The sequence below is a fragment of the Pseudodesulfovibrio nedwellii genome, from assembly GCF_027923765.1.
Classification (GTDB): Bacteria; Desulfobacterota; Desulfovibrionia; order Desulfovibrionales; family Desulfovibrionaceae; genus Pseudodesulfovibrio; species Pseudodesulfovibrio nedwellii.
Window position 1 is genome coordinate 1,575,515 of the sequence record NZ_AP026709.1, and the last position, 57,671, is coordinate 1,633,185.

42 protein-coding genes (2 of these 42 running past the window's edge) are annotated in these 57,671 nt (G+C 51.2%); 18 read left to right on the plus strand and 24 right to left on the minus strand.

Annotation, left to right across the window (positions count from 1 at the left end; all coding sequences use genetic code 11):
- The 3 genes from SYK_RS07485 to SYK_RS07495 all read left to right on the plus strand — a co-directional run.
- On the plus strand, nt 1-11,271 hold the 3' portion of the coding sequence (locus SYK_RS07485; RefSeq protein WP_281762963.1) for a VCBS domain-containing protein. 249 nt of this gene lie to the left of the window's left edge; the window shows 11,271 of its 11,520 coding nt (coding positions 250-11,520); its start codon lies off the left edge, out of view; the stop codon is at nt 11,269-11,271.
- Nucleotides 11,272-11,356: 85 nt separating this feature from the next.
- Complete coding sequence (locus tag SYK_RS07490) at nt 11,357-12,142, plus strand: hypothetical protein (protein ID WP_281762964.1); 786 nt, start codon at nt 11,357-11,359, stop codon at nt 12,140-12,142.
- Nucleotides 12,143-12,473: 331 nt separating this feature from the next.
- Nucleotides 12,474-13,811 (plus strand): TolC family outer membrane protein, encoded by a 1,338-nt coding sequence (locus SYK_RS07495; protein WP_281762965.1) that lies wholly within the window; start codon nt 12,474-12,476, stop codon nt 13,809-13,811.
- A gap of 462 nt (nt 13,812-14,273) precedes the next feature.
- Here the strand turns inward: SYK_RS07495 and SYK_RS07500 are convergent, their stop codons facing one another.
- From SYK_RS07500 to SYK_RS07515, 4 genes are read right to left on the minus strand one after another with little or no spacing between them, the layout of a single operon-like run.
- Nucleotides 14,274-16,376, minus strand: a complete 2,103-nt coding sequence (locus SYK_RS07500) for an HD domain-containing phosphohydrolase (RefSeq protein WP_281762966.1) — start codon at nt 16,374-16,376, stop codon at nt 14,274-14,276.
- A 52-nt stretch (nt 16,377-16,428) separates the two neighbouring features.
- Complete coding sequence (locus tag SYK_RS07505) at nt 16,429-17,103, minus strand: transglutaminase-like cysteine peptidase (RefSeq protein WP_281762967.1); 675 nt, start codon at nt 17,101-17,103, stop codon at nt 16,429-16,431.
- Nucleotides 17,104-17,137: 34 nt separating this feature from the next.
- Nucleotides 17,138-18,466, minus strand: a complete 1,329-nt coding sequence (locus tag SYK_RS07510) for an HlyD family type I secretion periplasmic adaptor subunit (protein WP_281762968.1) — start codon at nt 18,464-18,466, stop codon at nt 17,138-17,140.
- Nucleotides 18,467-18,473: 7 nt separating this feature from the next.
- A complete protein-coding gene (locus tag SYK_RS07515) occupies nt 18,474-20,669 on the minus strand; it encodes a type I secretion system permease/ATPase (protein WP_431194128.1) in 2,196 nt (731 codons plus the stop codon).
- Nucleotides 20,670-21,316: 647 nt separating this feature from the next.
- Between SYK_RS07515 and SYK_RS07520 the strand changes: the two genes are divergently transcribed.
- The gene (locus SYK_RS07520; protein WP_281762970.1) at nt 21,317-23,152 is read left to right on the plus strand and encodes a YgiQ family radical SAM protein; all 1,836 of its coding nucleotides are present in this window, start codon (nt 21,317-21,319) and stop codon (nt 23,150-23,152) included.
- Between the two features lie 89 nt (nt 23,153-23,241).
- Here the strand turns inward: SYK_RS07520 and SYK_RS07525 are convergent, their stop codons facing one another.
- The 5 genes from SYK_RS07525 to SYK_RS07545 form a co-directional block, all read right to left on the minus strand.
- Nucleotides 23,242-24,309, minus strand: a complete 1,068-nt coding sequence (locus tag SYK_RS07525; RefSeq protein ID WP_281762971.1) for a dual specificity protein phosphatase family protein — start codon at nt 24,307-24,309, stop codon at nt 23,242-23,244.
- Complete coding sequence (locus SYK_RS07530) at nt 24,302-26,749, minus strand: PEP/pyruvate-binding domain-containing protein (protein ID WP_281762972.1); 2,448 nt, start codon at nt 26,747-26,749, stop codon at nt 24,302-24,304. Before SYK_RS07530 ends, SYK_RS07525 begins: the two co-directional genes overlap by 8 nt.
- A 1-nt stretch (nt 26,750) precedes the next feature.
- A complete protein-coding gene (locus tag SYK_RS07535) occupies nt 26,751-27,110 on the minus strand; it encodes a response regulator (RefSeq protein ID WP_281762973.1) in 360 nt (119 codons plus the stop codon).
- Between the two features lie 9 nt (nt 27,111-27,119).
- Nucleotides 27,120-29,105 (minus strand): ATP-binding protein, encoded by a 1,986-nt coding sequence (locus tag SYK_RS07540; RefSeq protein WP_353618294.1) that lies wholly within the window; start codon nt 29,103-29,105, stop codon nt 27,120-27,122.
- Nucleotides 29,106-29,186: 81 nt separating this feature from the next.
- Entirely contained in the window at nt 29,187-30,080 is an 894-nt protein-coding gene (locus SYK_RS07545; RefSeq protein ID WP_431194129.1) for a phosphate/phosphite/phosphonate ABC transporter substrate-binding protein, read from the minus strand.
- Between the two features lie 222 nt (nt 30,081-30,302).
- Between SYK_RS07545 and SYK_RS07550 the strand changes: the two genes are divergently transcribed.
- Entirely contained in the window at nt 30,303-30,815 is a 513-nt protein-coding gene (locus SYK_RS07550; RefSeq protein ID WP_281762976.1) for a PH domain-containing protein, read from the plus strand.
- A gap of 71 nt (nt 30,816-30,886) precedes the next feature.
- On the opposite strand, the gene SYK_RS07555 is transcribed toward SYK_RS07550, so the two are convergent.
- The 3 genes from SYK_RS07555 to SYK_RS07565 all read right to left on the minus strand — a co-directional run bounded on the left by SYK_RS07555 (nt 30,887) and on the right by SYK_RS07565 (nt 33,228).
- Nucleotides 30,887-31,495, minus strand: a complete 609-nt coding sequence (locus SYK_RS07555) for a S10 family peptidase (protein ID WP_281762977.1) — start codon at nt 31,493-31,495, stop codon at nt 30,887-30,889.
- A 73-nt stretch (nt 31,496-31,568) separates the two neighbouring features.
- Complete coding sequence (locus tag SYK_RS07560) at nt 31,569-32,696, minus strand: sulfite exporter TauE/SafE family protein (protein WP_281762978.1); 1,128 nt, start codon at nt 32,694-32,696, stop codon at nt 31,569-31,571.
- A gap of 82 nt (nt 32,697-32,778) precedes the next feature.
- A complete protein-coding gene (locus SYK_RS07565; RefSeq protein ID WP_281762979.1) occupies nt 32,779-33,228 on the minus strand; it encodes a 4Fe-4S dicluster domain-containing protein in 450 nt (149 codons plus the stop codon).
- A gap of 272 nt (nt 33,229-33,500) precedes the next feature.
- Between SYK_RS07565 and SYK_RS07570 the strand changes: the two genes are divergently transcribed.
- Nucleotides 33,501-35,588, plus strand: a complete 2,088-nt coding sequence (locus SYK_RS07570) for a molybdopterin-containing oxidoreductase family protein (protein WP_281762980.1) — start codon at nt 33,501-33,503, stop codon at nt 35,586-35,588.
- 97 nt (nt 35,589-35,685) lie between these two features.
- Here the strand turns inward: SYK_RS07570 and SYK_RS07575 are convergent, their stop codons facing one another.
- From SYK_RS07575 to yedE, 4 genes are read right to left on the minus strand one after another with little or no spacing between them, the layout of a single operon-like run.
- On the minus strand, nt 35,686-36,555 hold the full coding sequence (locus SYK_RS07575) for an NAD(P)H-hydrate dehydratase (protein WP_281762981.1): 870 nt from the start codon (nt 36,553-36,555) through the stop codon (nt 35,686-35,688).
- A complete protein-coding gene (locus SYK_RS07580; RefSeq protein WP_281762982.1) occupies nt 36,543-37,094 on the minus strand; it encodes a putative Se/S carrier protein in 552 nt (183 codons plus the stop codon). The genes SYK_RS07575 and SYK_RS07580 overlap by 13 nt, the downstream gene beginning before the upstream one ends.
- Nucleotides 37,095-37,097: 3 nt before the next feature.
- On the minus strand, nt 37,098-37,316 hold the full coding sequence (locus SYK_RS07585) for a sulfurtransferase TusA family protein (protein ID WP_281762983.1): 219 nt from the start codon (nt 37,314-37,316) through the stop codon (nt 37,098-37,100).
- Between the two features lie 10 nt (nt 37,317-37,326).
- Nucleotides 37,327-38,409, minus strand: a complete 1,083-nt coding sequence (yedE, locus tag SYK_RS07590) for a YedE family putative selenium transporter (protein WP_431194123.1) — start codon at nt 38,407-38,409, stop codon at nt 37,327-37,329.
- Between the two features lie 263 nt (nt 38,410-38,672).
- Here yedE and SYK_RS07595 point away from each other — a divergent pair, with 263 nt between their 5' ends.
- The 4 genes from SYK_RS07595 to SYK_RS07610 all read left to right on the plus strand — a co-directional run bounded on the left by SYK_RS07595 (nt 38,673) and on the right by SYK_RS07610 (nt 43,748).
- Nucleotides 38,673-39,101, plus strand: coding sequence for an arsenate reductase ArsC (locus tag SYK_RS07595; protein WP_281762984.1), 429 nt, complete (start codon nt 38,673-38,675; stop codon nt 39,099-39,101).
- A 382-nt stretch (nt 39,102-39,483) separates the two neighbouring features.
- On the plus strand, nt 39,484-40,887 hold the full coding sequence (locus tag SYK_RS07600; RefSeq protein ID WP_281762985.1) for an anion permease: 1,404 nt from the start codon (nt 39,484-39,486) through the stop codon (nt 40,885-40,887).
- Nucleotides 40,888-41,024: 137 nt separating this feature from the next.
- Entirely contained in the window at nt 41,025-42,086 is a 1,062-nt protein-coding gene (locus SYK_RS07605) for a glycosyltransferase (RefSeq protein WP_281762986.1), read from the plus strand.
- 336 nt (nt 42,087-42,422) lie between these two features.
- On the plus strand, nt 42,423-43,748 hold the full coding sequence (locus SYK_RS07610; protein ID WP_281762987.1) for a Na+/H+ antiporter NhaC family protein: 1,326 nt from the start codon (nt 42,423-42,425) through the stop codon (nt 43,746-43,748).
- 117 nt (nt 43,749-43,865) lie between these two features.
- Here the strand turns inward: SYK_RS07610 and SYK_RS07615 are convergent, their stop codons facing one another.
- Genes SYK_RS07615 through SYK_RS07645 form a run of 7 tightly spaced genes read right to left on the minus strand, consistent with a single transcriptional unit; the run spans nt 43,866 to nt 51,058 of the window.
- Nucleotides 43,866-44,294 (minus strand): response regulator, encoded by a 429-nt coding sequence (locus SYK_RS07615; RefSeq protein WP_281762988.1) that lies wholly within the window; start codon nt 44,292-44,294, stop codon nt 43,866-43,868.
- A 30-nt stretch (nt 44,295-44,324) separates the two neighbouring features.
- A complete protein-coding gene (locus SYK_RS07620; RefSeq protein ID WP_281762989.1) occupies nt 44,325-44,972 on the minus strand; it encodes a sensor histidine kinase in 648 nt (215 codons plus the stop codon).
- Between the two features lie 17 nt (nt 44,973-44,989).
- A complete protein-coding gene (locus tag SYK_RS07625; protein ID WP_281762990.1) occupies nt 44,990-45,340 on the minus strand; it encodes a response regulator in 351 nt (116 codons plus the stop codon).
- A 5-nt stretch (nt 45,341-45,345) separates the two neighbouring features.
- Entirely contained in the window at nt 45,346-47,070 is a 1,725-nt protein-coding gene (locus SYK_RS07630; RefSeq protein ID WP_281762991.1) for a sensor histidine kinase, read from the minus strand.
- A gap of 18 nt (nt 47,071-47,088) precedes the next feature.
- Complete coding sequence (locus SYK_RS07635) at nt 47,089-48,306, minus strand: response regulator (RefSeq protein WP_281762992.1); 1,218 nt, start codon at nt 48,304-48,306, stop codon at nt 47,089-47,091.
- Nucleotides 48,307-48,331: 25 nt separating this feature from the next.
- On the minus strand, nt 48,332-50,458 hold the full coding sequence (locus SYK_RS07640; protein WP_281762993.1) for a SulP family inorganic anion transporter: 2,127 nt from the start codon (nt 50,456-50,458) through the stop codon (nt 48,332-48,334).
- A gap of 15 nt (nt 50,459-50,473) precedes the next feature.
- Complete coding sequence (locus SYK_RS07645; protein ID WP_281762994.1) at nt 50,474-51,058, minus strand: TetR/AcrR family transcriptional regulator; 585 nt, start codon at nt 51,056-51,058, stop codon at nt 50,474-50,476.
- Between the two features lie 547 nt (nt 51,059-51,605).
- Here SYK_RS07645 and SYK_RS07650 point away from each other — a divergent pair.
- From SYK_RS07650 to SYK_RS07685, 8 genes are all read left to right on the plus strand, one after another.
- Nucleotides 51,606-52,928 carry an APC family permease gene (locus tag SYK_RS07650; RefSeq protein WP_281762995.1) on the plus strand — a complete coding sequence of 441 codons (1,323 nt, stop codon included), beginning with the start codon at nt 51,606-51,608 and terminating at the stop codon, nt 52,926-52,928.
- Nucleotides 52,929-53,102: 174 nt separating this feature from the next.
- A complete protein-coding gene (locus tag SYK_RS07655; protein WP_281762996.1) occupies nt 53,103-53,399 on the plus strand; it encodes a hypothetical protein in 297 nt (98 codons plus the stop codon).
- 29 nt (nt 53,400-53,428) lie between these two features.
- Entirely contained in the window at nt 53,429-54,808 is a 1,380-nt protein-coding gene (locus SYK_RS07660; RefSeq protein WP_281762997.1) for a sigma-54 interaction domain-containing protein, read from the plus strand.
- A 176-nt stretch (nt 54,809-54,984) separates the two neighbouring features.
- Nucleotides 54,985-55,584, plus strand: coding sequence for a hypothetical protein (locus tag SYK_RS07665; RefSeq protein ID WP_281762998.1), 600 nt, complete (start codon nt 54,985-54,987; stop codon nt 55,582-55,584).
- A gap of 22 nt (nt 55,585-55,606) precedes the next feature.
- Nucleotides 55,607-55,987, plus strand: a complete 381-nt coding sequence (locus tag SYK_RS07670) for a DUF5320 domain-containing protein (protein WP_281762999.1) — start codon at nt 55,607-55,609, stop codon at nt 55,985-55,987.
- A 112-nt stretch (nt 55,988-56,099) separates the two neighbouring features.
- Nucleotides 56,100-56,474, plus strand: a complete 375-nt coding sequence (locus SYK_RS07675) for a CGGC domain-containing protein (RefSeq protein WP_281763000.1) — start codon at nt 56,100-56,102, stop codon at nt 56,472-56,474.
- A 34-nt stretch (nt 56,475-56,508) separates the two neighbouring features.
- Entirely contained in the window at nt 56,509-57,006 is a 498-nt protein-coding gene (locus SYK_RS07680; RefSeq protein ID WP_281763001.1) for a PocR ligand-binding domain-containing protein, read from the plus strand.
- Between the two features lie 51 nt (nt 57,007-57,057).
- The gene (locus SYK_RS07685) at nt 57,058-57,480 is read left to right on the plus strand and encodes a hypothetical protein (RefSeq protein WP_281763002.1); all 423 of its coding nucleotides are present in this window, start codon (nt 57,058-57,060) and stop codon (nt 57,478-57,480) included.
- An 88-nt stretch (nt 57,481-57,568) separates the two neighbouring features.
- Here SYK_RS07685 and SYK_RS07690 read toward each other — a convergent pair whose 3' ends face one another.
- Nucleotides 57,569-57,671: the 3' end of a TIGR03905 family TSCPD domain-containing protein gene (locus SYK_RS07690; RefSeq protein ID WP_281763003.1), read on the minus strand. 224 nt of this gene lie beyond the right edge of the window; only the last 103 of its 327 coding nucleotides appear in the window; its start codon lies beyond the right edge, outside the window; the stop codon is at nt 57,569-57,571.

Below are 57,671 nucleotides of genomic sequence, written 5' to 3' on the forward strand. Positions count from 1 at the left end.
GCTGGCGATGTCTATTTGTTTGCTTTTGCAGACACGGGCGACGGAGAAGAAACAGAACTGGAAACCGCGGGCGATGGTGCCACAGGTGGTTCCGGTGCAGGCGCGTATTCAGATGACGCAGGCCAACTGGGAGACGGCATTAATGCTCTCGGTGGGCAGGACGATGCTTACGATGCACGCACACTAGCCGCAATTCCTGAAGTCGAAGGTAATAATCCTCCTATTGCCAATGACGACTTCAATGAAATCACTGAAATTGGTGATCCTGATTTTGATCCAGCCGTACATGTCACTCCAGTACGTGGAGAAGAAGAATATCTGGAAGACGGCCCACGCGCCCCTGGTGATACTCCCGAAGGCGACTTCTTTGCTCTGGGCACACAGGGCGATGGATTCTATATCAACTATCCCAACGAACTTCCCCAGATTCAAGACCCGGTCGGCGGCAATGTTATTGCCAATGACCTTGATCCCGATCCAGGGCAGGGTATTGAATCGCTGCTCATGAACTCCATTGATTATGACGGCGTGGATTCTGCTGGACTGAACCCCGGTCCGGTTGACATCCCTCCGGCCGGCCAAACAGTCGAAGGTCGTTACGGAACGCTATTCATTGAACCGAATGGCGATTATACATATACATTAAATGAAGACCTCGCAGATGAGCTCGAAGAAGGCCAGACCTTCGACGAGATTTTTGACTACACCATAGTCGACTCACTCAGCGCAGTCAGTAATACGGCCCAGCTGACAATCACAGTCTACGGCAGCAATGATGCTCCCTATGCGGTAGCAGACACCAATGTTCAAGCTATTGAGCATGGCGACTCCACGGCATATCAGTATCCTGACGGCTACCCAACTTCCGGCGAAGGAAGTGAAAGCTCTACTTCACAGATGGTTCTTGAGCCCGGCAGCGACCTTGTTGACCCGACTCCCGGCGTGGATGGCTATGGTACGGCTATAATGGCTGGCTCAGATGATAACTCTTTCCAACTGGATATGTCTTCGGTCTTCACAAATGGATTGAACTTCTACGGCACCAATTATGATGCTGCTTCCGACATCTACATCTCCACCAACGGCCTGATCTCTTTCGGTCACTCAAATACATCCTATGATCCTGAAGGAATTGTTACATATACAGACGGACCTCTCATTGCCATTCAGTATGATGACTATGACCTTGGGACAGGTGTTCCTCCCACAGGAGAACAAGGCAACTTATATTATCATGTCGACGACACAAATGGCATTGTCACCATCACTTGGGAAGCCGTGGGACCATATCAACCTGCGGAAGACACACAAGGTTCTGGCGGCAATTTTGTCCAAATCAGACTGCACGACCTTGGCAACGGCGACTTTGGCATAGAATACCGCTATGACGACGTTTCCTGGACTCGTGGACAGCCAGGTGATGGCGAGCCATATCCCACCGGCGGTTGGACTGCAGGTGATGGTTCTCATTTCGGTCTGGTCATGGGATCTGGCACTGGTGACTTCATTAATGTTGAAGACACTTCGAATGTCGGCCAAAGCGGCGTCTACGCATGGGAAGTGCGTGATGGTCAAGTCAGCGGCGAACTGCACGATTATACTGTTGCAGTCGGTGCTTCTGGCAACGTCCTGCTCAACGACTCTGACGTTGATGACAACGACATGGTCAACGAACCCGGTGAAGAGACCGATCTCTTTGTCATGGGTCTCTATTCCGCATATCCTTCAGACAACATTGACGACCAACTCGATTACGCCATGCCTACCGTTGAAGACGATCTGGGCGGCACCATCGAGTATCCGCAGGTCTCCCCTGCACAAAGCTCCTTCACGGTTCAGGGACACTACGGTGAACTGACCGTCAACGCTGACGGCTCGTATGTCTATACTCTGGACGACGACAATGAAAACTCCGACCTTGAAGGGCTCAACTACGACCGTCCCGGAACCGATTCCTTTACCTATGCGACCATGGACGATTCCGGTGCCATGGATTACGCCAACCTCACCTTCACGGTGAATGGGGCGAATGATGCACCTGTGGCATATGACGACGCGAACTCCATCATCGAATGGGGTGCAGGTCTCACTGACATGAATGATTTCTTGGCGGCTCGCTTCAGCGAAGGCCAGGAACCGATAGAACAGACCGACACCATCCACGGCAACGTCATCGACGGCGATGCCTTCGGCGGCGTGGCTGACACTGATGTTGATGATACGGAAATATTCGTCTCACGCATCTATACCAAGGGTGAAGAAGAACAGGATATTCCTGACAGCGGCGATGGACAACCCACACTGACAGCCAGTGGCCTCGTTATTACCAATGAAGCCGATGTCTATAATGACGGCGACCAGGAAGTGACCATTGATGGTCAGTACGGTACTCTGACCATCAGAGCCGACGGCAGTTATGACTACGTCTTGAACAACGAAAACCCGAATGTTGATGCTCTGAATGTAGAAGATAGTCTCGTCGAGACATTCTACTACACCGCTCGCAACTCATATGACGACGGCGTAGAAAGCAATGAAGCCGAACTGAACATCACCATCTACGGCAACAATGACAATCCCGAAGTCTCCATCACCCGCCCCGCTCGTTTCGACGGTGAATTCGTCGAAGACGGCGCTCACGCGGTTGGCTCTGGTGCTACGGACATTCTCGGTGGACATGGCATCCAAATATCTGACGTAGATAACGTCGGCGCTGAACTGACCGTAACCGTTACTCAGGATGTCCGCCATGAAGGCGATATCCTCAGCTTCGACGTCCTGCGGGCTAACGGGAATCCACACCCCCGCATTCAGACCATCGACGGCGACGACTTTGACGGCATTACTGTCTTCCAGTTCAAGGGCGTCCTTGTTACCATTGATAACAATACCGGCACCATCTTCATGGAAGCTGCGACCGGCAGAACTCCCGGATTCAATCAGTTCGAACAGGCCATGAAGCGCCTCACTTTCGAAATCGATAGTGAAGACGATACTCCGAACACTGCTGATCGCGGCTTTACTGTCACGGTCAGAGACGACAATTCCGACCCGGTCGACCCGGCCGAAATTGACGGTCAAGGCGTCTACAGCGTGGATGGCGTAGCTTCTACTTCATTTACTCTGCATGTAATCGCGGCCAATGACACTCCTGTCGCAGAAGACGACGGCATCTATCAGGTCACCGAACTGAGTGACGTGACCGATGGCGGCTGCCATCTCTTTGACGGCCCCCTTGGTGTCCTTCTGGCTGACCTCCTTGGCGTCCCAACCAGCGAACTGCCCGAAAACGTTGCTGAAGGAAATGTCCTGGCCAACGACTGGGATCCCGATCAGTTTGCTTATGGTGATGGAGGAGCTCCTGACACCGAAGACAACCCCAATGATCTGACTGACCTCAGGGTCATAGGTCTCAAGTATGACGGCGAACCGGATCAAGGTGAAGTCGCCATGGATACAGCCATGGCCCCGACACCCGGCGACGGATTCTCACCTGTCGGCGACACCCTTGCTGATGGCGTCTTTGTTCAGGGGCTCTATGGCCGCCTGTACATGGACGATGAAGGCAACTTCCGCTACGTGGCTGACACTGAAGCGGCCAACGCCCTTGCAGAAGGCCATTCCGCCACGGAAACATTCACATACATGATCACCGATGGAGACGCTTCTCTGTCGACCGATCCTAATGCATACAACGACCCTGATACCGACACTGCCACGGTGACCTTCCAGATTCACGGTAGCAACGATCAGGCGACCATCATCGTAGAACCCGGTGCAGATCAAGGCACCGTCACTGAAGTCGAATGGGTCGAATCACCTGTTGACCCCAATGATCCTTCTACATGGGCCAGTGGCACAGTGGCTCCCGACGACTTCACTGACAGCAATGAAGCCGTTCTCGACGAGTTCGGCAACATAGTGGTCACACCTGCGCTCGAGACTCTGGAAACCGGCGGACAATTGTTCGTGGACGACCCGGACCATCATCCGCATGATCCTGCGACATTCACCAACCTCGCTGGCACCCCCGTCCAGATCGACCTTGAAGACACCTTCCAGCCCGATACAGATGTAACGAGCAAGGGTGGAACATTCACCATCAACGAACTTGGTGAATGGACCTACGAAATCGACAACACTCTGCCTGTCGTTCAAACAATGGGCGACGGAGAATCATTCACCGAAACCTTCCAAGTCACGTCTTACGACGGCACGGACAGCCACACCATCACAGTGACGGTGGAAGGCTCCAACGACGCTCCGGTCATCACCAGCATAGTTGCTCCGGTAGAAGACTTTGAAGACGGCGTCACAACAGGCTGGGACAGCAATGAAACTGGCACAATGTTCGGCAACACCTTCCTCGGCATGTTCGGCGAAGGCGAAGGAACAGCCAAGACCTTTGCGATCGACCACGACGCAGATACCGTCACCATCGAATTCGACATGGCGGAACATGGCTTCTGGGATCCCAACTTCCTGAATAACAACGACACCGATCACTTCATTATTGAAGTCGGTGGGCAAACCGTTGAAATTCCTCTCAGCGCGTTTGTATCCGAAACATTCACTGGTGGCTCTGCAGGCACGAGCGTCAACCTCACGACATACCCAGGTCTCGGCGGCGGCTTCCTCCATCACGTTTCAATCACGCTGCCCGCACCGGACAGCGGCGATCTGACTCTGGACCTCTCTGCAAACATCGAGACAGAATGGTTCACCCTCTTCGGGCATCAGATCTTCCCCACAGATGTTGAAGCATTTGCCATCGACAACGTATCTGTAGCCTCTTATGACGAAGGCGGCCTGCCGATGTTCTCGGTTATCGAAAACACTGGCGGAGACTCCAACGTTGCTCAACTTGGCTCCTCGGATGTTGAAGGCCATGCCGTCCATTACCAAATCACCGGCATCACGGATGCCAATGGCGATCCCGCTGATCCGAGCCTGTTCTCCTTCGACGGAAACACATTGGTAGCCCATGGTGGCGCAACTGGCTTCGATTATGAAACCAACTCATCCTACACTGTCACGGTCGTCCCCGTGGACGAACAAGGCGGCGTGGGCCAGGATGTCGACATCACTGTCAACATTGGCAACCTGAACGAACCGCCTACCGGCGAAGACTTCACCATGACCGTCGGTTTGGAAGGCGGCCCGGTACCCTTCCTCGGCGCTGATGGCAGCGAAGGTGGGACTGGCGAGGATGCAGACCATGTATCCGATCCGGAAGACCCGTCCTACACTGGTCAGGAACTGGATGTCATGATCACCGATCTGCCCGACAACGGCCAGCTCGTTTACGGCCCGGGTCAGACTCCGGTCACCCAAGCTGACGTTGATAATGGCACACAGTTCGACCTGAACCAGTTGAGTTATGTCCCCGACGGAGAAGCCATCGACGGCGTCCTCCTCGGCTCTCGCGTTGCTGGCGATGCAACTCTGAGTCAATGGGGTATTGAACAGCCTGATGGCTCTTACGATCTGGTCATCGACGGTGTAACCGTCACTACCAGCGTAACACGCAACGGCGACAATGCAGAACTCACTCAGTACCATGAAGGTGCAAACCACATCGGATTCGGTATTGCTGATGAACAAGGCCAGGGTCTTAACGGCACGACCGACGACGTTCTGACCGTTTCCTTCGATGGCGCAGCGGTTTCCTACGCGGAAATCGGCTTTGACGGCTTGGGTGGTTACTTCGATCCAGACAGCCCACAAGAAGCATTCGCCACCTGGACCGCATACGATGCGGCAGGCAACGTGGTTGCCAGCGGCGAAGTCAATAACGGCATGATCAACACCGTGCCGACGGATGGCGGCGGAAGCGGCGACCTGTTCCAATACATGGTTATGGATGAAAGTCTGCTCGGCGAAGGTAACTCCTTCACCAGACTCGAATTCAGCACTGTGGAACATGGCAGCGAAGACGGCGCCAACTGGGAACTCCGGTACATTGATGCCGAATTCACTAACACTGATACATTCGATTACATCCCCATCGACTCCGGGCTTCCCGGAACCGACGGCGAACTGGTTGATCCTGCGGGTTCCTCAACGGTCACCGTCAACATCCTGCCCGACGCTCCTGTGAATCAGGACCCGACAGCGGTTGCTGACAGCGAATCCGTCTACGAACCCGACACCGGTGCCTTTGCAGGTATGGCGGAAGTCTCCGCAAACGTGCTCGACAACGACCTCGACCCGGACAACACGCCTGGCGAAATGTCCCTCACCCAAGTTGAATTCGACGGCACTACATACGACTTCACAGGCGCAGACCCGATCACCATCACAGGTGTTCATGGTACTTTGGAAATTGGTTCCAACGGTGAATACACCTATACAGCGACTGACGAGACACTGCCTGAGGGCGTGAACCCGACTGAAACCTTCAAGTACACCATGACCGATGGCGACACCGTGGACAACGACCCTGTTGCCCAGTCCGCCAACTTGGTCATTCAGGTTAATGGCCTCAACGACGCTCCTATCGCTCTCGACGATGCATATGATGCATATGAAGTGAATGACGGCGCAATCGTAACCCTCGGCAACGTGGGTAATGCTTCCGGCGGCGGCGATGACTATGACCCTGACACTGGCGAAACCGTGCCCGGCACGACTCCTGATGCCATCATGTCCTTCAGCCCTGTCGGCAATCCCCCGGCTGGTGTTACCCTGCTGCCGAACGGCGATGTCCAGTTCAATCAGGACAACCCGGCTTACGATCACCTCGGCGTGGAAGAAACCATGGATATCACCTTCCAGTACACTGCCAATGACGGCGATGCCGATTCCAACGTTGCAACGGTCACCATCACGGTAAACGGTGCAAACGATGCTCCGGTCCTCGACCTGTCTGCAGGCACAGTGACCTTCGAAGGCGAAGAAGCCGGTTACAACAACATGCTCGGTATCTACACGATGGCCGATGGCAACCCGGTGAACCCGGAAATCATCCTTGTCAACGTTAACGATCCGAATCTGGATATCGGCGATGTGCTCACCACCTACGGTGACGGCGCAACTCCGAACTACTTCCTGGTTTCTGTTGGCTATGGTGCAACTCCCACCGGAACTCCTGAGTTCGTATGGGATGAAGCTAATGGCGAATGGGCCATCTCCTTCGACGGCGGCACGACAACGCTCGATGCCCGCTTCGACAACATGGACCTCAACCCCAACGACCCGGAACACACCTTCGATCCTGCGGAGCTTCTGGCTGGCAGAGTCGGCGTGGACGACCAATTCCTCGAAGTTGAAGGCGCAGACGATGATGACTTCGACGATGTCCTCGCCGAAGAACACGACGGCGCAGACGGTGCCGATCACGGTCCGGTCACCTTTACTGAAGGCGGCGACGCTGTCGGTGTTACCGGTGCGGTGGACATCTCGGATATTGATTCCGACAACATGTCCAAGGTCGAAATCAGCTTCGAAGAGCAGCCCGGCGATGTTCTGAGCATCACCCTGCCAAGTTGGGCCTCCTTTGGCCCGGACGATGGCGATGCCGGAACCATGACGATTATTGGGGAAGCCCCCAAGGCCGACTGGGAAGCCCTGCTCCAGACTCTGACCTTCGAAAACACCTCGCAAGATCCGTTAGGTGATGACCTTGATACGGAAAATACTATCGAGAACCTCCGTGACCTCTCAGTCACTGTCTACGACGATCAGGGTGCAGCCAGTAACACAGCTCACGCGTTCGTCCAGGTCATCCCGGTCAACGATCCGCCTGTCGCGGTTGACGATTTGGGTTCGGCCTCCGGCCATTACGTCCCCGGCGAAGAGACTCCCGACGGACCTCTGTACACATTCTCCGCAAATGTCGGAAACGTGTACCAGTGGGCAACCGGTGGCATCACACATACGGGTATCAAGACAGATGGTGAAGGCAACAGCATTGCCGACAAGGCAGTCGATAACAGCGGTCCAGACGAAGCGCTGACCATCAACTTCGCCCAAAGCCAGACTGCTGTCGAATTCGACATCCTGACGCATGGCAGTAACGATCCCCTGTTTGAGGCTACAAGTGGCAGCACGACGCTGACAACTGACACGTCTCAGCCAACATACCTCATCGTGACACCCGGCACTGGCAACAGTTATGCAGTAACAACAAACGACGGCACTCCCTTCGACAGTCTAACACTGTCTCCCGAAGGTGAATCTGATCGCTTCTCGCTCAAGGGCGGTATTGAACTCACACCGGCTGACACCAGCTCGGGTGATATGCCCATCGTGGAAGGCAATGTGCTTGCCAACGATTGGGATTATGAAGATGTAGACTACCCCGAAGGCGACAACCCTGCCACACCGGCACTGGAAGGTTCAACAGAACTGACTGTCACCGGTATCGCAACAGGCGATCAGGACAACCTCCCGGATTACACCGGTGTTGACTTCACGCCTGATTCCGGAACCTTCAATACTGGCGATGACGGCGAAGGCGCCTTCATCCAAGGCACTTACGGTGTTCTGGAAATCGGTACGAACGGCGAGTACACTTACACGCCGAATCCCGACCAGACCGGTGAGATCTCCGAAACCTTCACCTATCAGGTCAGCGACACTGAAGGTGCAGTCGACTACGGTCTGCTCAATGTCAGCGTGACTATTGAGAACGCAGCCCCCGTGGCTGACGACGACATGCAGAATGTCCCGGAAGACATTCCGACGACTCTTGATGTCCTCGCAAACGACTCTGACCCCGATGGAGATCCGCTCTCCATTGATTCCTTTGACGCAGTGGCCACGGCCAATGCGGACGGAACCGGCGGCACTGTAGGTACCGTTACCGAGGTTGGTGGAGAATTGGTCTTCACTCCTGAAGACGGCTACAACGGACCTGCATACTTCAACTACTCCGTTACTGACGGCGGGTTGACAGACTCTGCTCAGGTTACCTTAAACGTCACGGCAACCAACGACGATCCAGTTGCGGTCGACGACCTATACGATGACCAACCAGGTATTGAAAATGACTTCAACGTCGTGACCGAAGGTGGCACAAACTTCGAGTCCAACCCGGTCAACTACCTGTTGATCGTGGATACCTCGGGGTCCATGTCCACCAACAATCGCATAGGTGAAGCCAAGGCTGCCCTCAACGAAATGCTGGAAACACTGCAGGAACAGATTAACACCAGCGGCGGCTCGGTCAAGGTCGGACTTATCGACTTCGACGGAAACACAGTCACTCGTACTTACACGTTAACCGACAACCCGGCGACAACCGAATACCAAGATGCACGCAACTTTGTTGCGACATTCGACGCCCAAGGCTCAACCGACTACTTTGATGCATTAAGTGCAGCCAACACTTGGGTAGCTACCGAAGCCGGAAGTATCGAAACACAGGTCATCTTCATGTCCGACGGCTTGCCTAATAACACCAGCAACTGGCAGGGCCAAATGAACACCCTGCACTCCAACACCAATGTCATTGGCGTTGGCATCGAAATGGGTTCCTCCAACATGCAGTACATCAACCAGATCAACGAGAACGGTAACGGTATCAACCTCGACGATCCGAGCGATCTGAACGGCCTGTTGCAGACCATCCTGACCGAAACCAGTACAGAAGGTACAACCGCTACCGGCAACGTGCTCGACAACGACACCGACGCAGATGCAGGCGACACCCTGAGTGTTGTCTCTGTGGCTCTCGGCGAAGAATCCAGCCACGGAGCCTTTACGGCTCTCTCGGCTGTCGGCACTGATGCTGACGACGCTGACACAGCGGTCATGGTAGGCACTTACGGAACTCTGACCATCAATAGTGATGGCACATACGAATACACCCCGGATCAGCCTGCGGCCGACGCACTGTCTACCGGAGATACAGAAACTGAAGCCTTCACCTATCAGATGACTGATGGGCAAGGCGGCTATGATGAAGCCACTGTGAGCTTCCTGATCAACGGTGCAGACGACGCCCCTGTGGCAGTCAATGATGTCTTCGCCGGAATGGAACTCACTCCCGGCTACTGGCAGACCTCAACCAACACGACGACGATTAATGACGCTGACTTCACAGGTTCCATCTCTGGTGGAGATTACAATGGTGTTGGTTTCGACATTAGCGCACGGGGTGAGGCGTTTATAGGTTGGGGCAATGCGAACGTTGTTAGGGTCGGCGGAGATGACCTTGGTGTTAACAATCCCAACCAATGGAGGGGAGATAACAGCAACAACATCGATGGAAAGTGGGATGAGAATATGACCATCTCCTTCGATGCACCTCAGACCTCAGTAACAATTACGCTCGGCGGTACTGGAGACGGAGATACACCTTCATTCTCTGTTAGCGGCGGCAGCGGCTCATACTCAAATGGAGTATTCACCGCCACCGGCAACATAACGAGCATCACAATCGGCGCTGACCACAAGAAGGACTCCTTCTATCTGGAATCCTTAAGTGCCAGCAGGACTGTCACAAGCACCGCTTGGATTGCGGCGTACATGACACCCAACGGCATAGCTGGCGATGTGCTACAGAATGACTTCGATGCCGAAGACGCGGATTATGTTGAAACCTCTGGAGTCAACACTGACCTCGTCGTGCTCGGCGCAACAGGAACAGGTGGCTACGTCTCACTGGACGACACCGGTGATGGCTCTGCTACCAGCGGCACTATCCAAGGCGAATACGGAAGCCTGACTCTGAACGAAGATGGCACCTTCCAGTACAATGTGGATCCGGCTTTGGTGAACAACATCAACGGCCCCGGCGTGGAAACCTTTGAGTATCAGATTGCTGATACCGATGGCATGACCAGCACCGCAACACTGGAATTCCCCATCACAGTAGCAGGCGACAACTCGGTCATCGTTGGAACATCCGGCGACGACACCCTGTACGATGATACTGGAGATAACGTCATCTTCGGCCTTGAAGGCAGTGATGACATCCACCTCAGCGGCGGTGACGATACAGTCACTCTGGGCGAGGGTGCGGACACAATCACAATTGATCCCGCATACATCGGCGGTAACGTTGAGGTTACGGACTTCGACATCAACGCTGGTGACCAACTCGACCTGAATGCTCTTGGCAGCGGCAATCTGGCGATCACATCCGATTCCGGCAGCACCGATCTCATTCTGACTGTTGAGGATGTCTCGGGCAGCAGTGATCTGGTGATCACGCTCAACGGGGTTGTCTCAAGCCATGACGGCATCACTGCAAATGTCGACCTTGCAACCGACAACGTGAACGACATAATCCAACAGATTATCGATTCACCTGACAACTTCTAACTCTACATCAACCCCGGACTCGGCCAATGGCCGAGTCCGGGCATTTTCCCAGACACGGACAATTCTCCTTGCCAAGGAGATCAATATGACTGACGATACGAATATGAACGACACGACGATGCTTGGCACGTATTCCCTTGAGGGAAACGTGCCTGTTGAGCCGGAAATTGTACTTGCCAACTGTATGGATACGGCCATGCTAGGCCAACTGGTATCTGTTTTTCAAGGCAATCCAGACATCCGGTTCTTCCTCATTCACGACGCACCGGAAAATGCCGTCGACCTGACAGGAGATCTCCATTTTCTCAAAGATGGCGGAAGCTGGGTGTTGGCTAACAACAACTCCCTGCTTGGTGTACTTTTTGACAATGCGGACTTTAATCCGAATGGAACAGAAGACACATTCTCTCTCTCTCAAAATATCGACGGCAGTTGGGCTGTGATGATGGATAACACACCCTCACTGGCAGACTTACCGCCGAGCGAACAGCTGCTCGTTGACTTGGCAGAAGATAATCTTTTTGTAGACGATAACGTTGCCGGAACAAGTACAGATCATGACAGTTTCTTCATTGATCCCTCTGTTTTGGAGCACGGAGAAAGCGAAATCATTGTCTCCAACTTCACTGTTGGTAGCGACACGCTGGAACTGCCTGAAGGCATGTCTGTCAAGGATGTAATCGTGGACACGGAACACGACCTTACGGAAGTAATCATCGGACAAAACGATACAGGCCACGATGATATCGTAGTTAAGCTACTCGGTGTTTCCCAGCCTGATCTGCCCACGCATGATTACGGCATTGACACCGATACTTCGACAGACGACCTTATCAATCACCTGATAAGTTCCGGTATGAACGTTGATTAAGCACTCTCTTTAACATTCTATAAACTTCATAAAAAAACCGCGCTATACAGCGCGGTTTTTTTTCATGGAATACGCAATTTCCACGAACAAAAAAGCATGTTAGAATACATCGTGAAAAACGTTCTTTTCGATACACAAAACCAGGGTGAAAACGGGAGATTTTCCCGGTCAAAACAGACTCTCAAAAAAGACCATAATGTTCATATTTTCAAGTGGTTAACATGCACAATGAAGCTTGTGCCATTTTGCCCAAAACGTCTTGACACATATTTATAATTATGGCTATAAGTCTACCAGTAAGTAGCTTAAATTCAATCACATGGGGTTTATCATGAAAAAGATCGTTCTCGCGACTCTCCTTTTTTCCCTCCTTCTTTCCGTGCCGGCTTTCGCCCAAGCGGATGGAACGATGACACTGAAAGACAGTGTCGTTGCGGCTGTCAAACAGCACCCGAAAATCAAGGCCATGTTGTATAACAGAGACGCCGTATCCAAGGCGCAACTGTCTGCACTGGGCCGTTTCTTCCCGTCTCTGGACTTGCAAGCTGAAGCTGGTTGGCAGGAATACAGCAGTGCTGTTACCCGTGCCACCAATGTGGACAGACATACCCGCACTCCCACAGACATGACCGCAACTGTTACTCAGCCGATCTTTGACGGTTTTGATCGTTGGAGCGACTACAAGCGTGAAGGCGCCCGCATGACTTCCGCTGAAGGCCGTTTGGTTGATAATGTGGAAACCGTTGCTCTGGACGCCATCCGCGCCCATGTCGACGTGGTCCGCATCCGTAAGCTTGTTGCTCTGGCCGGTGAAAACATCACCGCTCACCAACAGTTGCTTGATTCTATCACCGAACGTGTTGAAGGTGGAGCCGGTAACAAGGCCGATGAAATGCAGGCTAAGGGCCGTGTTGCCCGCGCCGAGACCACTCTCGTCACCTACATCGGTGACCTTCGCTCTTCAGAGGCAGAATACGCCCGTACAGTTGGCGTCACTCCCAAAGAACTCGGCGATCCCGAATACAACCCCGAATATATCCCCGGCACAGCTGAACAGATTCTCGATGTTACTCTGGACAACAACCCCAAGATCGCAGTGTTCAAGGCTGAGATCGAAGTGGCTGAACGTACAGTTGGTGTCCTCGAATCCACCATGTACCCAGAAATTGATGTTTACTACGCACACCGCAACACGGATGACCTCGACGGTTCGGACTCTTGGGTTCAGGACGACAAGGCAATGCTCCGTGCGAACTGGAATCTCTTCAACGGCCTCAGCGATTACAACGATGTTCGCACTGCAACCGCCCGCGTCCGTGAAGCCCAGTCCAATTTGCAGGACACTACCGATGACTTGATCCGTCAGGTTGCATCAGCTTGGGCCGAATACGAATCAAGCATAGGTCAGATCGAAAAATACCAGGAAGCTCTCCAGTACAGCTTGGAGTCTCTGGACATGTACCTCATGCAGTTCAATGTCGGTCAGCGTTCCCTTCTGGATGTGCTCGATGCGACCAACGAAGTCTTCAGCAACAAGGTGCAGCTTGAAACTGCTACCAGCAACCGCAACTTCACCCTGTACAAATTCCTGGCCCTCGAAGGCCAGCTCATGAAGACTCTGGAAGTAGCTTCCAACACCTACGAAGAACTTCCTGCTACTGAACAGTAAGCGACTTACACGCGAGAACTTCAAGGGGCGCAGCCTGCAGGCTGCGCCCCTTTTGCGTGGCCAATATATTGGCAAGACTCTTAGCCTTTCTAACTCATACTTCACAACATCAGCACTCGTTCAAGACGCCAGAATTTAGACAGACAAGCCCACATCCTCTATAATTCTCCCAAGCCTCCAGCACACTCCACGGCTCAACACTCATCCCAAACAAATGCCCTCGCAAACAAGCCTCAGTAGGAACTGTTTGTGACTAGGAAATTCATTCGCGTTCCAAATATAATTATGGAGACAAAATTCAAGGTACCGTCAAAGGTAGAAATAGCCTGGACATCAATCACGACGATTAACAACAGACAGTAACTCAATCCCATGAAGTAAAACAGACTGTCCTCTTCAACCTCCAAAGACAAAGGCCTCGGCGAAGTATCGCCGAGGCCTTTCAACCAGATGGATTATTCTCTAGTCCCTAGGGGCTAACAACTTTTCTGCAACAGGAGTCTTGACGACTTCGGCAAGAGCCTGAACCACAGAGCTGTCAAACTTCGTCGACTCGCTGGAGAGGATAGCCAAAGCCTGCTCCGGCTCTTTCGCTCCACGGTAAGACCTTGGTCGGATCATGGCGCAGAATACGTTCAACACAGACAGAATACGAGCAAGCATAATGGTTTCATCGCCCATAATTTTCTTAGGATAGCCGGAGCCATCCATACGCTCGTTCATCTGATAAATAGCCAGAAGCACACCTTCGTCGATGTCGATATCTTTGAGAATACGATAGGCGTGTTCGACATGCTCTTCCATAGTCGCCATTTCCTCGTCGGTAAGCTTGCCCGGCTTGGTCAAAATCTCATTAGGTACGAACATCTTACCTATCTGCGACAGATTGGCCGCAGTCTCGATTTCAGCAACGTCCATTTCCGACATGTGCATATACTTAGCTACTTCCACAGACAACCCTGCCAAGAGCTTGGTATGCCCACCGAGGTACGGATCAGCTGCCTCAATAGTGCTTCCCAACGCCTCCATGGCACTCTTAATCAGACGCTTATTCTGCTCTTGCGCTGCCACGAATTCGGTGATGTCTCGATAAACTTCGACCAAACCAGCACACGACCCGCTGCTATCACAATAGGGAGATTTTGATATCTGAAACTGATGTCGTTGAGAGCGCAGGAAAATCGGCTCGTTGATTGTCTCCTTACGGTTTTCCCGCATGGCAATCTGATCAATGGACTCCAACCGCTTGGCGGTATCAAAACCAAATACAGCAGCGGCATCCATACCAATCAATTCATCACGAGTTCGCCCAACAGCAGTGGCAAAGGCATCGTTAACATACGTATACCGTCCCACACCGTCCTTGAGTGTAATAAACTCGTCAATATTGGCATTAATAGAATCAATGAACCGCTTTTGATCATCTATCTGTGTTGCCAACGCCTTAAATTCCTTGGCTATACGTTGACTCTGCACGCCAGTAAGAATCCACCATGCCAACCCTGCCACAAGAAAGGCAGTCAGAATACCCAACCCGGCCACGATGTACACGGTCCGTGTAAAATCATGAATCGGAGTGACTGCATCATCATAATCAATTTCCTGAATCAACCACCACTCAGGGCCAGGAACCCGCACACCCAGTGAATAAACTTTCTGTTCACTGTCTCCAATGCTCATCCTTGCCTCAAAGGGGATATTACCCTTCGGTCCAAAGTCAATCTGCGTCGAGACTTCCTCAAATCCTTCGGAACTCCATGGAGTGGCTTCCTTGTATCTATCACCGTCTTTTTGCATCAAACGCGTCTTCTGCCCCTTTGCCGCCAGAGCAGAGTTCGACAACAATTCGGTAATCTTGCCGGAAACAAGTCGTGTCATCATCAGGACACCAACGGCTCCGTCCTGCGGTCCCTCATCGGTCCCACCCACGGCATCCGGCGGATAAATAGGAACATACACGTCCATTTCCACACCCCGGACCGTCTTCCTGAGCGGAGAATATTGTGGACTATTTTCAAAGACAGCAGCCTTAGCTGATGCAGTCTGCAGGTCATCCATCGGTGGTAAATGACCATCAGTGGCGATATAAGCTTCACCACTCTTGCTCAAAATACGTGCATTGACGAATCCGGCATAAGTGGAAAACTCCCTGAGCATATTTTCCATCATGGGCAACTGTTCAGCCAAAACAGCGCCCTCACTTTCAACATCTTCTTCGGAGTGAATTGTTCCGAAAAGAGCTGAAAGATCCCCGTCAAAATCTTCAATCTCAGCGGCATAGAGCCGGAAAAGATCGGATTTGATCAGCCGGTCACCATGGTGGGATAAATTGCCAAGAAATGTGCCGACAACCTCCCCCCTGACATGGGTCAAAATTTCGAACCGTTTTTGCAGGTTCTCCAGTACTCCAACTTCCTTGTCTTTGACCGCTTTGTTGGCAAGAAGCAGGATGCCTACTGAAATGACCAGAACAAAAGCCAGGACAACGCCGATCTTGACGCCTTGCCCGGCTCCCCCAATGGACTTGGGGACCTCTGACGCGTTTTGTGCATTGTGTTCAGCCATAGTCAATTCTCCATCTGGTTTATGGTGTCGCCCTCCCGCGGGAAGGCGTGCCTTACTTTTTCGTCTTCGTATATGTGGACTTCTTCTTGGGAGCCACGTGCATCCACCTGAACTTCTCGTTCACGGAGTATTGCGGAATATAATGCTTATATTTCGTATGTGACAAAACCATAACGGTCTGATTGTCGAGAATAAAAATATCGTTATCGGTGTATACCGCCAAGACCGCATGCCCTATGCCACGAATCGCATCCTTAACCGCCACGATACGCATTTGATCCTGCGAAAATCCGACTTCTTGAAGGGCATAAAACTTGGCAATCGAATAGTCTTCGCAATCACCTGATTTTCTCAGGAATTCCCATGGGGTCGCCCAATATTCACTGACCCCCCAATTAGCCTTGTCCAAACGATACGGCCATTTATTGAAAAACTTGGTCACAGCCTTAAGCTTTTCCTTATTAGGTTTACCCTTGATCTGTGACTTGAGAGCGTACCATCCTGATTTTGATGGATGATTAGCCGTCTTGGAATCTTGGAAATATCCTTTCCACGCCTGCATTTTGGTCACCACACGGGACCACTTGGGCAATTTCTGAATTTTCCCCTTGAATTCCATGGTTCCCAGCAACCGGGGCTGCTTTTGCTTTTTGGCCGCTGCCGACGCAGTGGGGGCCATTCCAAAGACTACAACGATGAAGACCGCACACAGTGCGGTCATAGTCATCGTATGTCTCCCCAGAATAAAACGCATGAGGCAATCAACGCTCCCTAAGTGCGTTCTGCTTTGCCTTAAGAATCGGTTTCAGGAGATAATCCAGCACCGATTTTTTACCGGTAAGGACGTCCACTCCAGCTGTCATGCCCGGAATAATGGGCAATTTTTGTCCCCGATACACAATGGCATTCTGCTTGGTACGCACTTTAACAAGATAATGATTTTCACCTTTCTCATCTTCAATGGTATCCGCACTGATATTTTCGACAGTTCCCTCAAGTCCTCCATAAATAGAAAAATCGTAAGCCGTAATCTTGACCTGAGCTTTCTGCCCCGGATGCAAAAACGCGATATCCGAAGGCTTGATTTCCGCCTCAACCAACAAAGTATCGTCCAAAGGCACTACCTCCATAATGGATTCACCAGGACGAATAACACCACCGAGCGTATTAGACATGATGTGCTTAACGATACCTCTAACCGGCGAACGAACATCTGTCCGAGTAACCCGGTCACCACCGGAACTCAAATTCTCAGTTATGGAATTCAATTCAAGCCGCCGTTCGTTAATTTCTTCCAACGCCTGGCTCCGAAACTCTGCCTTGCGTTGCTCAACCCTACCAAGCGCCTCCTTGGCAGCCCGCTTGACGCGAGGAATACCCAAGGCCAAAGCCTCGACATCACCCCGAAGTTCGACAACGCGCTGTTCCAAAGCCAAATAATCCAACTCCGAATGAATCTGTTTTTCCACAAGAGGCTTGGCGATATTACGCTGTTTGAGAGCGACTTCCAAGCTACGCTGAAGTTGCCGTTTACGACCAGCCATTTCACTCACTTCCTGCTGTTTCTGTTCATACTGATCTTGCAGAAGGCTCAATTCAATCTTCAACTGCTGTTGCTGTGCCCTGGAAATTCTGAGTTGATCATTCACCAACTGCGGAGCTTCTTTTTTCAATTCATCATCAAAAACAGGGTCCCTGTCTTCGACCTCGGCAACCAATCGGGCGATAGCCGCCCGATGCTCCATTGCCTTGGCAAATGCATCGCGATAATAACTGGCAGCCTGCTCGTTATGCAGGCGGCAAAGTATGTCCCCTTTGTCGACGGTCTGTCCTTCATGCACATACAATTCACTCAGAATACCACCTTCAAGGTTCTGAATTTCCTGAATACGCTGAGACGGAATAACCCGACCAAAACCGCGAGTGACTTCATCGAGAACTGCCAATTTAGCCCAGACGACAAAAATAATGATCAACAACAATATGGACGTGGACATGATGTAGGCGAACCGACGACCTTTACCATACATGGCCTGGTCCACCTCACTCATGAACAGGAGTACTTCTCTTTCATCTTTATGCTTGCTCATGACGACCTCAGAGGGAAACCTTGATTTTACCGGACTTAAGTCCATCCAATACGGCCTGTTTCGGCCCGTCCACAACAATTTTTCCCCGGTCCATGATGACTAACCGATCAATGAGATCAAGCATAGAATGACGGTGGGTAATTACGATAAGCGTCTTGTCTTCGACAAACGATCTGAGTCGCTCCTTGAGTCTGAATTCCGACTGATTATCCATGTTGCTCGACGGCTCATCCATAATCAGGATTTCCGGGTCGGGCAAAACGGCGCGGGCAATGGTTACAGCCTGTCGTTGACCGCCGGACAGGGATGTTCCCCGCTCGCCGACCATCATACCAAACCCGGCTGGGTGATCCCGAACAAAATCATTCACCCCAGAAATTTCAGCCGCGTAATTAATGGACTGATCATCTGCCTCAGGCAGACCGAAAGCAATGTTATCTTTCAACGTCCCATAAAAAAGCAAACTATCCTGAGAGATATACCCCACTTTCCTGCGAAGGTCGGCCACGTCCATCTGACGCAAATCAATATCACCAACCTGTACAGACCCTTCAACGGGTTGATACAGCCCGACGCACAATTTACCAAGGGTAGTTTTTCCAGCTCCGGTCCGACCGACGATACCGACCTTTTCACCCGGAGAAAGCTTGATATTGACATCATGCAAAACAGCCTTGTCCGTCCCCGGATAGCTGAATGAAACGCCAGTCATGGTTATGGAAGGTTCAATGGTACCATAATGGAACGTTTCCTTTTCATCGGGACGTTCGCTGGGCATTTCCATAAGCATATCCAAAGCGTTCAGCGCCATCCTAGATTGCTGGAAACGGGAAAGCAAACCGGCAACCGCACTCAACGGTGCCATGGCCCGACCCGACAGGATATTGCAGGCGATCAACCCACCCACAGTCAGCTCTCCTTTTGAAATAAGGAACACGCCGATAATTACCACTGCCACCGAAACCATCTGGGTAATAAAAACCGAGAAGGAAATGGAAATGTTGGCCATGATCTTAGCGCGGCTGTTGGACATGGCAGACATACCCACCACGCTCTCCCACCGAGCCTGCATACGACCTTCGGCCATACTCGTCTTGATGGTTTCAAGCCCCTGTACAATTTCAAACAGAAGCGCATGTTTCTGTGTTGATTCCTTATAATGACTCTCAATGATACGCTGGAAAGGAATCTGAAGGAACAGCCCCACCAAAATGACCACCGGAACCGCTATGAAAATCGGATAAGCGATTGGACCGCCGATGAAGTGAATGACAAAAATAAACAAAAACAGAAATGGCAGGTCGATAAGCGCAACCAACGATGACGACCCAAAAAACTCACGCAATGACTCAAACTCACGGATATTATTGGCCACGGCTCCTGCGGATTCCGGCATATGATCAAGGCGGGCGGACATGAGATGGTTCATAATCCGACTGCCAATAATGACATCCGCATTGCGACCAGCCACATCAACGAAATAACTGCGCAAATTCTTCAGCAAGAAATCAAAGATGTAAGCAATGGCAATACCTATGGCCAATGCCCACAATGTTTCCATTGCATTGTTCGGAATAACACGGTCATAGACGTTCATCACAAAAAGCGGCGAGGCTACAATGATGATATTCGTCATGATGGACGCGCCAACAACGTGTTTATAGATAGGCCAGAAACGACCAAGGACACCCCAGAACCATCGCTTGGTCTTGAGAAGTTTCAACCCCGACACACGCTTATCAAGTTTGGAATTACGATGACAGAATATGGCATAACCAGTGTATTCTTCTTCCAATTTCTCAAGCGGCATTTCGGTCTCGGCCATACCGTGGCCAGGAATCACGACACGAGCGACCTTGTCCGTCGTCTCCACAAGCACGCAGGCATTGCCACCACGAAGAAGCAGGATACACGGAAGAATCAGTCGAGTAATAGTCCGCAACTTCTCACGATAAACAGTCTTTGCCCGAATGCCGATGCGATCTGCGGACCGAACAATGGACGCGGCTGTAATGACGCCTTCCTGTTGCGGGATACCAGCCTTGAGCGTGGCCGAGGAAACCGGCTTACCAAGCAATCGACTTATGATGGAAAGACAAATTACAAGCGGCGGCTGAAAATCAATATCCTTTGGCGACAATCTTTCATCAGTCTCGACTTTGATTGGCACCGGCTGACCAGGCATGGGCATACCACCGGGCATGGGCTGTCCGGGTTGTCCAGGCTGTCCGGGTTGACCAGGCTGCTGCGGTTGACCTGGCATAGGCTGCCCTTGCTGCTGTGGTTGTTGCGGTTGTCCGGGCTGCTGCGGTTGCTGAGGTTGTCCTCCAGACGCTTGAGCAGTTGACGTGCCCGCGGCCGCAACGGGGCTTTCCCCCTTTCCGGGAGCTGTCCCCACAGGCTTGGTATCCAATTGGGAGGGCTTGGCCGCCGGCTTGCTTTTGGCTTGCTTGCCAGTTGGAGGCACGGAACCCGATTTGGAAGATGTAGCAGAGGCACTTCCAGCCGGCGCCGTTGGAGATGAAGCTCCATCAGTCCGTGTTGGCTTGGAACCATTCTTTAACGCTGATTTTTTATCAACAGACATAAGTTTCGCTTGGAATAAAGTGAAAATAAAGGGATCTCCCCTACCACTGGCAGGGTCGTACATTTCTTACAGTATAGGTCTATAATCTTTCCTCTGTGTGGATTTTTGTCAAGGAGCAATTGAGATTATACAAGCTATCCCGATATGTTTGGGGTTTTCTCCCGACTTTTTCATAAGGGTACAGCTAGGACACATAAAACAAGCTCGAAAAGGGATGAAAACATGTAGACCTAACAGAGTGTGTGAGTCATCATGCCGGGATAATGCTTGAACAAAAAAAACACCTCGAACAACCGCCCGTACTCCCCATGACCCGCAAGGAAATGGAAACACTGGGCTGGCGTGAACTGGATATACTTCTGGTCACTGGCGACGGCTATGTGGACCACCCTTCTTTTGGCGCGGCTCTGCTTGGCCGATGGCTGGTGCATCACGGATTCCGCACCGGCATCGTGGCCCAACCCGCCTGGGACAAACCTGATGACGTCAATTGCATGGGCCGCCCCCGGCTTTTCGCAGGCGTGACCTCGGGTTCACTGGACTCCATGCTCGCTCATTACACCGCCTTTCGTAAAAAGCGGTCCGACGACGCATATACCCCCGGCGGCAAAGCTGGAGCACGCCCCAACAGAGCTTCCATGGCCTATACAAATGTGGTTCAACGTGCCTTTCCCGGTCTGCCTGTCATCCTTGGTGGTATCGAACCATCCTTACGCCGTGTTTCACACTATGACTTTTGGTCTGACTCCGTCCGCAAATCCATTCTGCTGGACTCCAAAGCCACAGCCATTACATATGGCATGGCTGAAAATTCCATTGTCACCCTCGCCGAAACCATCGAGACAATTGTCGAGGAATCCGGTGAAGTGAACATCAAGGCTCTACGCCCGCAACTGACGAATATTCCCGGACTGGCTGTAGCTGGCTCTGCCAAGGATATACCGGATGATATTCCCATTATCACCCTGCCGTCTCATGAGGCAATCCTGGCCGACCCGCAACAACTTATCAAAGCTACAGAACTTTTGGAGCAACAAGTCCACCAGAATAAGGCTATGGTCGTACAGGAAACAACAGGACGGATGGTCATGCTCACACCTCCCGGTCCTCTGCTCGACACCGCCGGACTGGACGAACTGGCAGGCCTTGCTTTTTCCCGTCTGCCGCACCCTTCGTACACGCAACGTATTCCTGCCGCGGACATGATTCAAACCAGTGTCACCACGCATCGAGGCTGCTCTGGAGGCTGTTCATTCTGCACTCTGGCACTGCATCAAGGCAGAACCATCCGTTCACGAAGCAAAAAATCCATCCTTGACGAGGTCAAGGCCATCACCGAGGTCAAAGGATGGAACGGCTCAATTTCTGATGTGGGCGGCCCCAGTGCCAACATGTGGGGAGCGCATTGCGCCTCGGATCAATCCAAATGCAAACGTCCCAGTTGCATGACGCCGAATGTCTGCAAACATTATCGGATAACGCAAAAGGATTTCGTCAACCTGCTCAGGTCCGTCAATGACGTACAATCTGTCAAACACGTCCGGGTAGCCTCGGGCTGGCGCATAGATCTCGCCCTGACCGACATGCCCGCGCTCGCAACCATGATTCGCGAATTTGTGGGTGGACAAGCCAAGGTCGCACCGGAGCATCAGGTGGATCACGTCCTCAAGCTCATGCGAAAGCCTGGCTTTGATAAATTTGAAAAATTCCTTGATCTTTTTTGGCGCGAATCCCGTAAGGCCGGGAAGCAGCAATACGTCATCCCTTACCTCATGTCCGCCTTTCCCGGTTGCACCGAAGATGACATGCGCGCTTTGGGCGACTGGCTCAAGTCACAAGGGTGGAAACCAGAACAGGTGCAATGCTTTATTCCCCTGCCCGGTACTGCCGCTGCCGCCATGTTCCACGCTGAAACCGACATGAAGGGCAACCCTATTTATGTCGCCAAAAGCGATGCCGAACGGTTGCGCCAGCATGCCATCCTCATGCCCAACACAGGTAGACCGCCCAAGGGCAAAAAACAGCATGGCAAACAGCACAGGAATAACGATGATTCCTTCTCGAAACAACGACGGAATACGACTAAAAAACGCAGATAAAATTTCGTCTTTTCATTGTGCTCATCGAATAAAAAAAGGCCCTGTCGGATATTCCGGCAGGGCCATCTTTTGTGTTCAATGATGAAAAATTATTCCAGTCCCTGCTCCATCATATACTTGAAAACGGTTTCGACAAACTTGCCCGACACCACATCCGGTAATGCAAAATGCGGCATTTCTTTATGAGCCATGGAGCTGGTATACGCGAACCATATCTCAGAAGATATTTTATCAAGAGCCGGTGTAAGCAATTTCGCCCACAACTCTCCGTGTTCACTTTGGTCCAAACCAAACGCCCGACACTGCAAAGGGCGATGTTCAAAAAGCATACACTTTCCGTCCTCAAGCAACGGACAGACTGCACCGACTTCTGACAGACAATAATCCCCGCCCTCGTCATCATCCAAATCACGCACAGCACTCCGTTCCGCCTGAGCCGTTCTCACGGCCCGCTCAATCACGGCAAGCCGTTCTTCGCCCGTCAATTCCAGATTAATCCGATGGCTGATGTGCACAGCTTCCGCGAGTGTCAAACTGACCGGTGTTGTACAACACTGATCGTGATCTAACCCACAAGCCAAACCCTGCGTAGCCTTGCCGCTTTCTTCCAGTCGTTGCACCAATTCTTCATAATCATTGAAAAATGGTGACAAATCCACCAACCGCTTGAACCCCAAAGATGGCTCGCGAACATTCAGTTGCCCGGACTGCTTGCCATACTTACGAACGGTACGCCATTGAACGAAATTGGCGGGCTTGCTCTTGAGGCGCTTGAGGGCCTTTCCAGCCAGCTTGTGACCGAGTCCCCGCCTCAACAAATAGGCATTGAGGACAGTACCGGTTCGTCCGATCCCGTGACGACAGTGAATAAGGACCTTTTTGCCGAGATAAATAGCCTCGTCCAGCCATTCCAAAGTTTTTTCCAACTCAATGAGACTCGGGGCTTCCTCGTCATCCAACGGTAAATAATGGACCTCAAATCCGGCATCCTTCTCGATGTCATGCAAATCACAAAACTCGCCGCAAAGATTGAGGATGGCATCAACTCCTTCCGCATGAATAGCGTCAAGTTGCGGATGACTCATAGGTGCATGTCCAACACCAAGCTGATCTGTCACCCACGTGACTTGATAGGCGGATTTGCACTCCTTAGCCATTTCGACTCTCCGCATCTCTGATAAACTTTTTCACCTCTTCACGGACCTGTGCTTCGTCACTCATGCGCATATCCATGAGTCGAGTCACCGCCATAAGATAGCCCAACCGTACCAGCATGCGCTGGGTCTCGTTCTCGTCCAAACGCGCGCACCGGGCATCAATCATGTCACCACGAGTTTCAGTCACGAACCCATAGCAATCGAGGACCTGTCGGATGAATTCCAGCCGCAACAAGCGTTGGTCAAACCCTGCACCACCGCCTTTAAAACGGAAATTAACGTAGTTGGCTCCGGCATCCGAACCACACACGGAGTCAACCACCGAGAAGTGATACCCAAACCGAACCATGAGATGCAGATAATCTTCTGAAATAAGGCCATAGCTTGCCAACAGCTTGGAATCAAAACTAAATATACCGCCAGAAATCTTATCGAATTCTTCCCAGTCCATATGTGTCAATTTATTCGGCCATACGACACGTTCGTCAGACAAACCATACCAGAGGGCCCACATGGGACGACATTTGATGTCATGCGGCGATACGGTCTTGCCATCACCAGCGTTGCCGAACAAACCGCCACCAAGGTCAAGGATATACATGACCAGAGGAAGATTGGTCTGTAACCGCCTGGCTGAATGCATGCCCCGGCCACGCTTGTCCATAATGGAAAACATCTCGTTCACGGATTTTTCATGGCAGAAACGGACCACGTCATGCAGACTTTTACACCCCATGGGCGTAAAATCATCACTCTGCGGATCTGTCAAATTAAGCTTTACGGCAATGGGAGCTACTTTGGCATATTGTGTAACCACTCGCTCGGAAACTTTCTTGGCCTTTTGAGACCGGGTCATAATCGCCTCAACGCATCCATCATAAACGGCACCGTGGGTGCCATCCACTGTAACCAACTGTCCCGGCTCGAAGGAAGTACCAAGATCTCCGACCAACACAGGCACACCCGATTCCCGAGCCACCGAGGCAAAATGACTGGCTCGACTGCCAGTCCCGGAAATAACACCATTCATGTTGCCGATGAATGTCAGCAGCGAAGGTTGCAACGTTGGTGTCACCACCACTGCTCCCTGAGGTATTGCCGCTATACGCTCACCGGAAGAAGCATAATAAATTTCGCCACATCCCACACCAGTGGAAGCACGTTCCATCCCTTCAAGAATCGGCTTGACGGACAACGGTTCATGATCCGAGGCAGCATCTTCCCGTTCCAACTGCAAGGGACGACTTTGTAGGATAAACAATTTACCGGTCACATCTTCGGCCCACTCGATATCCTGAGGACAACCAAATGCTTTTTCCAACTGCATAGCCAAACGGCCCAGTTCAACCAAAGTTTCTTCAGGCGGCAAGCCACCAGTATCCGGAGTACATTCGTTGTCGATACGGGGTGTTTCCTCACGAGTAAGGACGGCCTTGTCCGGCGAGACACTGCCATCCACCAGCCCATGCCCAAGACCACCTACACCATAGACGCCCATAGCCTCGCGCCCTCGACAATCCGGGTCCTGCGAATAGACAACACCAGCTGTCTCGGCATCCACCATAGGCAACACCAGAACAGCCATGGCCGTCTGACTATCGGTCAATCCATTGGAGATACGATAAGCCACTGCCCGAGGACAATATTTTCCCGCCAATACCCGTTTGTATGCTTCCAGCACATCATTGGGCGGAACATTGAGTTCCGAAGCATACTGTCCGGCAAACGAAATTTCACCGTCTTCGGCAAGAGCACTGGAACGGACTGCAATAAGATCCTCGCCCTCGATAATTTCGGATACACCGAACCGAATACCACGAGCGATCTCTTCCGGAACTTCGGCGGCCAGAATCAATTCCTGCATTTCGGCGGTCAACCGCGCCAACAGTTCACGATTACCAACCTCCATTTGTCGAAGCCGTCCTTCGATATCTTCACTGAGTCCATTAAAATCTATAAAATAATTGAAGGCATTAGCTGTAACGACAAACCCTGGGGGGACGGGAGCGCGCCCTTCAACTTTAGCACGTCCAAGATTAGCCGCCTTCCCTCCGGTCAGTGTTGGAAAGGAACCAGCTTCGTCCAAAGACAGAATATAAGGCGGCCCCACTTCAGGCTGCTCAAGCTCCATTCCCATGCGCACATAAAAATCAATTTTACGAAAATATTCCGGCAAATCCATGTATCGTGTGGGATTCATTTCCATGAGCTGTCCGGCCATGGTGCCCACGGCATTGGACAACTGATTCGTCATCCAAACAGCCCGCTGCCTGTCGGCCAGACGTTTCCCATAAAACATCTCTTCAAGATCCGCGATCAATTCCAACGCGATGGCATCTTGTGCAAGCAAAGACTTGAATGCCTCATATTTGCGCCGCAACAACGTGCCCGGAGCAAAGACCTGGTAGCTCCAATGTTTGAAGAGTTGTTTTAGATACACGCTATTCTCCCAGGACTTCCGAAACCTTGGTTTCGAGTTCTTCCTTGTTGATAGGCTTGACGCAATATTCCTGTGCTCCAAGTCGCAGCGACTCTCGAGCCGTTTCCAATGTAGGATATCCCGTGAGCATAATTGCCTTCATGCCTGGATTGATTTTTTTCAACTCTTCCAAGGCTTCCACGCCGGTCATTTTTTTGAGTTTAATATCAAGAATAGCCAGATCCACAGAGTTTTCTTCTGCGAATTTCAGAGCATCTTCCTCTTCAGTAAAATTAAAAACAGTATGATCTTTCCGTTCCAGAATGCGCTTAACCAGCACACCGGCATCTGAGATATCGTCCAATACAAGTATATTTGCCATCCAAAACTCCTAAGCTTCAGTGCTCCCGTCTCTGGATTGATGATCCAAAGGGAGGTTGATTTCAAAAACTGTTCCCGGCCCACAAGCACCATCACATTCCGGGAATCCAAAACCTTCAGGCAACGGACTCATAGTCACTATTTCGCCATCATGATCCTCGATAATACCAAACGAGACTGACAGTCCCAACCCGGTCCCCTGGCCTACGGCTTTGGTACTATAAAACGGATCAAAAATATTCTTCAATTTATCCTTGGAAATACCAACACCACAGTCAGCGACCCAGACGGATACAATCCCCGCAGGAGTATCAAGTTTTGTCCTAATAAGTATGGTACCACCGTCCACACCCATGGCATCACGGGCATTGGTCAGCAAATTAATCCACACCTGTTTCAATTTTTCCGGATCGCCATAAATAATGGGGTACCGATCATCCATTTCGGTCAGGATATTCACTTTGTCCAGCTTGAAGGTATGCCGCACCAGACTCACGGCTTCCAAAACCGAATTATTAAAACACATCTCCCGCTTGGCGGAATCGGTCTGACGAGAAAATCCCAGCAGGTCGGCAACGATTTTCTTGCAAACCTTGGTCTGCTTCTCGATAATAACCAGATCGTCGTACATCTGGCCCCCCGCATCAACATCCTCTTGCAATAACTGAGAATATCCAAGAATAATACCTAGTGGAGTATTAATTTCATGGGCCACACCACCAGCCAACAAGCCGAGAGATTCCATCTTCTGTGCTTGAATAAGCTGATTTTCATATCCCTTGATGTCTGAAATATCACGATCAGTGCGGAGCAATCCGTCAATACGTCCGTCCGCATCCAGAACCGGCACACAGACGACATGAAACCACCGCTGGCTCCCTTCTCCCTTGATCTGAATCTGGGTATCAATTCTGCGTCCAGATTGAAGAATATCACGGGCCGCCATGTGACGTTCTTCGGCTTCGCCCTCATAAAAAAGATCAAAATCGGTCTTGCCCACAACCTCAGCTATGGACACGCCGACGGAATCAGCAAACCCTTTGTTGCACGCCTGATAACGCATGGTGGCATCCATCAAAGAGACCCGATCCGGCGTCATGTCCAAAATTGTCCGCATAAGCCGTTGCTGATCACGCAAACTCCGGTCTGCCGAACGCAACTCGTTAATATGTGTTTTGAGAGAAACGGCCATAACATCAAAGGTTTCAGCGAGATCCTGAATTTCATCTCCAGCATTTTGCCGATACACAGAGCACACTCGACACGACTGCAACCGACATTGAAAATTGCTCTCATTATCGCAGTCGGGACACATTGTCCCCGCTATATACCAACATCGACGACGCGTTTCACCGTGGGCAGGACATTCTGTCAATTCACAGTTGCGTCGCTCCCAACAATGGACACCTCCAGCCGGAGAGGATTGAATATTCAAATTGCCGGTCAACATTTCTTCTGCATGAGCACGAAGCAATCCCAAACGCACAGTAACACGTCTGGCAAAATAGGTTCCGATTGACGTAGCGATAATCAAAGCCCCAGCAAACAACCCGGCCATGAGCGTAATCTGATGTTGCACAGACCGATTGATGCGCGCCGTAGACAAACCTATTCGCACAACCCCGAGTTGACCGTCTGATACCTGAACCGGGACAGCGAAATCATACATCCGTCGAGAACCGTCTTCGAGGAGTTGAATATGAAGCTTGCCATCTTCGGCCAAACCATTAGCAGTCAGGAGATCGACAGGAAATCTCCGTTGAAATGTATGAGCCATAACATGACCGCTTTTATCCTGAACAAAGGCGTAAACAATATCTTCTACCCGGCTCTGTTCATCCACCATATTCTTCAAACGCAGAAAATCTCTGGCTAAAATGGGATCAACGGCTCGAACAGCCAAACTCGTGGCCAATGAAGAACCACGCATTTTGCTCTCTTCGACCAGAGAATTGGCACTCATGTACCCGACCATGGGTAACAGCAAAAGAGCCATTACAATTAATATAGCCGACATGCCCATATTGAGCTTATTGCGGAATCGAAGTCTGGGGAAAAGTCTCATGTATCAATCCGCCTATTGGTCCAGGCCGAGTTTACCAACCAGTTCCCTGACCGGATCGTAGTCTGAATCCTGCACGGGAATAATGCCGTGCATACCAGCCGATGACAAAATTTCACGATCAGGTTCACGCCGATAATTCAAAGCAAACATGGCATGAGCAATTGCTTGAACAACCTCCGGATCAAGGCCTTTACGGGCTGCATAAACCCAACCGGGATACAATCGGGTTTGAGCCAGCACTCGGATATCGTCGAGATTGATCTTTCCGGCGACAACATCAAGAGTCCCCTTACGGATAGTTCCAATATCAAATGCTCCGGCATGAACCGCCAAGACAACTTTTTCCTGCTTGCCACCCGGGCCGGGAGCAAAATCAACGGTTTCGAAATCACTCACATTGATATTATTGTCGAAAAACAACCCAAGCGGGAACAGATAACCACCGGCCGACTCAGGGTCTACGGCAATCCACCGTTTGCCACGACAATCCTCAATAGTTTTGAGATCAGGACTGTCTGCTCGACAAATTATCTGTCCTTGAAAGTCGGGGTGACCGGAAGGTTCGACTATACCAGCAAAAGCCGTGGCACCGACTTCGGCCAAGCGCGTATAAACAAAGGGATTTGAATAGGAAATATCAATCTCACCCCGCTCCACCATCTTGATGTGTTCATCAAAAGTATCAGGGAAAATCTGCCGGAGCGGCACTCCGGTTGCCTTACGCAAATATTCGAGCAATTGGCGATGCCGTTGATAGGAAATAGTATGAGAATACTGGGGAAGATAAGCATAGGTAATGGCCTCGACCTGTCGGGGCGCAACCAAATTCTCGCGCTTTGATAAATCGACCGTTACAGCGTCCTCATCGGAGCACCCGATCAAAGCAAAAGCCATAACCGCAAGCATCAGGAGACAACTCACACCCCAAAAGCCACGAAGGCCACATCCAAATTCTGTTTTCATCATATCCGTTTTCATGCACTACCTATGAGCAGTTCTTCAATGAACGCCCCGTAACAATACAGAAATTCTTCACCCAGTCCAACACGTCATAACCCTTGGCAATCGCCCTCATTGCCAGTATGAATACATCAACAAACACCAACTACGCCACCAAGGAGAACATATATGGCCACTACATACAAAGTCCCCATGCACAGAGTAATTCTCGCGCTCTTCCTGATTGCTGTCACAGCCATCGCCGCAACCGTCGCCTGGAGCTTCAACTCAGGCCTGACATGGACCGGCATCTGCCTGATCGCTGTGGCTGGCCCGCTGTCGATTTTTTATTGGTATATGCTCTACATTACACCAAAACGTGCAGCCATTACTGTTGCTGAAGAAGGTATCCTGCTGGCCGCACCGCCTTTCGCCTCCGCAGTTATCCCCTGGGCAAGTGTGGAAAAAACCTTTGAAGCCAATCTCAAGACGGACGAAGCTTTCAAAATTATTAAAGCCAAAAAGCACATGAGCTTCGGCGGCTATAAATCTGGCGTTGTCCTGATCAAAGACGACAAGGAAGCGGTTATTGTTTCCAATCGACCGGACGTACTGTGCTTTCAAACAGCCGACCGCGTCTACTTGCTTGGCCCTTCCGATTTTGAGGGATTCAAAGAAGCTGTGGAAAAAACAGCTCCCTAGCACCTCGTTCTATTTTTCATTTCAAAGAACAAAGCCGCCCCATGAGGGCGGCTTTTTTGTGGTCTCGGTAATCAGGATTTTTCCGGTATCGGCGTCTCGCCCTGCTGATCTTTATCATGAACCAAATCCATAAATGTCATCATATCATCGGTGGCTTCATTTTCCTTTACCTTCTGTTTGATGGTACGGAAAAATGGCAGCCACGGTTTGGACTGACTGAAAAGTAGACGGGTAACAATATAAATCGGAATAAAAACAAAAGCAGGACCGACAGCACCTAAAAACGGGACAACAAAATCAACTTGCCCGAAACGGTAAAACAGCCAGCCGATAGCGAAAGGCACTACCCACAATGAAGAGGCAAACAGTGCCATGCGAGAAAAGAAATTTTTACCGAAGGCATCATTAGCGATGGAGTTGCATGCCTTCCAAGCGGTCTTGTCTTTGACACCCAATGCTCTGACAGACAAATTGTGATGATCAACCATATCGCGGTTAATTTTGGCAAAATGACGTTTATTCAAAAAATAAACACCTGCCATACAAAGTTCGCCTATGACCGTCGTCAGGATACAGACCCAGATAAGACCTATGGCGAATCCCACATACGGATTATCACTAGTGCGGAATGCCCAGATCATCCAGGGATCAAGAAAATCGTAAATCATTTGGCCGGTCATGGTCTATCCTGTTTGGTTTGAGGAGGCCGCCCGACATGGACGGCCTCCATTGTAATCTTTGATTGGTCGCGACTTAGAAGGGGGGAACCAGGGAGTAACCCAAGAAGCCCTTGGAGGTGTAACGAACACCAACGTACACGGCCAGAACGATAAAGATGTACTTCAGAACTCTGTCCGGGATGAACTTGGAAGTCTTAGGTCCAATGATGGAACCGATGACAATACCGACAAGCTCAGCACCGATCAGGCCCCATGCAACCGGAGTCTGCTTGAGCAGCATGTAGGATGCAATGGAGTTGACCATACCGATGAAGACGGCCATAGCGGAAGTACCTGCAACCAAGTACATGGGCAGACCGGCCACGGAAGTCAGGAACGGCACCAGCAGGAAGCCACCACCAACACCGAGGAAGGAAGCCATGGCTGCAATGAAGAAACCACCGACAACCGGGATCAGCGGGTTGAACGTAAATTCAACACCAAAGAAGGTAAATTCACAAGCAGTAGGCGTAAACTTCTGAACCTTAACGCCCATTTCAGCCATATCGACTTCGGCGCCGTGCTGCTGCTTCTTGACGGAATTCTGGAAAGCTGTTGCAGCTTCCTTGGCAGCCTTTTTACCAGCCTGGCCTCTGGGAGTGGTCTCATAGGTGAGATAGCAACCCAGGAACAGGACGAACAGGCCAAAGTAACCAAGGTAGGACTTCAGGCTGATCTTACCGGCGGTGAGCCAAGGCACCAACCAGGAACCAGCGACAGAACCGATGGCAAGAGCGATACCCAGGGGCAGCACCAGACGACCGGCTTTGTAGTAGTTGAAAGAAGACAAAGCTGCGGAGCAACCGACCAACCACTGGTTAGACACACGGATGGAGTCGGTGACGACCTTGTTCATGTGTGTGCCCTTGCCGAAGCTACTTGCGTAGTCGCCAAGACCATAAATAGTGATGTGACCAACACCGGCCATGATACCACCGAATGCGCCGACGGTAGAGAAAATCCAACCAACCCAGATGGCCCACACAAGACCAATGATGATGTTGAGCTGCGGACCACCGGGGATGCCCAGATAGCCAGGCTCACCCTGGGGTTTGGCTTCCGCAATTGCGTCAGCCAGACGATCGGCCCATGCAGGTTCTGCCACGAGACACATGACAGCAACCAGAGCCAGCAACAGAACTGCTTTTTTGGAACGTAACACTGTTACCTCCTCCTCTTGAATAAAGTTAAAAAGACCCCAAAATATCGCTCTCCGGCAACCCCGCCGGAAAGAATACACCAATCTATTTCCGGATGAAGGTCAGAGCCTGAGCTGTACATCCGGTTACGCAGGCAGGTGTGCCACCGGCATCCACCCGATCCACGCAATAGTCACACTTCATGATCTTGCCGCTTTCCTCGTTGAACACGGGGACGGACCAAGGACATGCTTCGACACATGCTTTGCAGCCATCACATTTGTTCAGATCAACCAAAACAAGGCCATCCTCATCGCGTTTGTACATGGCCCCGGTGGGACATGCGGCAACACATTCAGGATTCTTGCAATGCATACAGTTCTGATACTTGATTTTGGCGGTAGGTTTCCCATCCTTGTCAGCAATGGGACCTTCCACGGTAAGACGATTAAGGGAAATACCTACGGGCACCTTGTTCTTCACTTTGCAGTGAACCAAGCATGCGTCGCAGGCAATACACCGTTTTTTGTCAAACTTAATTCTATAACTGGCCATTTTACACCTCGAAAAACTTCAGTTGGACGCGCAGTTCCTTTAAGAACCTATGGTTTGGAGAAAAAAGCGCTTATGGTCAACGCCCTTCCCGCTTGTGACACATTTCTCAATCAAGGCACATTATAATGCATTTCAAACCAAAAAAGGAAGAAAAATATTGTGATACATTTCACACGATGGTAATCTGTTGCATAGTCGTTCCCTGCAAAGCTAGGTTCCATTCTACATAAAAAAGCGCAAAGTTCCATCCGGTCTGTATCAGGAGGAGTATTATGAGTAAGGAATATGTGAAAAGTATCTGTGGCATGTGCTCTGTGCGATGCCCTATTGAAGTCGAAGTGGTCGACGGTAAAGCTGAGTATATTCAGGGTAATCCAGATGCACCGGGCATCATGGGATCCCTGTGTCCTCGTGGAGCTGCCGGAACGGCCCTGACGTATGACGAAGAACGTCCCCAATATCCCATGGTTCGCACGGGCAAACGGGGTGAAGGCAAATGGAAACAAGTGTCTTGGGACGAAGCCCTAGACTATGTTGCCGACGAATTGAAACGCATTCAGGAAACATACGGCAAGGACTCCGTCCTGTTTTCCGATCGCGGTGGACCGTTCCGAGATTTCTATCGCGCATTTCTGCGTGGTATCGGCACAGCCAACTACAATAACCATGACTCCGCATGCGCTCGCAATGTCCAGAACGCTGCCTTGTCCGTCTTCGGTTTCGGTCGCAAAGGCGTTTCCTACGACCTGAAAAACGCCAAGCACGTCATCTTGCAGCAGCGTAACATTTTCGAAGCCGTGAACGTGGCTGAAGTCAACAATCTGCTCAACTCTATGGCTGACGGTTGTAAACTCTCCGTCATCGACATCCGAGCCAACGTCCCGGCCACCAAGTCCGACAACTTCTTCATGATCCGCCCCGGCACTGACTACGGCTTCAACCTCGCCGTCATCAATGTCATTATTAATGAGGAATTGTACGACAAGGACTTCGTCGCCAATTGGGTTGAAGACTTTGACCTGCTCAAAGATTTCGTCCAGCAGTACACCCCGGAATGGGCTGAAGAAGAAACCGGCATCAAGGCCGACGCCATCCGCGATTTCTGTCGCCAGTTGGCCGAAGCTGCACCGTCCATCCTTTGGCATCCAGGCTGGATGACTGCCCGTTACAACGACTCCTTCTATATGTCCCGCACAATATACATCATCAACTCCCTCATGGGTGCTATCGGTGCCAAGGGCGGCCTGCCGTTCATGAACAAGCCGGGTGATGTTGGAGCCAAGGGGCTGAATAGCTTCATGAATCTCTACCCAAAACCCGAAGGCAAACGCGCCGACGGTGTTGGCTGGATGGAAGGCCGCAAGCACTTTGATGCTGGCCCCGGCCTGGTTCATCTCGCATATGAAGCCGCTGTTGAGGAAGAGCCATATCCTGTTAAGGCATATATCTGTCACAGGCATGATCCGCTCATGGCTTACCCCGATGCCCCGCATGTCAAAACCTTGTGGGACAACATTGAACTGCTGGTAGTCCCGACCTTTTCCTGGTCCGACACTGCATGGAATGCCGACGTGGTGCTGCCCATCTCGCCCTATCTGGAACGCGATGACACCATCATGACCAAGAATGGTCCCAAGCCCGCTTTCCAGATTCGGAAGCGCGCTGTCCAGCCGGTCTACGACACCAAAGCCATCTGGGAAATCTACTCAGGTCTGGCAAAACGTTTTGGTCTGGAAGAACTGGTCTACGAAAACATCGAAGACATCTGGAACTTCCAGTTGGACGGCACCGGCGTATCCCTGTCCGATTTCGACGCAACCGGTATCGTTTCCCTGGCCTCTGATCCCCTGTTCAAACCTGTCAAGGAAGGGTCTTTCAAGACACCATCCGGCAAAGTCCAGATGATCGACGCCAAACTGGAAGCTGACGGTCTGCTGTCCCTGAAACCTTATGAATCCCCCGAGCGTCCGCCTGAAGGCAAGTTCCGCATCACCTTTGGTCGTTGCGCACTGCACACTCAGGGACACACCGTGAATAACGCACTGCTCTTTGAGCGCATGCCTGAGAACATTCTCTGGATCAATACCAAACGTGCAGAAGAACTGGGTATCGAAAACGATGACTATGTTACTGTTTCCAGCGTTGATTATTCATCCAAGATCAGAGCATTTGTCACAGACTTCGTTCACCCCGAGTGTATATTCATGATCCACGGCTTCGACCATAAACTGCCGTGTGAATCCCGTGCCAAGGGCATGGGAGCCGCTGATAACCTGCTCCTCTCCAAGGGCATCAAGAAGTGGGACAAAGGTGGCGGAGCCGTCGCCATGCAGGAACACTTCGTGTCCGTTTCAAAATAGTCAAGTACCACCTCTCACCCCCAAATACGGAAAGGCCGGCATCACTCCTGATGCCGGCCTTTCTCATTAAATACATTCAATAAACAGCAAAAAAATATCACTCTCTCGACTGAGGAACTCCTGCCAAGCTCAACGCTTCTGCCATAAAAGGAAGAAGCTCGCCAACACGCGTGGCCGGATTGGGATTCGTCATCAGTCCAGCCATCCGATTTGCCCTGACACTGTACAAAGCAGCTTCGACAATCGGCACACCTGATTCAATCAGAGCCGAAACCATCCCGGTTACAGTATCACCTGTACCGCCCATGGCTTCCATTGCATCTGCAACCGGCTCCGACACCGAGTGAATGACCCCTTCATTGTTAGCAACATAATCGACACTCCCCTTGACCAACAGCGTGCTGGCCGCATTTTCATACGCATAGGCACGGGCGATCAAATCCGGGGCATGATTTTCGTCATGCAGAATAAAACCGCGAGTATAAAAAGGATGGGGTGCAGTTTCGTCGGCCAGAAAAGCCAATTCACCAGCGTCTGGCGTAAACAAATCATAGGCCGGAGCCTGCCCGCTCATCTTAGCCGCATACATAAATCCAGCATCCGCAATGAGTCGAGGTGAAATAGCCATTTCCTGAATAGCAAGAAGCACTTTGTTATGCCAATCCACATCTGGCTGAAGATAATGGAAAACCATGGTCGAATATTCACGACTTGGCAAAACAGTCGCCAAATGAGCATACAACTCACGACTACCGTCTCCCCTGCCTTGATCTCCCACCAAAAAAGCATGGGGCATGGGTTCGTTTAAAAACAAAGCCGTCTCGACCGCTGCGGCCAACAAAGCCGGGGTGCCCCGATCTGGAGAAATGATCCTGCCGTTCACCAACAGTTCATTGCCTTTAATCGCCACAGGCGCATCCAGAACAGGGACGTCCAAATCTGGAACGGTTCCAACTATTGCAAGCATATACGCCTCATTTCCTGACACGCAAGATCAAGTGCATACCCACATAAGGTGTGACCAATCTCTCGAGGTGTGGGCGCATCATCCAACGTCTTGCCTATCATTTGCACTGCCAGGTAGGGCACATCAGGACATCCACCCCCGGAAATATTAACGATAACCAAAGTTCTTTTATCCACTGTCAATTTCATATTGGCAGCGCGAACCATCAGATAATCACCGAAATCCTTAACCTGATACAGATCAACCGGATCAAGCAACGGCCCGACCACGGGCACCACGTCCTGTGGCGAAGATCCGTTTTCCTCTAGACTGCGCCGGATATTCAATTCTTCAATGAGTGGGAACTCAATCACCAGATCACACCCGGTCTGAATCTCCGCAGGCGGTCCCATGACCTTAATATCCCACCCTTCAGCCCGAAGCGCCCGTTCAGCACGAATGACCTCGCTGGTATTCTCAAAGACGAGCAGCCCACGATCAGCGCGCTGCTCGCCCTTATTGCTAAACAATTTTCGTCGGATCGTTTCAAGAAAACTCAAAGGTTACCCCTTGGACAATTCAATGCGATATTCCTCGTCTGACTCGGAAACCACGGTAACACTCCATCCTTTGGACCCGGCAGCGCGGGACACATTTTCCATGGATGTTTCTGTATCCACCAGAATATCAACTTTGCCGGACCCTATTGCTTCTACTTTTTTCAGCATAACCAATACCGGCTGGGGGCAAGACAAGCCGCGTGCATCTACTACTTCACTCATGACGAACTCCTTACGCCTTTTTGCGCATGGTAAAACCAATGAACAAACATACCGCCAGACCGATAAACACGGCAGCAATGCCATGCGGCCCCACGCCCTTGGGAGAACTTGCCAACCCGAAATTATGAGCAAACGCAGCTCCTACGATCATGCCAAACACGAACACGGAAGCATCACCGTCGCCCTCACCCGCCATGAACAACTGTCGCCCAGGACAACCACCTGCCAAAGCAAAACACAGACCGGCCAAGACCATGCCCATGAAGTTCCACAAAGACTGGGTATGTGCCACAGGCTGTCCCTCAAAGCCCATATTGAACTGACCAAGGACAAGATTCATGACAAAAGCGGCAACCAACAGGGCAACAAACCCGGACAACAGGTGAACCTGCTTGAACAAGAGCAAATCACGAACTGCGCCCATGGTGCAAAACCGGCTCCTCTGAGCCAGCACACCAACCAAAAGACCAATGCCGAGTGAGACCAGTAACGGCGCATGCATGGCACCAGGGCCTTTCAAACTATAAAACAGCACACCTGATTTGGCTTCGCCTGTCATTTGCGGATACAGGAAAAGCAACACAAGAAGCCCTGCCATAAGCAGAGGCATAAGCAGTCCCACTGAAGTATATGTCTTGTGGCTGCGTCCAAGCGAATATCCTTGCTTAAAGAAGAAGGTACCAATGCCGATGCCGACGACCAAACCAAGCAGACCGATAACCGCATTCAGATCACCACCGGCCAAACGAAGTACGGCTCGCCAAGGACATCCCAAAAAGACCAATGCGCCGATCATAGCGAATGCACCCAAAACAAAACGGACTACAGGTGCCGATCCGGCACGAGGTCGGAAATCTTTAGCCGCAAAAGCCGCAATCATGGCACCGAGTACAAAACCGATAATCTCTGGCCGGATATATTGGACCACACCGGCCCGATGCATACCGATAGCGCCAGCAATATCACGCTCGAAACAAGCCACACAAATTCCCATGTTACCGGGATTGCCCCAGTATTGCAGCAAGGAAGCAAACAGGCCGATGACCAGCCCGACGCAGATGATGCCCATCCGCGATGAAAAGAAATTCTTCACATCATCCTCCAAATCTCAATGTTAACCGCCGCGCCCCCACGACAGACCAAATGAATAAACCCGCTGAAAAGTATCGGAATTCCTTATTGAGAACCAATTGATAATACCAAATACATCTATTTAAGCCATAGATGTAATCTATACTAGCTCCCACTATGACGCACAAAAGTCACACAACTCTCATTGACGCATCCAAACAGAGAGTTTTAATAATTTGGAATTGGAAATTAAAGTCAACGGCCCGAAATAGACAGGAACACTCCATGAATATTCTCTTCCTTTGCACTGGCAACTCCTGCCGTAGCCAAATGGCTGAGGGATGGACCCATCACCTCAAAGGCGATCAGGTGAACGCTTACTCAGCCGGAGTCGAAACCCATGGTATGAATCCATATGCGATCAAGGTCATGAATGAAGTCGGTATCGACATCTCCGGCAACACTTCCAAGCTCATCTCTGACTTGCCGGGAAATATCAAATTTGATTACGTCATCACCGTTTGCGGACATGCTCACGAAAACTGTCCATACTTCCCGTCCAAATCCAAAGTCATTCATGTCGGATTCGACGATCCGCCGACGTTGGCAAAAGGACTGACCAACGAGGGGAAAATTCTGAACATTTATCGCCGCGTGCGTGACGACATCAAAATTTTTGTAAAATCTCTGCCACAGGCATTGCTCTCTGAATAAGAAATATTACTGTATGGACATGGACAGCAAGGTGCTATCCACGCCAACAAAAAAACTTCAACTCGGAGTAATAAAATGACTATACGTCGCTTTTCTTTCCGGGCATTCTTCTCCCCGCTCAGCGCGTGGACAGGTTGCATCGGTTACAACGAAAACACTGGCATCCGTTTTTCGTTCTTCTCGTAACCCAACCCTAGAACTTACCCACATCCGACATTGAGGTCGGCCTTGAAATCGACCTGGAGCCTTTGACTACCAGGCCTTTTTTATTTTCTTCTCTCAATTCTCCCATAAATTGACCAAAGATTCTCATTGTGTGTATACCTCATGCGAACACTCAATAGGCTTGCTTTTTTTTTACGACTCCACCAAAGGGATTTCCATGTACCGACTCGCACAGTTCTCCCCAACTATCGTGGCCGTCCTCATGGCACTCTTCCCCGCTCCCGAAGGGCTTACACCTGAAGCGTGGTATTTTTTCTCCATCTTTGTCGGCGTCGTTATCGGTCTCATTGTCGAGCCAGTTCCCGCCGCATTGGTCGGACTGGCAGGCGTAACGGTGGTCGCCATGCTCGGACTGGTGGACCCCAGTCCAGCGGCTAGTCGTTCATGGGCCTTGTCCGGCTTTTCCAATAGCGTAATTTGGCTCATCTTCGCAGCATTCATGTTCGCATTAGGGTACCAAAAAACAGGACTAGGTAAGCGAATCAGTCTCATACTCATCAAATTTCTCGGACGAAACACCTTGGGACTAGGCTACGCCATCGCTTTTGCCGACGGCATCCTGTCGCCCTTCATGCCCTCCAACACAGCCCGAAGCGCAGGCACCATTTACCCAGTGGTCAGCAATATCCCCCCTATGTTCAATTCCACTCCTGACCACGACCCACGCAAGATCGGCGCATACCTCAAATGGGTCGGCATCGCCGCAACCTGCGTAACCAGTTCCATGTTCCTGACGGCACTGGCTCCCAATCTGCTGGCCCTCGACCTCATCCAACAGGCATCTGGTGTGACTATCAGCTGGGGACATTGGGCATCTGTAATGCTCCCGGCCATGGTCCCGCTCTTTCTACTCACACCATGGCTCGCCTATGTTATCTATCCGCCAACCCAAAAACAGTCCCCGGAAGCTCCGGCATGGGCGACCTCGGAACTCCAAAAAATGGGCAAGATTTCCCGCAAGGAATTGATGATGCTCGGATACGCGATCCTGGCGCTGGTTCTCTGGATATTCGGCAAACAGATCGGCGTTGATTCAACCATGGCCGCCATATTTGTCCTGACACTCATGGTCCTGACCAACATCCTCTCATGGGAAGATGTCATCACCAACAAGAGCGCGTGGAATGTCTTGGTCTGGTTCGCGACACTGGTCGCCATGGCATCGGGTCTGAGTAAAACCGGCATTCTGGATTGGCTCGGCAATCTGGTCGCGGCCTACCTCCAGGGCATGCCCCCGTCCACAGTGGCATTGATGCTCGTGGTGCTCTTCTTCGTTCTTCACTATTTTTTCGCCAGCACCACAGCTCATACCACGGCTCTGCTGCCCCTATTCATGGCAACGGCCGCACCGCTCATGCCCGCACCCATGCTGGCAAAACTCGCGCTTATGCTTGCCGCTTCCCTCGGCCTCATGGGTATCATAACCCCTTACGCAACCGGTCCCGCGCCCATCTGGTACGGCTCAGGCTTCATCAGTCAGGCCAGATGGTGGGCTCTCGGCGCAATCTTCGGTGCCATATTCCTTGGGACGATGGTCATACTGACACTGGTCTACATCTAGAAACACTATCACGCATACAGCTCAAGGCCCGAAAGCACTGCTTTCGGGTCTTTTCAATATGTATGCTATTGTTGACTCCCTCGTCGATTCAGGAGAGGAATAGGCACTTTACGTCAACGAACAAAACAGGGCCATACATGAACATCGTATTCGTCAATTCCACCCGCAAATGGGGCGGGGTCAAAACCTGGACCGTGGACTATGCCACGGAACTGGCCGCACGCGGTCACGATGTTCGCGTTTTCGGACGCCAGACCGAACTTATCGACAAACTGCAGGCCGCTGGAATAGCCGCCCGTCAAATAGACTTCGGATTTGATTACAACCCGCTCACCATTGGTCGATTCATAGCCGCATTCCTACGATCCCGCCCGGACGTAGTCATCGGTAACATCGGCAAGGATATCAATACTGCAGGAGTAGCCGCCGCAATACTCGGCATCCCTGTTATCCAACGAGTCGGATTGCCCGGTGACATGGTACCGTCACCCCGTCTTCGTACCCTGCACGCCATTACCCGACCATGGATGCTTTGTCCTAGCAAGACTGTAGCCGACGGTGTCTGGAACCGATTATCTCACATCCCGGCCGATAAAGTTAAAATCATTCTCAATTCTAAAAAACCCGTAAACACTATTAAACCAGTTGGCGACGGGCCACTCCGTCTTGTTTCCACCAGTCAGGTCAATGTGGATAAACGACATTCGGACATACTCGATGCCCTGTCCGCCATGCAAACCGACTCTGTCCGTTACGATATCGTCGGTACCGGCAAACTGCTTGAAGAGCTTCGCGAAAGACACCGCTCTCTGGAAGAGCAGGGCGTACTTAAATGGCACGGCTTTTCCACCAATGTGCAGGCACATCTGGCCGAAGCTGACATTTTTCTGCTTCCCTCGGAAAACGAGGGAATGCCCAACGCCCTGCTGGAAGCTATGGCCACCGGTCTCATCCCTATTGCCCGCGACATCGGCGGCATTGGCGAAATTTGGCCGGAAACATTGGCAGACTATCTCATGCCCGCCAAAGCTGGACCAGACGAATTTCGAATCATCCTTGAACGACTCATGGGCATGAATAAAACTCAACTCAACGTACTCAAAGAAGCCAGTGTGCAGGCGTGTCGTGACACATTCAACCTCAACACGAAAATAGACGAATTTGAAACGTGGGTTCAGACAAATATCCTTAAAAGATAGATGTCATAAATCTCCCTCAGATATACATCATGCAAAGCATCAACCAAACCACCACCCCGGAACATGGCTCGGATACAACCCGCGCCTACAAATTTCTTTCGCTTCTTCCAAGACTCATTTTCTCGTACAGGCTTCGGCTTCGCCGCAGAAAACTTGCTGTAAACGCGACCTCGACTGCCTGATTATTCCCCGACACCCCACGCCTGACACTTCCACCTGCTCGATAAAGCGGACTGCATTCGGTTTCACAGGATGCCGTATACTTTCGTGCCATAGGCTATAAACCACTGACCTCCGCTGACCAAAAATCACGGAACAACAGAAAGGATTACAATAATGGATCAACAATCAACACCGCGCGGAAGCGCACTGCTCCCACTCCTGTTCTTTCTCGCTCTGTTTATAGGAACAGGATCGTATTTATCCGCACAGGGTGTGAGTATGGCCTTTTATCAACTGTCCGCAGCTGTGGCCATTCTTCCGGCCATAGCTCTCTCCCTTGCCATGGGTAAAGGAAAGCTGGACAGCAAGATCAACATTTTTCTCAAAGGTGTCGGTGACATCAACATCGTCACCATGTGCATAATCTACCTGTTGGCAGGAGGATTCGCCTCAGTCGCCAAGGCCATCGGTGGCGTGGATGCCACCGTCAATCTGGGCCTGACCTTCATCCCGGCAGAACTCGTCCTTCCGGGGCTGTTCGCCATCGCCGCTTTTGTTGCCACGGCCATGGGAACATCCATGGGAACAATTGCCGCCATTGCCCCCATTGCAGCCGGAGTTGCGCAACAGACCGATATTTCCAGCGCTGTCCTCATGGGGACCATCGTGGGCGGTGCTATGTTCGGCGACAACCTCTCCATGATCTCGGACACCACCATCGCCGCCACCCGTACTCAGGGATGCGCCATGAGCGATAAGTTCAAGATGAACGTACGCATTGTCCTACCAGCGGCATTGGCAACACTTATACTGCTCGGTCTATTCGGCTCGGCGGGTGGCGTCACCCATGTCGGCGATTGGGAATTCATCCGGGTACTGCCCTATTTGGTCATTCTGGGATTGGCGATTGCGGGCGTGAATGTCTTTGTCGTTCTGGCCTCGGGAATTGTACTAGCCGGAGTAGTCGGTCTCTATGCCGTACAGAATTACTCCCTACTTACGTTGTCCAAAGATATCTTCGCGGGTTTTACCGGCATGCATGAAATCCTCGTTCTGTCCATGCTCGTAGGCGGTCTTGGAGAACTCATCCGTTACAACGGCGGCCTGCAATGGTTGCTCGAAAAGGTCAACGCCCTCGCACTCAAGGCTGGACGCGGCAATAAACGAAGATCCGGTGAATTCGGTATTGCAGCACTGGTCTCACTGGCCGATGCCTGCACGGCAAATAACACGGTCGCCATCATCCTTACCGGACGACTTGCCAAGGAAATCGCAACAGATACCGGCGTTGACCCACGCCGTAGCGCAAGTCTTCTGGATATATTCTCCTGCATTGTTCAGGGCGTGACCCCATACGCGGCTCAAGTTCTCCTCGCAGGTTCCATCGCCGGAATATCCCCCGTGGATGTTGTTACGAGCAACTGGTACTGCCTCGTACTTGCCGGAATAGCTATCGTGGCTATCGTCACTGGCTGGCCTACACTCAAGAAAAAAGCGTAACCAGGCCACACACCACAATCAGAAAGGGCTGCCGTGCATATGCACGACAGCCCTTTTTAACACGATTGACGACAATAAAGCGCCAGAAACCGCATCAGGCTTAAGTCTACAAACGACCTACCAGCCCTTGGACTTCAGGATGTCATTCACCTTGTCAGCGGTTTTCTTTTCCACGATGACCATTTTCTTGGCCTGAGCCTTACGAATCTTTTCGGTCAAAGACTCGATGTCGGCGGGCTTCTCCATGAAGTCCATGGCACCGAGTTTCATAGCCTGAATTCCAGCCTCAAGGGTTGCCTGTCCTGTGAGCAGAATGACCTGCATCTCAGGATGACTTTTCTTGATGACCTTGAGCATGTCGATGCCGTTCATGTCAGGCATCTGCAAGTCAAGCACGATGGCATCGTATTCGTTATTATCCAATGCAGTGACAGCATTACCAGCGGTCTCAGCAGTGGTAACGTTCATGCCACGCAATTCCATCCGCTCGGACAGAGCTTCCAAAAATTCAACTTCGTCGTCGATAAGCAGTACTTTTTCAGCCATTGTATTTCTCCTGAAAGGTATGATGTAATATTACTCGGCCCCGTTCTGCGCCCTGAGGAACAGTTCGGTGGTCCGCAAATCTTCATCCGTCGAAACATCGACGTTCATGGTCTGCGCCATGGATGAAAACGATTCGTCATTCTTCAGTGGTACATCCTTTCCGGGAGCGGAAAGGGAGAACGATGCTCCACCATTGACGGGTTTCACGCTCACGACCAGGGAGTCGCCTGCGTCCATATTTTCAACAGCGGCTGCAATTGAGGAGTGCAGCACCTGCATCAGATCAAAGGGGTTGGCAGACAGGGAGACCGGTTCACAGTCACCCATTGTCAACCGAATCTGCTGCATGTCGGCAAGACGAGTTGCCAATGCAGTGGTCAAATCGAGAATCTCCACAAGGTTCACTTCATGAACATCCTCATCCGTTGAATGCGCAAATGCGTTCATATTCTTGATAATGGAGTCGCCACGCCTGATCTGGCCTTGGATAGAGTTGGCGGCACTCTTCAGCCGATCGGGCTGGAGAGGAATGCCGCGTTCTGCCATAAGCGTCAAGTCCTCGATCAAGCCCGCTGCCTCATTGATGACGGCAAAAACGTTCTTGATCTCGTGCGACACGGACGCGCTAACGCGTCCGAAAAATTTAAGCCCTTCACGGGTATTCATTGTCTGTGTCATGAGCAAATCCCCCTGCGTCAGCCGACGGCTTCCTGAATTTTGGCCATCAGGTCTTCAATCTGAATAGGCTTGATCAAATAATTACACCCGGCTGCGCAGCCAGCTTTGAAATCGGATTCCGAACCATGGCCGGAAAGAAAAATATACTTCATGCCCGGATGTTCTTTGGCCAAGAGTTTCATCAGTTCCAAACCACTGAGTTTGGGCATTTTCATATCGAGCACTGCTACGGCATATTCAGTTGCGGCAGCCATTTTCAGGGCTTCCTCTCCATTATCGGTCCAATCCGCGTCTACATCACGAAATCCAAGTCTTTCAGCCATGGCGGAAACCAATTCCACTTCATCGTCAACCAGCAGTACTTTCATGTTATTTACGCCTTATCTGAACCCTGAAGGGGCATTGTTATGGTAAACACCGTTCCTCGACCAACTTCACTTTCCACAGCCATGGTGCCGTCCAATTCCTGAACAAGCCCATAGGTAATGGAAAGTCCGAGACCTGTGCCACCAGTCTTCTTCTTGGTCGAAAAAAACGGATCGAAAATCTGTTTGATATCTGCTTCCGGGATACCGCATCCGTCATCTTCCACAGAAAAAACCAACCGGTTCTCAGTAATCCTGCGTGCAGAGATAGAGAGTTGCCCGCCATCGTTCATGGCCTGGAATGCGTTATTGATCAGGTTGAGAAAAATCTGTTGCAGCTTGCCACGGTCAGACACGAACGGCGGCAGGTTTTCAGGGATATCCATGGTAATGGATATGGACCGATACTCTGCTTCCTTGCGCAAAAAGTCGATGACCTCTTCCGCCAACTCCTTGAACTCGATGGAATCCATTTCCACGTCAATATGACGGGCAAAGCTCAAAAGTCGTTTGGTAATCTTGCCGCAACGTGCCACCGAACCGAGAATGGACTTGATATTCGCCAGCAACCGCTCGTCGTGGGCATATTCCTGCTTGAAAACAAAGAGATCGTTAATGAGTCCAGCCTTCTCATTAATAATGGCCAGTGGATTGTTTATTTCATGAGCAACACCAGCAGCCAGCCGACCAATGGAAGCCATACGGTTGGTGTGCTCCATACGATGCAACGTCCGAGCGCGGGTCTGGTCCGCGACATAAATTTTATTAACCATGTAGGTCGCCACACCCACGATAACCAGCATGATGATAAAGATACTGACAGCCAGAATCCACACAAGTTCCATACGTATGGTCTCAAGAGGCTTCATCAGCCCAGCAGTGTCCTTGACCACAAGAATGATAAACGGCGTGCCGCGTACATACGCATACCCGACAGTCAAATCAGTTCCGTCCTTTGCCTTGATCTGGTTCACGCTGGTCCTTTCGGAATACGCAGGCAAAACAAGGGCAACCTTGGAAAACAATTCTCCGTGTTCTCTGGAAGGGGTCTGAATGACTCCGTCCCGATCAACAAGTATGGCATCCCCGCCACCGGGCAGATCTATGGCAGACAAAATGGCGTTAAACTTGCCAGTATCCAACGTGGCTCGAAGCACGAAATCTTTACCGGTCTTCTTGTCACGAACCCTACGCGCCACGATCAGGTGCGGTTCGTCTCGGAATCCGAGAAAAACTCCACTGATGTAGGCTCCACCCTCCATGGTGCTATCAAACCATTCCTGCCCACTGTAATCGATACCAAGCAGATCATGCGGCCCGATATAAGCCACCTGCCGACCTTTGGGATCAACAATACCAATATCTACGAAACCACCAAAACTGGCTTTCAACGAATCCAGGACGGATTTGAGATTCTCACAATCACGCAAACTGGAAATACCTTGATGCTTGACCAAAAAGTCCAACGCGTTGGTACGCTCTTCAAGAAAATAAGCGACAGTTCGCCGTGCATTGGATGTAGTTCGTGCCGTGCGCAACAGGTTTTCAGATTCAAGAGAACTCCGGGTGACGCTATAATCAATAAAAGCCATGACCAACAACGGAACCAAAGCGACAACCGCCAGAAGTGCAACGGCAAAGCGCCAGATGCGACGGTAGTTGAACAGGTTCTTGCCCGGTCCCTTGCTGGGATCGATATCCCAGAATTGCGGTCTGATTTTTGCGAATATCATAACGTCACCCGGTTTTGATTACTTGATTCCCTGGACTTTTTCGTTAGCCGCCTTGAGCGTTTCACTCAAGATGTCAATGTCCACGGGTTTATGCAGATAAGCGAATGCACCCAGTTCCATACAGATCTGACGATCCTTTTCCGAGCCATGACCAGTCAGGATGATGACCTGAATATTCGGATGGTCAGACTTGACCCGGCGCAGAACCTCGATACCGTCGATGCCAGGCATCTTGAGATCGAGAATCATGACTTCAGGTTCGTCTTCCTGCACCAGATTCAGGGCGGATTCACCATCATAGACGACTGCGGAACCCATGTCGCGCATCATCAAACGCTCGGACAGAGTCTGGACAAACTCACGTTCATCATCAACCAACAGCACCTTGGACGGGATGTCAAAGTCCATCTTACGATAGATATCGGTCTGATGAAAGCCTTTGCCGACCAAGGTCTCTACGCTGTCCACACCGTCAACAGCACTCACGATGTCGGCCAGTTCGCGCTCAAGGCGTTCCAGCATCAGGACATGCTTGTTAATGGTCAGAGTAACGTTCTTGTCCTTAGCGGCTACGAGCACATTATGCCCTTCGGTAGCCAGCACGGTTCCTACCTTGGCTGCCAGCAGGAAGTCGGCAACCTTGGTACGAGAAGCGTCCGTGACCTGAACAGCCTCATTGGCAAGCTGCTCAACAATAAGGTCCACGCTACGATCCACACCAGATGTACCCACAGGTACAATTATATCATATAAAGCCTTGGACCAAGGATCGTTCACGCCCTTCAGGGATTCAACCCAGGCGGCACGATCACTGTCGTCCTTATGAATAAGCTTGAGGGCATGCTTCTCGGCAAAGCCTTCAGTTCGTTCGGCCACAGCCAGTCGTTCTTTCATCTCGGAAACGAGGCACACCTTGAGGATGTGATCGATCTCGGGAGCCGACAACTGGGATGCGAAACCGGAAAACAGAAGCTTGTCCTGATCCATCAGCTTCTTTGCCATGGCAAACCGGAGCCAGGCAACAGCCCGTTCCTTTTCATGGCTGAATGCGTTGAAAACAGAACCCTTTGCCTGAAAGGCTCGGGCCATTTTATCCTCGGACAGGCCGGAGAGTTTCGCGGCCTCGGCCACAATTTCCTGGTCGGTGACGAGGCGGTATCCCGTGGCGTCCACCACGCGTTTGACCACGACACCAGCTTCCGAGAACAGGCCGTTGAATACAGTTATAACAGACATTGTCTACTCCTTGTTTGTCTCGGACTTATGCGAGACGGCAAACAGTTGTCAGCGGGCAGTTGTCTTCCTGACCGTCAGCATGCGCGCTCTCGTGAGTGGCACAAATGGCGGTTTCCATGGTCGGGTAGACGTGGTCCTTGCCAATCTTTTCCAGCAAGTGAGTGCGTTCGAGCACGGCCATGACCGCCTCGTTGACACCACACAAAGAGATGTCCAGCCCAGAGGCGCGGACACGGTCCACGATCAGGGACAGTGCTTCCTCACCGGAAGCGTCCATGTCGTTAATACCATTGGCGACGATGATGATATGCCTAAGTTTGTCATTGCCCATCATGCGATCAGTGATCTGATCTTCCAGAAAACTCGCATTGGCAAAGAACAGCGGACCGTCAAAACGGACCACGGCTATATGCTGACATTCCTTGAGACCGAACGCCGTGGCGTCGCGAAGAGACTCGTCATCTGAACGAGACAGATTCGCGACCCTGGGGCGCATGGACTTGTACAGGAATACGGCCAGAGACAAAGCAACACCAACCATGATGCCCTTGTCCAGATGCGGCGCAAAGGCCAATGTGCACAGGAATGACAGAATGGAAATGGCACCATCATACCACTGGGCTTTCCAGGCATGAATAAAACCGGAAGCGTTGATGAGACCAATAACGGCCATCATAATAACTGCGGCCAACACTGCTTGAGGCAAATGGTACAGCAACGGTGTAAAGAACAGCAATGCGATAACGACCATGAGCGAAGTAAAGACACTTGACATGCCAGTGACTGCGCCTGCCTGGAGGTTAACCGCTGATCGCGAGAATGAACCGGATGCAGGGTAGGATTTGCCACATGCGCCGAGCATATTAGCGAGACCCTGACCGATAAGTTCCTGGTTGGGGTCAAGACGCTGACCGGTTTTGGCGGCCATGGCCTTGGCAATCGAAATGGCTTCCATGAATCCGAGCAGCGAAATGATGGCCGCGAACGGAAGCAGATGCAACATGACCTTAAGGTCCAGAGCAGGAGCCGAAATAGACGGGATACCGGAAGGCACAGTGCCGACGACTGCGCCGCCGCCCATCATTTTCATATTAGAAGTATCAATCTTGGTGTTGCCAACTTTCAAACGCCAGGTGCGACCATCAACGACCATATTAGCCGGGATAGTACCCTGGGTATAAAAAGCCATGTTGCCGCCAGCTTCCTCTACACCGTCAAACAGTGTTGCCCGAAGCGTAGCGCGTTGATTATGCGCTTCCAACTTCAAACGGGAAATCTGCACGTTGATAACGCTCAAATCATGTTCGGCGTCAAGAATGCCCACAGCGTCCTTGGCACTCTTCGCTTCATCCATACGACCATTGAGCGCGGTACGTTCAACACCCAACTGATCGATACCGGCAATGGCAGTATTGAACTTGACGATGGATTCACGAACTTCAGGAGCCTGAATAGTGTCGACGGTAACTGTGGCGTCATGGTTGAAACCCAGCCCCCAGGACAACGCTGTGGTCACAACGACAGCCACCAGGACATTGGGAATCTTGGGGTTGATACGCTTCAGCACAATCATAATGGCAAAAGCGAGCACCCCCATGGCAAGCGTTGGTAAATGAGTATAATGAAATGCTCCTTCAACCACGCGAATGATAGTTTCATAATGATGTTCCGCCTTATCCACATACACGCCGAACATCTTGGAAAGCTGTGAAGACGCGATGATAATGGCAGCAGCATTGGTAAAGCCGTTAACGACCGGGTGAGACAAAAAATTGACCACGAGACCGAGTTTGAGCACGCCGAGCATGAACTGAAAAAGTCCGACCATGAGTGCAAGAAGAATTGCGTACGCGATGTATCCCTCACTACCTGCTGTTGCCAGCGGTTCAAGAGATGCTGCGGTCATGAGCGAAACGACTGCCACCGGGCCGGTTGCCAGTTGACGGCTGGAACCAAACAACGCGGCGACAAGCGGAGGTAGAAATGATGCGTACAGGCCGTAATAGGCGGGCATGCCTGCCAACTGGGCGTACGCCATGGATTGTGGAATGAGTACAAGGGCAACCGTCAGACCCGAAATGGCATCCGCTCTGAGCGACGCCACGTTGTACCCTTTGAACCAGTCAATGAACGGGAGTATTTTCGAAAGCATTCAGCCTCTTCCTTGCTATGGAGCCTGTAACATTCTGCGGCATGTGAGCATCAGTTCATTGAACAATGCGCCCGCATCATACAGGTTGAAGTTTTTGAATCGAACCAGACCATCCACCATCGTAAACAAAATGAGTGCCGATTTTCGGGGATGAATATCCTGATTGATGGAATTGTCTTCCTGCCCTGTCACAATTGCCTTTTCGAAAATATCGACCAGACAATTATAAATAGCTTCCAGATTTTTCCTGAACTCCGGGTTTGACTCGGAGAACCTGTAAAGAAAATGCCTGTGCAACAGCAAGAATTTATCTTCCAACAAACCGGCCAGGTACAGATAGAAAGAAACGACCTCCTCCGCCATCTCCAGACCAGAATTAAACGGTCTGTTCTCAAAGAACCGTTCGAACTGATCAACAATCTCGTCCCTGGTCTTTTCCAGGATGGCCAACAGCAAGCCTTCTTTATTCTTGAAGTGATAGAAGATTGTTCCCTCAGCCACTCCGGTCAATCGGGCCAATTCCTGAACCGACGTATCCGCAAACCCCTTATTCGCGAATAGAACCGTAGCAACTTTGAGTATGGCTTCTTTCTTTTTCATGCTGTCAAATCATCCTTTTCCGAAAACCGAGTGTTCACTCAGTTTTTCGATTTATACGTTTCAATCGACTAGAATGTCAAAAAAAACACCAAAACTGAGTATGCGCTCAGTTTTAGTATTAATCAACCTTAAATCATTGAACAAGTCTCGAAGGCTCTGCGTCCGACTCAAAAAAAATATGAAAAAAAATGCGAAAAAAAGACAAATTTGCGCGCATTCGCGTCTGGAATGGCACCTTTTCTTAAAGCTTACCGCGGCATTTTCATACTTCATTACTATATAATAAGCCGTGCAATTTGCATTTTATTTACAATTGCCTGAAAAACTAGCGAGTTAGTTCGACAAAAACGAAAAAACACTGGACATTCCCATCCTATAAGAGCAAAGAGGACGCTGTGATTCGCTCGGGGTGACTGGAGGGTCTACCTGATGCGCTTCAAGGAGGATGCTCTCAAGCCACACCACAAGGGGGTGCGTGTGGTATCCTGCATCGATTATTCAAATCGACAGCACATTTCGACACACATCAAACAAAGTGTGACAGTATATGGAAAATTTACAGAAAAAATATGGCTTTTGGACTGCAACCGCCATGGTTGTCGGTATTGTCATCGGCTCCGGTGTCTTCTTCAAAGCGGACGATGTTCTCAAGGCGTCCGGCGGAAGTCTTTCTACCGCTCTGCTCGCATGGCTCATCGGTGGTTCAATCATGGTTGTCACGGCTTACGTGTTTTCCAAGATCGCTACTCGCATCGAACGAGTCAACGGCGTGGTCGACTATTTTGAACAGGCCTACGGCAGAAAAGCCGGATATCTGGTCGCCTGGTTCATGACCTTTATATATTACCCAACACTGGTGGCCGTCCTCGCATGGGTTTCAGCCAACTACACAGGCGCTCTGCTGGGTATGGACAACATTGTCTGGCCCGTCTCCTTCGTCTACCTGACCGGTTTCTTCCTGCTCAACTATTTCTCGCCGGTCCTGGCCGGTAAATGGCAAGTCACATCTACGGTCGTGAAGCTGATTCCTCTGGCTCTGGTTGCCGCAGTCGGTGGCATTGCCGGAATATCTAGCGGTATGACTCTGGACAACTTCACCAACGCTGCACAGACTGTTGCCGGCAGCGGCGGCGGACTGGCCGTGGCAACCCTGTCCACAGCCTTCGCATACGAAGGCTGGATCATCGCCACAGTCATCAACGCCGAACTCAAAGACGCCAAGACCACCCTGCCACGTGCTCTGGTTGTCGGCACCATCGCCGTCGTCTGCATATACATGCTCTATTATCTCGGCATTTCCGGCGTCCTGACCAACGATCAAGTTCTGGTTGCTGGCAACGATGCTCCGGTTGAAGTCATCGCCCTGATTTTCAGTAAATTGAGCGGTACCATCCTGACCGTATTCGTCATCATCTCCTGCCTGGGGACACTCAACGGCCTGATCATGGGCTCTGCACGCGGCATGTTTTCCATCGCCTCTCGCGACATGGGACCCAAACCTGATTTCTTCAAGCGTATCAATCCCCAAACCAACAGCACCACCACTTCGGCCCTGATCGGATACATCCTTTCCTGCCTGTGGCTGATTGTCTGGTACGGCAACTTCATGGGATGGTGGGGCCAGTTCATGGATATCTCCGAACTGCCCATCGCATTCCTGTACGTAATCTACATCTCCATTTACATCTGGGTGATGAAAACATTCACCGACCTCGGAGCATTCAGCCGTTTCCTCTGCCCTCTGTTGGCAGGATGTGGTTCACTCTACATCATCTGGGGCGCAATCCAGAAAGACATGTTCATGCACTTTCTGATTCTCTCCCTGCTCATTCTCGGCATCGGCTTTGCGTTGATGAAGAACAAACGTTAACAAAATACGACCCATTACAGCGGGCCGCTTTTCCGGAATCTTCTGGAGAAGTGGCCTGTCTTGTTTCCACGCTGTACTTCTTCCAATAGGGAGTTGACTCAATGGTCTTTCGATGATTGAGTAGAACGCGCTTCACAAATGAACTATTACTCATGTTTTCATACAGGATATATCATGCCCGAACTTTCCATCAAAGACATCGAAACAAAACTGCGCTCCCTGCTTGGCGAGTCTATTCCGACTGCCCCTGCAAACAACGTCAACGAGGCGCTACGAGTTGCAGATGCACTTGAAGAAAAAGGCTATTCCTTTGGGCTGAAGGACCTCTGTGCAAAAAGTCTCTGCGACACATCATGGCAGGCCAGCTTCACCATGAACGGTCAGGACGCCATGGCCGAAAATTCCGAAGCTGCCGTGGCCATCTGCGTGGCCGCCCTTGCAGCTCTGGAAAACGAAACACCTGAGGCCTGATCGAATTTCCCAGCCACAAGGAGTTCCCCGTGAGCCACACCGCCCCATCCTCCGCGCAATACCAGGCGATCCTGGAAAGCATCTCGGACGGCGTGTTCACCGTGGATCAATCTTGGCGGATTCTCTCATTCAACCGTGCCGCCGAAGAGATCACGGGAATTCCCCGAGAAGAAGCCATTGGCAGACGATGTTCTGAAGTCTTCCGTTCGACCATGTGCGGCGATAAATGTTGTCTGCGAGAGACACAACGCACTGGCAAACCTCTGATCGGACGTACCGGCTACATCATTGATGCCGACGGAAACCGTATCCCCATCAGTCTGTCCACAGCGGTTTTGCGGGACACAGACGGCACTGTCATCGGCGGAGCCGAAACATTCCGAGATCTCAGCGAAGTTGAAGCATTGCGAGACGAACTCGAAGGCCGCTTTCGCGTCGGCGATCTGGTCAGTCGCAGCCCTCTCATGCAACGAGTTTTTTCTTCACTCGATCCTATTGCAGCCAGTCCGAGCACAGTGCTTATCCTCGGTGAAACCGGAACCGGCAAAGAATTGATCGCACGAACCATCCACGCATTAAGTGACAGGTGCGACGCCCCATTCGTGGCCTTGAATTGCGGTGCGCTGCCTGAGACTCTACTTGAATCCGAATTATTCGGCTACAAGGCAGGAGCCTTCACTGGCGCACGCCGTGACAAGCCGGGACGATTTTCAACAGCAGCAGGAGGCATCCTCTTCCTTGATGAAATAGGCACCATCAGTCCAGCCATGCAGGTGAGGCTACTCCGCGTTTTACAAGAAAAAACATTTGATCCTTTGGGCAGCATCACCCCAGAACATTCGGACGTGCGTATCATTGCGGCCACGAACAGCGACCTCACAGAGTTAGTCAAACACGGCGATTTTCGCGAAGATTTCTTCTACCGCATCAATGTTGCCCGCGTAGACCTCCCCCCTCTACGCCAGCGAAAAGAAGATATTCCTTTATTGGTCATGGATTTTATCCAACATTTCAACGCGCTTCAGAACAAGCAAGTGGAGGGTCTCGCTTCTGAGACTCTTTCCCTTCTCATGGTCCACGACTGGCCCGGCAATGTGCGAGAACTCCGCAACACCATAGAACGAGCCTTTATTGTTTGCCACGAAGGATTGATTGAACCGGGACATCTTCCCGATGAATTCCTTCGTTCTGGAAGCACACAAATTCCCATGACCACAGGTCTAGAAGCCGCTGTTCAGACAGTAGAAACTCAACTTATTCGGGACGCCGTCATACGCAACCACGGCAATCGACTGGCTGCAGCCAAGGAACTTGGCATCCACAAAAGCACACTGTTTCGCAAGATTAACCAACTCGGTATTGACCTCCCCCGTCACGACGGACGTTCTACGTCTTCTCCCAAAAAGTAGTTGCATATCCGCGACTCTATTTGTTTACAGAGTCTCTCAAACGAGACTCTTCAACACTGCGAACCCTTCCGACTCTCTCTCATTCATCATTTAAAACAACGCGTTAAGAGTTCTTGTTCCAAAAAGGATTTCTGGCACGCTTGATGCTTTTATCCTGACAAAGGAGCAAGGCAACCATGAATGCGGCCTTCAGCGTATGGGAAGATCGGATAGCTCCGGTCTTCGACGTGACCACAGAATTGGTCATCGTCGCACAGAACCCGGATAGGACTGGAATCAAGCGAGTATCCGTACAGGACAACTCGCCGTCCACTCTAATAGCCACCCTTCTAGGGAGACATGTATCCGTTCTTGTGTGCGGCGCCATTTCGCGCCCACTACACAATGCCGTCACAGCACGAAACATTGTCGTCCACCCCTTTATCAGGGGAGGATTAGCCAAAGTTATCAATGCATGGCGGACCGGGGACCTCGAAGACGAACGTTTTCGCATGCCCGGTTGCGGAAATAGGCAAGGCCGTTGCCACGGAAATCAGGAAACTCTCCCCGGTCAGCGAGGGACAGGTCGCATGAATCGCTTTGGAAGAAGACATGGCGCCCGTCCCTTCACCTCCATGACCGAAGGCAGTGACTCTCGTAAAACCTCCGACACTGCATCCAGACAGCAACCACTGTGCCGCTGCCTACGATGCGGGCTGGTTATGCCTCATGTGCCGGGGGTGCCTTGCACCGAACATCTATGCCCCAATTGTCATATACCAATGGTACGGGCGTAATAACTGAAACAAGGAGGCAATCATGCCAGGAAGAAATGGATCAGGACCAATGGGAATGGGTTCACGCACAGGACGAGGTCTTGGAACCTGTACCGGCGTTAACGCACCCGGATTTGACCAGCAGTACAATCAAGGATTCGGACGTGGATTTGGCATGCGTAACGGCATGGGCAATGGCATGCGTAACGGCATGGGCGGTCAGGGATTCGGATTCCGTGGCGGCCGTGGCGGTCGTGGCGGATTCGGCTATGGACAGGGAATGAACTCCGGGGTCAATGCGCAATACGCATCCACACCCCAGAACGACCCGCAGGCTTTGAAAGATCAAGCTGCTTACCTCGAATCGGAATTGAAAACGATTCAGGAACGCATTGCAGCTCTGGAAAACGAGACTGACAAATAATCTCGTTTAACCACACATTCAGGCGGTCGCAGGGCACAATCCCGTGGCCGCCTTACACCAGGAAAACAGTCTGGCGACGCGCTTGAAAAACTCTTCGCCACAGGGAGTAACCATGACGAAAATCGGCATCATCCGCTGTGAAAAAAACGAATCAAAATGTCCGCTGACCGGGTGTATTACCTGTCTTGCTCAGGGAAAGCAGGCTTTTTCAGCCTATGACGCCACAGAACTCGCCGGAGTATTCACCTGCCGGTGTCCGGGAGATAGCGTAGAAAACATGGCAAAGATCCTCAAAGCCAAAGGAGCCGAAGCCATCCACGTCCCAACGTGCCTTTTCGCCAGCAAACCCGACGGGGAATGGATTATGGAGCAAGGTGGCTTCTGTCCTGACATTGATCAACTTGCAGCCCGTATCCACAAGGCTACAGGTCTCCCCTGTATTAAAGGCACTGCCCATCTGCCGGAAGGATACACTCCCAAAATTTAACGTTCTCGCACCACCATTAAACGAGGATAGCTTCATGCTCATGACTGATCTGTTGCCCGAACAACAATGGCTTGAACTGGAAAAAACCCTGCACAATGACTGGGGCGTCAATGCCTGCGCTTATGATGCGAACGGCATGACATTCACCGGCTTCAAAAATTTCGTCAATCCACTCTGCGCTGAAATAAAATCACACCCTGAAGGCATTCAGGCCATCTGCTCTGTTGCCCATCAACACATGGCGAAACAAGCCAAATCTTCAGGAAAAACCGTCATTGAACAGTGCGATGCAGGCATGCTCAAAATATGTACCCCAGTGTTCAAGAACAAAGAATTTATCGGCATTGTGGGTGGCTGTGGCAGAGTACCGGCCGACAAGGAAGTAGAAAACTTCACCATCCACAAAGCGATCAACGTTCCACTGGACACTGTTGACAAATTATCCGAAGACGTACCTGTAATAAGCATGAAAAAGGCCCGCGACATGGCGAGCTTTCTGGAAGATTTTATCGAACGGATCCCCTGCGCCTGATCTTGTTCACGCGCTTTCGCACACGGAAAACCCAACAAGGAGAGTCTCCCGATGGACACTGCACTCACCGAGGAACTGACAGCGTTCCTCGACACCTGGACCACCGACCCCAACAAGACCAAAGATTGCTTTCAGACCTTCAAAAAACATCTGGAAGGGCTGGAAGGCGTGACCCTCGACTTCGTTGCTCGCCCGGGCATCACATTTTCCCTGCGCGCGACACATGCCAATCAAAAAAAACGCAGCCTGTTCGCCATGGTTGATATCATTGACGACGACCCCGCCGATCGCTGGCTTTCGGTCTGTTTTTACAAGGAACTAGTCGATGATCCTGACGAAATCGGCGATGAAGTCCCTGAAGGTCTGATGGGCGAAGACGCCAAATGTTTCGACCTTTATGAAGGAGACGACGATAAGGTTAACTACATTAAAGATAGACTCTCTGCGGCCAGCCTCTCCGCTGCTGCGGAATAATCCCGCCATCAAAAAAGCAGTGCGGCGCGAGAACCTGTGAACAGGCTCCGCGCCGCACTGGCGTCATACGTATTCTCGACTCTAAAATCTATGCCATGCGGGCCATATGTTCGGTTAAAGCACGGCACAGCTGGTCGGCACAGGATGTTGGTTTCTTGCCACAAGTAATGCCGCTGAGCTTTTCAATAACC

What these genes read in the sequence shown, in the direction of transcription:
- SYK_RS07490 (WP_281762964.1), top strand. Translation starts at nt 11,357, where the DNA reads ATGACTGACGATACGAATATGAACGACACGACGATGCTTGGCACGTAT.
- SYK_RS07495 (WP_281762965.1), top strand. Translation starts at nt 12,474, where the DNA reads ATGAAAAAGATCGTTCTCGCGACTCTCCTTTTTTCCCTCCTTCTTTCC.
- SYK_RS07500 (WP_281762966.1), bottom strand. Translation starts at nt 16,376, where the DNA reads ATGGCTGAACACAATGCACAAAACGCGTCAGAGGTCCCCAAGTCCATT.
- SYK_RS07505 (WP_281762967.1), bottom strand. Translation starts at nt 17,103, where the DNA reads ATGACTATGACCGCACTGTGTGCGGTCTTCATCGTTGTAGTCTTTGGA.
- SYK_RS07510 (WP_281762968.1), bottom strand. Translation starts at nt 18,466, where the DNA reads ATGAGCAAGCATAAAGATGAAAGAGAAGTACTCCTGTTCATGAGTGAG.
- SYK_RS07515 (WP_431194128.1), bottom strand. Translation starts at nt 20,669, where the DNA reads ATGCCCGGTGGTATGCCCATGCCTGGTCAGCCGGTGCCAATCAAAGTC.
- SYK_RS07520 (WP_281762970.1), top strand. Translation starts at nt 21,317, where the DNA reads ATGCTTGAACAAAAAAAACACCTCGAACAACCGCCCGTACTCCCCATG.
- SYK_RS07525 (WP_281762971.1), bottom strand. Translation starts at nt 24,309, where the DNA reads ATGGCTAAGGAGTGCAAATCCGCCTATCAAGTCACGTGGGTGACAGAT.
- SYK_RS07535 (WP_281762973.1), bottom strand. Translation starts at nt 27,110, where the DNA reads ATGGCAAATATACTTGTATTGGACGATATCTCAGATGCCGGTGTGCTG.
- SYK_RS07540 (WP_353618294.1), bottom strand. Translation starts at nt 29,105, where the DNA reads ATGGCTCTTTTGCTGTTACCCATGGTCGGGTACATGAGTGCCAATTCT.
- SYK_RS07545 (WP_431194129.1), bottom strand. Translation starts at nt 30,080, where the DNA reads ATGCTTGCGGTTATGGCTTTTGCTTTGATCGGGTGCTCCGATGAGGAC.
- SYK_RS07550 (WP_281762976.1), top strand. Translation starts at nt 30,303, where the DNA reads ATGGCCACTACATACAAAGTCCCCATGCACAGAGTAATTCTCGCGCTC.
- SYK_RS07555 (WP_281762977.1), bottom strand. Translation starts at nt 31,495, where the DNA reads ATGACCGGCCAAATGATTTACGATTTTCTTGATCCCTGGATGATCTGG.
- SYK_RS07565 (WP_281762979.1), bottom strand. Translation starts at nt 33,228, where the DNA reads ATGGCCAGTTATAGAATTAAGTTTGACAAAAAACGGTGTATTGCCTGC.
- SYK_RS07570 (WP_281762980.1), top strand. Translation starts at nt 33,501, where the DNA reads ATGAGTAAGGAATATGTGAAAAGTATCTGTGGCATGTGCTCTGTGCGA.
- SYK_RS07575 (WP_281762981.1), bottom strand. Translation starts at nt 36,555, where the DNA reads ATGCTTGCAATAGTTGGAACCGTTCCAGATTTGGACGTCCCTGTTCTG.
- SYK_RS07585 (WP_281762983.1), bottom strand. Translation starts at nt 37,316, where the DNA reads ATGAGTGAAGTAGTAGATGCACGCGGCTTGTCTTGCCCCCAGCCGGTA.
- SYK_RS07595 (WP_281762984.1), top strand. Translation starts at nt 38,673, where the DNA reads ATGAATATTCTCTTCCTTTGCACTGGCAACTCCTGCCGTAGCCAAATG.
- SYK_RS07600 (WP_281762985.1), top strand. Translation starts at nt 39,484, where the DNA reads ATGTACCGACTCGCACAGTTCTCCCCAACTATCGTGGCCGTCCTCATG.
- SYK_RS07605 (WP_281762986.1), top strand. Translation starts at nt 41,025, where the DNA reads ATGAACATCGTATTCGTCAATTCCACCCGCAAATGGGGCGGGGTCAAA.
- SYK_RS07610 (WP_281762987.1), top strand. Translation starts at nt 42,423, where the DNA reads ATGGATCAACAATCAACACCGCGCGGAAGCGCACTGCTCCCACTCCTG.
- SYK_RS07615 (WP_281762988.1), bottom strand. Translation starts at nt 44,294, where the DNA reads ATGGCTGAAAAAGTACTGCTTATCGACGACGAAGTTGAATTTTTGGAA.
- SYK_RS07620 (WP_281762989.1), bottom strand. Translation starts at nt 44,972, where the DNA reads ATGACACAGACAATGAATACCCGTGAAGGGCTTAAATTTTTCGGACGC.
- SYK_RS07625 (WP_281762990.1), bottom strand. Translation starts at nt 45,340, where the DNA reads ATGAAAGTACTGCTGGTTGACGATGAAGTGGAATTGGTTTCCGCCATG.
- SYK_RS07630 (WP_281762991.1), bottom strand. Translation starts at nt 47,070, where the DNA reads ATGATATTCGCAAAAATCAGACCGCAATTCTGGGATATCGATCCCAGC.
- SYK_RS07635 (WP_281762992.1), bottom strand. Translation starts at nt 48,306, where the DNA reads ATGTCTGTTATAACTGTATTCAACGGCCTGTTCTCGGAAGCTGGTGTC.
- SYK_RS07640 (WP_281762993.1), bottom strand. Translation starts at nt 50,458, where the DNA reads ATGCTTTCGAAAATACTCCCGTTCATTGACTGGTTCAAAGGGTACAAC.
- SYK_RS07645 (WP_281762994.1), bottom strand. Translation starts at nt 51,058, where the DNA reads ATGAAAAAGAAAGAAGCCATACTCAAAGTTGCTACGGTTCTATTCGCG.
- SYK_RS07650 (WP_281762995.1), top strand. Translation starts at nt 51,606, where the DNA reads ATGGAAAATTTACAGAAAAAATATGGCTTTTGGACTGCAACCGCCATG.
- SYK_RS07655 (WP_281762996.1), top strand. Translation starts at nt 53,103, where the DNA reads ATGCCCGAACTTTCCATCAAAGACATCGAAACAAAACTGCGCTCCCTG.
- SYK_RS07665 (WP_281762998.1), top strand. Translation starts at nt 54,985, where the DNA reads ATGAATGCGGCCTTCAGCGTATGGGAAGATCGGATAGCTCCGGTCTTC.
- SYK_RS07670 (WP_281762999.1), top strand. Translation starts at nt 55,607, where the DNA reads ATGCCAGGAAGAAATGGATCAGGACCAATGGGAATGGGTTCACGCACA.
- SYK_RS07675 (WP_281763000.1), top strand. Translation starts at nt 56,100, where the DNA reads ATGACGAAAATCGGCATCATCCGCTGTGAAAAAAACGAATCAAAATGT.
- SYK_RS07680 (WP_281763001.1), top strand. Translation starts at nt 56,509, where the DNA reads ATGCTCATGACTGATCTGTTGCCCGAACAACAATGGCTTGAACTGGAA.
- SYK_RS07685 (WP_281763002.1), top strand. Translation starts at nt 57,058, where the DNA reads ATGGACACTGCACTCACCGAGGAACTGACAGCGTTCCTCGACACCTGG.